55 protein-coding genes and 2 tRNA genes (1 of these 57 cut by a window edge) are annotated in these 56,815 nt (G+C 66.7%); 33 read left to right on the forward strand and 24 right to left on the reverse strand.

All coding sequences use genetic code 11. From position 1 onward, the window contains the following. Positions 1–173: 173 nt before the first annotated feature. The gene (locus WKF39_RS07585) at positions 174–1,061 is read right to left on the reverse strand and encodes a siderophore-interacting protein (RefSeq protein WP_340386985.1); all 888 of its coding nucleotides are present in this window, start codon (positions 1,059–1,061) and stop codon (positions 174–176) included. A 62-nt stretch (positions 1,062–1,123) separates the two neighbouring features. Between WKF39_RS07585 and WKF39_RS07590 the strand changes: the two genes are divergently transcribed. Next, on the forward strand, positions 1,124–2,254 hold the full coding sequence (locus tag WKF39_RS07590; protein WP_340386987.1) for a peptidoglycan bridge formation glycyltransferase FemA/FemB family protein: 1,131 nt from the start codon (positions 1,124–1,126) through the stop codon (positions 2,252–2,254). A gap of 2 nt (positions 2,255–2,256) precedes the next feature. Continuing rightward, on the forward strand, positions 2,257–3,291 hold the full coding sequence (locus WKF39_RS07595; RefSeq protein WP_340386989.1) for an alanine racemase: 1,035 nt from the start codon (positions 2,257–2,259) through the stop codon (positions 3,289–3,291). Here WKF39_RS07595 and WKF39_RS07600 read toward each other — a convergent pair. Further along, positions 3,288–5,453, reverse strand: coding sequence for a transglycosylase domain-containing protein (locus WKF39_RS07600; protein ID WP_340386991.1), 2,166 nt, complete (start codon positions 5,451–5,453; stop codon positions 3,288–3,290). The two genes, WKF39_RS07595 and WKF39_RS07600, sit on opposite strands and share 4 nt — an antisense overlap. Before the next feature lie 193 nt (positions 5,454–5,646). Between WKF39_RS07600 and WKF39_RS07605 the strand changes: the two genes are divergently transcribed. Further along, entirely contained in the window at positions 5,647–6,243 is a 597-nt protein-coding gene (locus WKF39_RS07605) for a PadR family transcriptional regulator (protein ID WP_340386992.1), read from the forward strand. A gap of 22 nt (positions 6,244–6,265) precedes the next feature. Beyond that, positions 6,266–7,345, forward strand: coding sequence for an inositol-3-phosphate synthase (locus WKF39_RS07610; protein WP_340386994.1), 1,080 nt, complete (start codon positions 6,266–6,268; stop codon positions 7,343–7,345). Between the two features lie 105 nt (positions 7,346–7,450). On the opposite strand, the gene WKF39_RS07615 is transcribed toward WKF39_RS07610, so the two are convergent. Next, positions 7,451–8,053, reverse strand: a complete 603-nt coding sequence (locus WKF39_RS07615) for a TetR/AcrR family transcriptional regulator (RefSeq protein ID WP_340386996.1) — start codon at positions 8,051–8,053, stop codon at positions 7,451–7,453. 109 nt (positions 8,054–8,162) lie between these two features. Between WKF39_RS07615 and WKF39_RS07620 the strand changes: the two genes are divergently transcribed. The 5 genes from WKF39_RS07620 to WKF39_RS07640 are packed head-to-tail and all read left to right on the forward strand — an operon-like array spanning position 8,163 to position 12,998. Then, positions 8,163–8,987, forward strand: coding sequence for an ABC transporter ATP-binding protein (locus WKF39_RS07620; RefSeq protein WP_340386997.1), 825 nt, complete (start codon positions 8,163–8,165; stop codon positions 8,985–8,987). After that, complete coding sequence (locus WKF39_RS07625; protein WP_340386999.1) at positions 8,987–9,715, forward strand: ABC transporter ATP-binding protein; 729 nt, start codon at positions 8,987–8,989, stop codon at positions 9,713–9,715. The genes WKF39_RS07620 and WKF39_RS07625 overlap by 1 nt, the downstream gene beginning before the upstream one ends. A 4-nt stretch (positions 9,716–9,719) precedes the next feature. Next, a complete protein-coding gene (locus tag WKF39_RS07630; protein ID WP_340387001.1) occupies positions 9,720–10,598 on the forward strand; it encodes a branched-chain amino acid ABC transporter permease in 879 nt (292 codons plus the stop codon). Between the two features lie 2 nt (positions 10,599–10,600). After that, the gene (locus WKF39_RS07635) at positions 10,601–11,716 is read left to right on the forward strand and encodes a branched-chain amino acid ABC transporter permease (protein WP_340387003.1); all 1,116 of its coding nucleotides are present in this window, start codon (positions 10,601–10,603) and stop codon (positions 11,714–11,716) included. Next, positions 11,709–12,998, forward strand: coding sequence for an ABC transporter substrate-binding protein (locus WKF39_RS07640; protein WP_340387005.1), 1,290 nt, complete (start codon positions 11,709–11,711; stop codon positions 12,996–12,998). Before WKF39_RS07635 ends, WKF39_RS07640 begins: the two co-directional genes overlap by 8 nt. 74 nt (positions 12,999–13,072) lie before the next feature. Here the strand turns inward: WKF39_RS07640 and WKF39_RS07645 are convergent, their stop codons facing one another. After that, entirely contained in the window at positions 13,073–14,467 is a 1,395-nt protein-coding gene (locus WKF39_RS07645; protein ID WP_340387335.1) for a CCA tRNA nucleotidyltransferase, read from the reverse strand. A gap of 139 nt (positions 14,468–14,606) precedes the next feature. On the opposite strand from WKF39_RS07645, the gene WKF39_RS07650 reads away from it, so the two are divergent. From WKF39_RS07650 to trxA, 5 genes are all read left to right on the forward strand, one after another. Beyond that, a complete protein-coding gene (locus WKF39_RS07650) occupies positions 14,607–16,673 on the forward strand; it encodes a DUF6049 family protein (RefSeq protein WP_340387007.1) in 2,067 nt (688 codons plus the stop codon). Beyond that, entirely contained in the window at positions 16,666–18,300 is a 1,635-nt protein-coding gene (gene murJ, locus WKF39_RS07655; RefSeq protein ID WP_340387009.1) for a murein biosynthesis integral membrane protein MurJ, read from the forward strand. Before WKF39_RS07650 ends, murJ begins: the two co-directional genes overlap by 8 nt. Before the next feature lie 60 nt (positions 18,301–18,360). Beyond that, the gene (locus WKF39_RS07660) at positions 18,361–19,929 is read left to right on the forward strand and encodes a protein kinase family protein (protein ID WP_340387011.1); all 1,569 of its coding nucleotides are present in this window, start codon (positions 18,361–18,363) and stop codon (positions 19,927–19,929) included. 81 nt (positions 19,930–20,010) lie between these two features. Then, complete coding sequence (gene trxB, locus WKF39_RS07665; RefSeq protein WP_340387013.1) at positions 20,011–20,985, forward strand: thioredoxin-disulfide reductase; 975 nt, start codon at positions 20,011–20,013, stop codon at positions 20,983–20,985. 48 nt (positions 20,986–21,033) lie between these two features. Continuing rightward, positions 21,034–21,360, forward strand: a complete 327-nt coding sequence (gene trxA, locus WKF39_RS07670) for a thioredoxin (RefSeq protein WP_340387015.1) — start codon at positions 21,034–21,036, stop codon at positions 21,358–21,360. Positions 21,361–21,469: 109 nt separating this feature from the next. Here the strand turns inward: trxA and WKF39_RS07675 are convergent, their stop codons facing one another. From WKF39_RS07675 to rpmH, 8 genes are all read right to left on the reverse strand, one after another. Next, positions 21,470–22,360 carry a ParB/RepB/Spo0J family partition protein gene (locus tag WKF39_RS07675; RefSeq protein ID WP_340387017.1) on the reverse strand — a complete coding sequence of 297 codons (891 nt, stop codon included), beginning with the start codon at positions 22,358–22,360 and terminating at the stop codon, positions 21,470–21,472. Beyond that, entirely contained in the window at positions 22,357–23,319 is a 963-nt protein-coding gene (locus WKF39_RS07680) for an AAA family ATPase (protein ID WP_340387019.1), read from the reverse strand. Before WKF39_RS07680 ends, WKF39_RS07675 begins: the two co-directional genes overlap by 4 nt. A 76-nt stretch (positions 23,320–23,395) precedes the next feature. Next, complete coding sequence (gene rsmG / locus WKF39_RS07685) at positions 23,396–23,971, reverse strand: 16S rRNA (guanine(527)-N(7))-methyltransferase RsmG (RefSeq protein ID WP_340387021.1); 576 nt, start codon at positions 23,969–23,971, stop codon at positions 23,396–23,398. 56 nt (positions 23,972–24,027) lie between these two features. After that, complete coding sequence (locus tag WKF39_RS07690; RefSeq protein WP_340387023.1) at positions 24,028–24,501, reverse strand: R3H domain-containing nucleic acid-binding protein; 474 nt, start codon at positions 24,499–24,501, stop codon at positions 24,028–24,030. After that, positions 24,498–25,529 carry a membrane protein insertase YidC gene (gene yidC, locus WKF39_RS07695; protein ID WP_340387025.1) on the reverse strand — a complete coding sequence of 344 codons (1,032 nt, stop codon included), beginning with the start codon at positions 25,527–25,529 and terminating at the stop codon, positions 24,498–24,500. The genes WKF39_RS07690 and yidC overlap by 4 nt, the downstream gene beginning before the upstream one ends. Further along, entirely contained in the window at positions 25,514–25,756 is a 243-nt protein-coding gene (gene yidD, locus WKF39_RS07700) for a membrane protein insertion efficiency factor YidD (protein ID WP_340387027.1), read from the reverse strand. Before yidD ends, yidC begins: the two co-directional genes overlap by 16 nt. Then, the gene (gene rnpA, locus WKF39_RS07705; RefSeq protein ID WP_340387337.1) at positions 25,753–26,076 is read right to left on the reverse strand and encodes a ribonuclease P protein component; all 324 of its coding nucleotides are present in this window, start codon (positions 26,074–26,076) and stop codon (positions 25,753–25,755) included. Before rnpA ends, yidD begins: the two co-directional genes overlap by 4 nt. Before the next feature lie 17 nt (positions 26,077–26,093). Beyond that, positions 26,094–26,231, reverse strand: coding sequence for a 50S ribosomal protein L34 (gene rpmH, locus WKF39_RS07710; protein ID WP_340387029.1), 138 nt, complete (start codon positions 26,229–26,231; stop codon positions 26,094–26,096). Positions 26,232–26,576: 345 nt separating this feature from the next. On the opposite strand from rpmH, the gene dnaA reads away from it, so the two are divergent. The 5 genes from dnaA (at position 26,577) to WKF39_RS07735 (ending at position 32,160) form a co-directional block, all read left to right on the forward strand. Continuing rightward, positions 26,577–28,043 carry a chromosomal replication initiator protein DnaA gene (gene dnaA, locus WKF39_RS07715; RefSeq protein WP_340387031.1) on the forward strand — a complete coding sequence of 489 codons (1,467 nt, stop codon included), beginning with the start codon at positions 26,577–26,579 and terminating at the stop codon, positions 28,041–28,043. A 400-nt stretch (positions 28,044–28,443) separates the two neighbouring features. Then, positions 28,444–29,586 carry a DNA polymerase III subunit beta gene (gene dnaN / locus WKF39_RS07720; protein ID WP_340387033.1) on the forward strand — a complete coding sequence of 381 codons (1,143 nt, stop codon included), beginning with the start codon at positions 28,444–28,446 and terminating at the stop codon, positions 29,584–29,586. 20 nt (positions 29,587–29,606) lie between these two features. Continuing rightward, complete coding sequence (gnd, locus tag WKF39_RS07725; RefSeq protein ID WP_340387035.1) at positions 29,607–30,530, forward strand: phosphogluconate dehydrogenase (NAD(+)-dependent, decarboxylating); 924 nt, start codon at positions 29,607–29,609, stop codon at positions 30,528–30,530. A 6-nt stretch (positions 30,531–30,536) separates the two neighbouring features. Beyond that, positions 30,537–31,661, forward strand: coding sequence for a DNA replication/repair protein RecF (gene recF / locus WKF39_RS07730; protein ID WP_340387036.1), 1,125 nt, complete (start codon positions 30,537–30,539; stop codon positions 31,659–31,661). Continuing rightward, positions 31,654–32,160: a DciA family protein gene (locus WKF39_RS07735; protein WP_340387038.1), complete on the forward strand. Its 507-nt coding sequence runs from the start codon at positions 31,654–31,656 to the stop codon at positions 32,158–32,160. The genes recF and WKF39_RS07735 overlap by 8 nt, the downstream gene beginning before the upstream one ends. Before the next feature lie 2 nt (positions 32,161–32,162). On the opposite strand, the gene WKF39_RS07740 is transcribed toward WKF39_RS07735, so the two are convergent. Beyond that, positions 32,163–32,957 carry a phosphatase PAP2 family protein gene (locus WKF39_RS07740; protein WP_340387040.1) on the reverse strand — a complete coding sequence of 265 codons (795 nt, stop codon included), beginning with the start codon at positions 32,955–32,957 and terminating at the stop codon, positions 32,163–32,165. Between the two features lie 226 nt (positions 32,958–33,183). Here WKF39_RS07740 and gyrB point away from each other — a divergent pair, with 226 nt between their 5' ends. The 8 genes from gyrB to WKF39_RS07780 all read left to right on the forward strand — a co-directional run bounded on the left by gyrB (position 33,184) and on the right by WKF39_RS07780 (position 41,442). Beyond that, positions 33,184–35,181 carry a DNA topoisomerase (ATP-hydrolyzing) subunit B gene (gene gyrB, locus WKF39_RS07745; RefSeq protein ID WP_340387042.1) on the forward strand — a complete coding sequence of 666 codons (1,998 nt, stop codon included), beginning with the start codon at positions 33,184–33,186 and terminating at the stop codon, positions 35,179–35,181. A gap of 31 nt (positions 35,182–35,212) precedes the next feature. Further along, positions 35,213–37,768, forward strand: a complete 2,556-nt coding sequence (gene gyrA / locus WKF39_RS07750) for a DNA gyrase subunit A (protein ID WP_340387044.1) — start codon at positions 35,213–35,215, stop codon at positions 37,766–37,768. Then, a complete protein-coding gene (locus WKF39_RS07755) occupies positions 37,765–38,580 on the forward strand; it encodes a DUF3566 domain-containing protein (protein ID WP_340387046.1) in 816 nt (271 codons plus the stop codon). Before gyrA ends, WKF39_RS07755 begins: the two co-directional genes overlap by 4 nt. A gap of 146 nt (positions 38,581–38,726) precedes the next feature. Continuing rightward, positions 38,727–38,801: transfer RNA gene (locus tag WKF39_RS07760), tRNA-Ile, on the forward strand. Positions 38,802–38,952: 151 nt separating this feature from the next. Further along, a tRNA-Ala gene (locus tag WKF39_RS07765) sits at positions 38,953–39,028 on the forward strand. Positions 39,029–39,360: 332 nt separating this feature from the next. Next, positions 39,361–39,603: a hypothetical protein gene (locus WKF39_RS07770; RefSeq protein ID WP_340387048.1), complete on the forward strand. Its 243-nt coding sequence runs from the start codon at positions 39,361–39,363 to the stop codon at positions 39,601–39,603. A 127-nt stretch (positions 39,604–39,730) separates the two neighbouring features. After that, positions 39,731–40,816 (forward strand): S-(hydroxymethyl)mycothiol dehydrogenase, encoded by a 1,086-nt coding sequence (locus WKF39_RS07775; RefSeq protein WP_340387050.1) that lies wholly within the window; start codon positions 39,731–39,733, stop codon positions 40,814–40,816. Further along, positions 40,816–41,442 carry an MBL fold metallo-hydrolase gene (locus tag WKF39_RS07780; RefSeq protein ID WP_340387052.1) on the forward strand — a complete coding sequence of 209 codons (627 nt, stop codon included), beginning with the start codon at positions 40,816–40,818 and terminating at the stop codon, positions 41,440–41,442. The genes WKF39_RS07775 and WKF39_RS07780 overlap by 1 nt, the downstream gene beginning before the upstream one ends. Before the next feature lie 11 nt (positions 41,443–41,453). Here WKF39_RS07780 and WKF39_RS07785 read toward each other — a convergent pair whose 3' ends face one another. The 7 genes from WKF39_RS07785 to WKF39_RS07815 form a co-directional block, all read right to left on the reverse strand. Next, positions 41,454–41,651: a DUF3618 domain-containing protein gene (locus tag WKF39_RS07785; RefSeq protein ID WP_340387054.1), complete on the reverse strand. Its 198-nt coding sequence runs from the start codon at positions 41,649–41,651 to the stop codon at positions 41,454–41,456. Next, positions 41,648–42,061: a phage holin family protein gene (locus WKF39_RS07790; protein WP_340387056.1), complete on the reverse strand. Its 414-nt coding sequence runs from the start codon at positions 42,059–42,061 to the stop codon at positions 41,648–41,650. The genes WKF39_RS07785 and WKF39_RS07790 overlap by 4 nt, the downstream gene beginning before the upstream one ends. Beyond that, positions 42,058–42,381 carry a hypothetical protein gene (locus WKF39_RS07795; RefSeq protein WP_340387058.1) on the reverse strand — a complete coding sequence of 108 codons (324 nt, stop codon included), beginning with the start codon at positions 42,379–42,381 and terminating at the stop codon, positions 42,058–42,060. Before WKF39_RS07795 ends, WKF39_RS07790 begins: the two co-directional genes overlap by 4 nt. Before the next feature lie 63 nt (positions 42,382–42,444). Beyond that, the gene (locus WKF39_RS07800; protein WP_340387060.1) at positions 42,445–43,317 is read right to left on the reverse strand and encodes an oxygenase MpaB family protein; all 873 of its coding nucleotides are present in this window, start codon (positions 43,315–43,317) and stop codon (positions 42,445–42,447) included. Between the two features lie 72 nt (positions 43,318–43,389). After that, complete coding sequence (locus WKF39_RS07805; protein WP_340387062.1) at positions 43,390–46,083, reverse strand: dipeptide ABC transporter ATP-binding protein; 2,694 nt, start codon at positions 46,081–46,083, stop codon at positions 43,390–43,392. 1 nt (position 46,084) lies between these two features. Then, entirely contained in the window at positions 46,085–47,173 is a 1,089-nt protein-coding gene (locus tag WKF39_RS07810; RefSeq protein ID WP_340387064.1) for an ABC transporter permease, read from the reverse strand. Between the two features lie 87 nt (positions 47,174–47,260). Continuing rightward, positions 47,261–48,889 (reverse strand): ABC transporter substrate-binding protein, encoded by a 1,629-nt coding sequence (locus WKF39_RS07815; protein ID WP_340387066.1) that lies wholly within the window; start codon positions 48,887–48,889, stop codon positions 47,261–47,263. Positions 48,890–49,080: 191 nt separating this feature from the next. Here WKF39_RS07815 and glyA point away from each other — a divergent pair, with 191 nt between their 5' ends. The 3 genes from glyA to WKF39_RS07830 are packed head-to-tail and all read left to right on the forward strand — an operon-like array spanning position 49,081 to position 51,455. Continuing rightward, a complete protein-coding gene (gene glyA / locus WKF39_RS07820; protein WP_340387067.1) occupies positions 49,081–50,358 on the forward strand; it encodes a serine hydroxymethyltransferase in 1,278 nt (425 codons plus the stop codon). 4 nt (positions 50,359–50,362) lie between these two features. Further along, positions 50,363–51,112, forward strand: coding sequence for an SURF1 family protein (locus WKF39_RS07825; RefSeq protein ID WP_340387069.1), 750 nt, complete (start codon positions 50,363–50,365; stop codon positions 51,110–51,112). Between the two features lie 4 nt (positions 51,113–51,116). Beyond that, positions 51,117–51,455 carry a DUF3817 domain-containing protein gene (locus WKF39_RS07830; RefSeq protein WP_340387071.1) on the forward strand — a complete coding sequence of 113 codons (339 nt, stop codon included), beginning with the start codon at positions 51,117–51,119 and terminating at the stop codon, positions 51,453–51,455. 119 nt (positions 51,456–51,574) lie between these two features. Here WKF39_RS07830 and WKF39_RS07835 read toward each other — a convergent pair whose 3' ends face one another. Then, the gene (locus WKF39_RS07835) at positions 51,575–52,351 is read right to left on the reverse strand and encodes an enoyl-CoA hydratase/isomerase family protein (RefSeq protein WP_340387072.1); all 777 of its coding nucleotides are present in this window, start codon (positions 52,349–52,351) and stop codon (positions 51,575–51,577) included. After that, entirely contained in the window at positions 52,351–52,488 is a 138-nt protein-coding gene (locus tag WKF39_RS07840) for a hypothetical protein (RefSeq protein WP_340387074.1), read from the reverse strand. The genes WKF39_RS07835 and WKF39_RS07840 overlap by 1 nt, the downstream gene beginning before the upstream one ends. A 108-nt stretch (positions 52,489–52,596) precedes the next feature. Here WKF39_RS07840 and WKF39_RS07845 point away from each other — a divergent pair, with 108 nt between their 5' ends. Further along, positions 52,597–53,127 carry a peptidylprolyl isomerase gene (locus tag WKF39_RS07845; RefSeq protein WP_340387076.1) on the forward strand — a complete coding sequence of 177 codons (531 nt, stop codon included), beginning with the start codon at positions 52,597–52,599 and terminating at the stop codon, positions 53,125–53,127. Further along, a complete protein-coding gene (locus WKF39_RS07850; protein ID WP_340387078.1) occupies positions 53,124–53,960 on the forward strand; it encodes a rhomboid family intramembrane serine protease in 837 nt (278 codons plus the stop codon). Before WKF39_RS07845 ends, WKF39_RS07850 begins: the two co-directional genes overlap by 4 nt. Positions 53,961–54,012: 52 nt before the next feature. On the opposite strand, the gene WKF39_RS07855 is transcribed toward WKF39_RS07850, so the two are convergent. Beyond that, on the reverse strand, positions 54,013–54,351 hold the full coding sequence (locus WKF39_RS07855) for a cell division protein CrgA (RefSeq protein WP_340387080.1): 339 nt from the start codon (positions 54,349–54,351) through the stop codon (positions 54,013–54,015). Here WKF39_RS07855 and WKF39_RS07860 point away from each other — a divergent pair. After that, a complete protein-coding gene (locus WKF39_RS07860; RefSeq protein WP_340387082.1) occupies positions 54,345–55,076 on the forward strand; it encodes a DUF881 domain-containing protein in 732 nt (243 codons plus the stop codon). The two genes, WKF39_RS07855 and WKF39_RS07860, sit on opposite strands and share 7 nt — an antisense overlap. On the opposite strand, the gene pknB is transcribed toward WKF39_RS07860, so the two are convergent. Next, positions 55,073–56,815, reverse strand: the 3' portion of a protein-coding gene (gene pknB / locus WKF39_RS07865) for a Stk1 family PASTA domain-containing Ser/Thr kinase (RefSeq protein WP_340387084.1). 39 nt of this gene lie beyond the right edge of the window; the window shows 1,743 of its 1,782 coding nt (coding positions 40–1,782); its start codon lies beyond the right edge, outside the window — the gene reads right to left on this strand; the stop codon is at positions 55,073–55,075. The genes WKF39_RS07860 and pknB overlap by 4 nt on opposite strands.

Genomic DNA, 56,815 nt, shown 5'->3' on the forward strand with positions numbered 1-56,815 from the left:
ACTCATGTCCACCCGGCACGCCGTGCCTAACGTCCGTGGCCAGAACCCCTAGGGCGCACCCCCCCCCACCCCCGCGGCGGGGACAGTATTCGTCCAGGGACGGGTCAGTTTCCGGCTCCATAACTGACCCCTCGATGGGCAACAACTGACCCGTCAGCGGGGGGGGGTCAGCGTCAGAGGCCGACGCTCTCGTAGATGTCGTCAAGGGCGTCGAGGTAGGCGCCTTCATCCCCGCCGACCGTCTTCTGGACCTCTTCGGCCTTGGCGAGCACCTCGGCCTCGACCTGCTCGTAGCGTGCGTTCCACTTCTCGGCCTCGATCTGCCAGTAGCCGCAGGTGTAGAAGTCGGACTGCGGCCAGCCCAGCTCGCGGCGCAGGTGCCGGCGAACGGCCCGACTCGCGCGCGCCTCCCCTGCCAGCCAGACGTAGCGATCCGAGTCGGGCAGCCGCCGCGAGGTGACGGCATCAGCAAGGCCGTCGCAGATGTCGGTCTCCTGGGCCACGACCTGCCAGGTCACATCGACGTCTGCGGCACTCGGCAACGCGATCTCGTCGCCGGAGTCGGTCAACACGATGACGACCTCGGCCTTCTGCCCTGCCTCGAGGCCCCGCAGGATGCGGGCCGCCGCCGGCACGCCGGTGATGTCGGCGACCAGGAGCTGCCAGCCCACTCCGTCCGGCGCGGCATACAGCCCGTGCGGCTCGACCAGCCCGACTCGGTCCCCCGGCTCACACCTGCGCGCCCAGTCCGACCCAACGCCCTCGTCGTGCAGGGCGATATCGAGGTCGATCCGGGTCTCCCCATCCACGACCCGGTGGTCCGAGACGGTGTAGACCCGGTGGTCCGGCGGGACGGTGCCGTCGGGATAGGTGACCTTCCAGCTCTCGTCGATCTCCGGGAGCACGAGCTCGGCGCCGGCCGGCGGGATCATGACCCGCAGGTACTCATCGGGTATGCCGGTCGTCGGGAAGTCAACCAACCCGCCGAGTGTCACCGTGACCAGGTGCGCGGAGAGCCGGCGTCTGCCGATCACTGTGGCGGCGTACGTCTTCACTGTCATGACCTCCGAAGTCGAGAACTTAGGACAGCCTAACTTACTTCGGTTGATAGCGTGTGCGGGTGATGTCAGCTCCCCCTCCCGGACCACTTGGCGTTCGGCCCATCAGCGCGTCGGAGCACCTCGACTTCATCCGGAGTCGAGCCTCCGTGAGCTTCCTGCAGACCCCGGCGTGGGCGGCGGTCAAGAGCGAGTGGCGCGGCGAGTCGATCGGCTGGTTCGACGGCAGCACCCTCGTCGGGGCAGCTCTGGTTCTCTACCGACAGTTGCCGCGGGTCAAGCGCTTCCTCGCCTACCTTCCCGAGGGGCCCGACATCGACTGGACCGACCCCGACCTCGGTCGCTGGCTGACTCCGCTCGCGGCACACCTCAAGAGCCAGGGCGCATTCGGCATCCGCATGGGGCCGCAGGTCGTGGCCCGCCGCTGGCACGCGGCAACGATCAAGCAGGCCATCGCCGACCCCGTGCTCCAGAGGCTCTCGGACGTACCCGCCGATGACAGTGACGCCACGGCCCTCACCGTGACCACCGCACTGTCCGGCCTCGGTTGGAAGGAGATCCCGATCGACGACGGCTTCTCCGCCGGGCAGCCGAAGTTCAACTTCCAGATCCCGCTCGGCGGCCGCGACGAGCAGGACGTCCTCGCCGGCATGAACCAGCAGTGGCGGCGCAACATCAAGAAGGCCGCCAAGTCCGGCGTCGAGGTCACCCGGGGCGAGCGTGGCGATCTCGCCGAGTTCCATCGCGTCTACGCCGAGACGGCCGATCGTGATCACTTCACGCCTCGACCCCTGTCCTACTTCGAGCGTATGTGGGACGCACTCACCGCCGAGGAGCCCGACCGGCTGGTGCTCTATCTGGCTCGTCATGAGGGCGACCTCGTGGCCGCCACCACGATGGTCCGGGTCGGTGCACATGCGTGGTACTCCTACGGCGCCTCGACCACGGCCAAGCGGGACGTCCGTGGCTCCAACGCGATCCAGTGGCAGATGATCCGCGACGCGATGGCCGCCGGCGCCACGGTCTACGACATGCGTGGCATCACCGAGACGCTGGACCCCGACGACTCGCACGTCGGATTGATCCAGTTCAAGGTCGGAACCGGCGGCGAGGCGGTCGAGTATCTCGGCGAGTGGGACCTGCCGCTCAACCGCGCGCTCCATCTCGGCTTCACCACATATTTGAAGAGGCGATGAGCGTGAGCTTCGATCTGCATGTCGACGCCGTTCGCTGGCGACGTGGCCTCCGCGACGTCGTCGACCGGACTCCGGGCATCGTCCCGGTCATCAAGGGCAACGGCTACGGTTTCGGTCGCGACCTGCTCGCCGCCGAGGCGACGGCTCTGGGTCTCGACATGATCGCCGTCGGCACGTATGCCGAGGTGCCTGCCGCGCTCGCGGCATTCGCCGGCGACGTCATGGTGTTGACCCCGTGGCGCCCGTTCTTCACCGACGTCGTCCACGATGACCGAGTCATCCACACCGTCGGCCGGGTCGAGGACATCGCGGCCCTCGCCGCCGGATCCGACTCCGCCGCCAGGGTCCTGGTCGAGGGCGAGACCTCGATGGCCCGACACGGCCTCGACCGTCACGAGCTGGCCTCGGCGGTCGCGGCGATGGGTGACCTGCGCGTCGAGGGCTTCGCAGTGCACCTGCCGATGGCCGGGAACAACTTCGGTGAGGCGCAGAGCTGGGCGGCGGCGCTCGAGGCGTCACAGGTCGAGACCACGACGTTCTACGCCTCGCACCTCACCTCGACGGAGCTGGCCGTGCTGCGCGAGCGGCGGCCGCAGCTCGACATCCGGCCGCGCGTCGGCACCGCATTGTGGCTCGGCGACCTCGGTGCGCTGTCCGTACGCGCGACAGTCCTGGACAGCCACCACGTCGCCCGCGGCGAGCGGATCGGCTATCGCCAGCGGCCCATGCCCCGCGACGGATTCTTGCTGATCGTCGCAGGCGGCACGAGCCACGGCATCGGCCTGGAGGCGCCCAAGTCCTCTGCCGGTGTCGTGCAGCGCGGCAAGTCACTGGCCAAGGGCGGACTCGAGGCGGCCGGATTCTCCCTCTCGCCGTTCACGATCGACGGCAAGCAGCGCTGGTTCGCCGAGCCGCCGCACATGCAGGCGAGCATGATCTTCCTGCCCTCGACGGCGCAGGCGCCCCGGGTCGGCGACGGCGTCGACGTCGCGGTGAGGTTCACCACCGCGACGTTCGACGCCATCACCTTCGGCTAGTCAGGCTTCTTGGTAAGGCGCGGTGCCGGCACCGAGGGCTCCGACGTCGTCGGTTTCGGACCGGGAGTGGTCTTGGTCGGTTCGGGCGGCTCCGGTGTGGTTTTCTCAGGCTTAGGCTCAGGCTTCCGCGTGGGCCTCGGCGTGGGCTTGACAAACACCTCGCCTTTCTTGCCCTGGATGTTGGCTGGGGGCGGGAACGTGCCGCACTCGGTGCCCTCCAGCGCGGCATTCATGTATGTCTGGAACGTCCGCGCCGGGATCTGGCCGCCGAAGAACGGCACCATGTAGCCCTCGAGGTCGCCGTTGCCGAACTTGCCGCGGTTGTACATCACCGCGGTCGCCAGCCTGGGGCTGTAGCCCGCGAACCACGACGAGGAGACGCGCTGATCGTCGTCCGGACCCGCAGTTGCGGTGCCGGTCTTGCCAGCGGTGGGGCAGATCGTCCGGGCGTTCGAACCGGTGCCGGCAGCCCCGGAGTTGACGACCTTGCCCATGGCCGCGATGGTGTCGGCGGCGACGTCCTTGGGGATCATCTGCTTGGTTCGCACCTTGTGCTCGTGCATCTTGGTGCCGTTGGCGTCCTCGACCGACTTGATGATGAACCAGTCCGCCCGCTTGCCGTCCGCCGCGAGCGTCGCGTAGGCGTTGGCCATGTCGACCGGGGCGACCGGGAAGAAGCCGAGCGGGGTCACCAGAGGCGGGCCGTCCTCGGCATTCTTGACCTTGTCGATGACCGAGGTCGGTATGCCTGCCTGCTCCGCCGCGTCGAGGGTCTTTTCCGGTCCGTCGTCCATTTGATCCATCAGGTCGACGAAGGCGGTGTTGACCGACTTCTGCGTTGCGAACTCCAGCGGGATGGTGCCGAACGAATCTCCACCACTGTCGCCCTGGTTCTCGGTCGCCACCTTGCCATTGATCAGCAGGGGTGACGAGCCGTTGAGCCGGGTCTTGAGGCTGTAGCCGTCCTCGAGCGCCGCCACGACCGAGAACACCTTGAACGTCGAGCCCGGTTGCGTGCCGGACGTCGCCCAGTTGACCTGATTCTTGAGGTAGTCGCGACCCGCATACATCGCCTGCACGGCACCCGTCCCGGGCTTGATCGACACCAGCGACTGGTGCAGCTGCTTGGCTCCGGGCGGCCGGTTCGTCTTGATCGCGTTGATCGCGGCCATCTGCCGCTCGTAGTTGAACGTCGTCACGATCTTCAGCCCGCCACCCTCGATCTCCTGGGAGCTGAAGTCGAGCTCGTCCATCTTCAGCTGCACGAGCCGGAGCAGGTGTCCCTTCGAGCCGCTGAAGCGGTTGATGTCCTTCTTCTTGGCGAACTTGGGTATCCGGTCATCGAACTTCGCGGCCTCGTCTGCCGTGATGGCCCCGGACTTGACCATGCCGTCGAGCACATAGCGGAATCGCGGGCCGATTCGATCGGCGGCACCATCGGTGTAGGGGTCGTAGAAGCTCGGGCTGTTGATGACCGTCGCGAGAATCGCCGACTGCGCATAGTTGAGCTCGGAGGCCGGCTTGTCGAAGTATGTCTTGGCAGCGACCTCGACTCCGTAGGCGCCGTTGCCGAAGTAGATCGTGTTGAGGTAGCCCTCGAGGATCTCCTTCTTGCTCCGCTGGTTGTGGATCTTGACCGAGAGGACGGCTTCCCTGACCTTGCGCTTGTAGGACTGCTCCTGCGTCAGGTAGAGGATCTTGACGTATTGCTGGGTGATCGTCGAGCCGCCACCCTGGATCTCACCGCTCGTGGCATTGTTGCGGGCCGCGCGGATGATGCCTTTGAGGTCGATGCCGTTGTTGGAGTAGAAGGTGCGGTCCTCGGCGGCGATCGCAGCGGCCTGCATCGAGGCCGGGATGTCATCGAGCGGCACGCTCTCGCGGTCCTGCGTCGCGAACTCGCCGAGCTTGTGCTTGCCGTCGGAGTAGAAGACCTTCGTCGTCTGCGTCTCGAAAGCGGCGTTGGCGGTGGGGATCGAGATCGCGCGATAGAGGATGAAGAACGAAGCGGCGGCGACCAGGATGCCGAACACGCCCAACAAGGCGACCCATCTGATCGTGGCAAGCCACCACGGTCCGCGCCCGCCGATCCTGCGGTTCAGGCGCTTGAGCCTGCCGCTGCCGGCTTTCGAGCGCGGTGCTGTCTTTCGCTGTGTTGCCAAGGGTCTGTCTACCTCCATCGGGATCCCGGGGTTCGGGTCCGTCAACGACCAAGTGTGCCGAACGTACCTGAGGATTGGTTAATCGGCAGGCGCCGTGGCGGCGTAAGTGACGGGCCCCACAGTGTTGTCGATACACCAAATAGATGTATCGTACCGATATACATACAAACAGCACACTTTGTCAGGGTGGACGATGACACGACGCGGCGCGGCACTCGAGGTGGCAGTCCTCGGACTGCTCCACGATGCCCCGATGCACGGCTACGAGCTGCGCAAGCAGGTCAACGCCCTGCTGGGCTGGGGTCGCATCCTGTCCTACGGCACGCTCTATCCCGCACTGAAGGCACTCGGCAAGGACGGCTACATCGTGGCCGACGAAGCCGTGCTGCCCGAGGCGAGGGGGCGACGCGCCAAGATCGTCTACAAGCTCACTGCGGAGGGCAAGGAGCACTTCGCCCAGGCTCTGGAGGACTCCGGCCCTTCAACGTGGGACGACGAGACCTTCGGCGTACGCTTCGCGTTCTTCGCGCGCACCGATGCCGCCTCCCGCGTTCGCATCCTCGAGGGACGAAGGAGCCGGCTCGAAGAGCGGCTCGACAACGTCCGCAAGGCCGGGCAGCGCAAGCGGGACCGGGTCGACTCCTACACATTGGAACTGCAGAGGCACGGCCTGGAGTCGGTCGAGCGTGAGGTCAAGTGGTTGACCGAGCTGATCGACCGCGAACGCTCAGGCGGCTATCCCGACGAAGACGGCACGACCAGCACAGACATCACCCCGACCAAGAAGTGAACACCTCAATGAAGGAGAACCCATGGGTTCGGTACGCGTAGCAATTGTGGGTGTGGGCAACTGCGCCACGTCCCTGATCCAGGGCGTCGAGTACTACAAGGACGCCGACCCCGAGGGCAACGTCCCCGGGCTGATGCACGTCAAGTTCGGCGAATACCACGTCAACGACATCGAGTTCGTCGCGGCGTTCGACGTCGATGCCAAGAAGGTCGGCTTCGACCTCTCCGAGGCGACGCAGGCCAGCGAGAACAACACCATCAAGATCGCCGACGTCGCGCCGACAGGTGTCATCGTCCAGAAGGGCAACACGCTCGACGGACTCGGCAAGTACTACCGCGAGACCATCGAGGAGTCCGACGCCGCTGCGGTCGACGTCGTGCAGGTCCTCAAGGACACCCAGGCCGATGTCCTCGTCTCCTACCTCCCGGTGGGCTCCGAAGAGGCTGACAAGTTCTATGCCCAGTGCGCCATCGATGCGAAGGTCGCGTTCGTCAACGCGCTGCCGGTCTTCATCGCGTCGGACCCGGAGTGGGCCCGCAAGTTCGAGGACGCCGGCGTCGCGATCATCGGCGACGACATCAAGAGCCAGGTCGGCGCGACCATCACGCACCGCGTCATGGCCAAGCTGTTCCAGGACCGAGGCGTCGTGCTCGATCGGACCTACCAGCTCAACGTCGGCGGCAACATGGACTTCAAGAACATGCTCGAGCGTGACCGCCTCGAGTCCAAGAAGATCTCCAAGACGCAGGCCGTGACGTCCAACATCGACCATGACCTCGGCGCCAAGAACGTGCACATCGGCCCGTCGGACTATGTCCAGTGGCTCGACGACCGCAAGTGGGCCTACGTCCGCCTCGAGGGTCGCGCGTTCGGCGACGTCCCCCTGAACCTGGAGTACAAGCTCGAGGTCTGGGACTCGCCCAACTCCGCCGGCATCATCATCGACGCGATCCGTGCGGCCAAGATCGCCAAGGACCGTGGGATCGGCGGCGCACTGTTTTCGGCCTCGTCCTACCTGATGAAGTCTCCTCCGGAGCAGCGTCCCGACGACCTCGGTCGCGAGATGCTCGAGAAGTACATCTCGGGTGAACTGGAACGCTGACGCCCAAGTCTGGCTGCAAACGAGCTCGCTCGGGTGAACTGGAACGCTGACACCAGTCCTCGCGCCCAGACGAAGGGCCGGTCCCCCGCGGGGTCCGGCCCTTCGTCATGTCCGAGGCTCCAGCAGGGCCGTGAACGTGTCACGCATGACCGCGGTCGCATCGCTGATGCCAAGACTGAAGTCGTCGCGCAGCACGGTCCAGGTCGTGACACTGGCAGCGACGAACAGGGCGAGAGCCATGGTGCGGTGCGGTCCAGTGCCGTCTTCGAGCCGATCGGGGAAGACCGCCAGCAGGTCCCCCTGCAGCCGTTCGACGTGCTTGGCCCTGCTGGCGGCGAGAGCTGCAGAGAAGGGCTCGCCCAGCAACGCGGACTTGGCCGCCGGCGCCAAGTGCTCCATGCGCCGCGCTCGCTGGCGGCAGAAGATGTCGATCCGCTGCTGGAGCGGCAGGCTCTGAGCGATCGGGTCCCACTGCGCTGCGTCGGCCTCGAGCCAGTAGCCCGTGGTCGCCTCGAGCAGAGCCTCGAGATCCTTGAAATTGAGCCACAGGGTCCGCAGCGAGATCCCGGCCTTCTCGGCGATGATCTTGCCGGTGGGCTTGAGCACCCCGGCGCGCAACAGCTCGGCGTGCGCCTCGACGATCGCGTCGCGGGTGCGCTCACCCCGGGCGATCCGTCCATCGGTGTTGCGCTGCCGCTCTGTCGGCATGGGCCGTCTCTCCTTTGTCCCCACGGCATCAGTATGTCCGCGCGGGTCAGCGTCCCGCTTGCGGGCTCCACCGGTTGACGCCCGCCAGAAAAACATACACTCTTTGTGCATGAATGTTGAGACGCCGGTCACACGCCCCACCTCCCGGGACGACGCCAGGTCCGGGGCGCACCTCGTGGTCGACGGGGTGGCGGTTCGCTTCGGTGGCCTCACAGCGCTCGACTCGGTCTCGTTCGAGGTCCCACCCGGCCAGGTCGTCGGCGTCATCGGTCCGAACGGCGCCGGCAAGACGACGCTGTTCAACGTCGTCTGCGGATTCACCCGCCCCCAAGCGGGACGGTTGCTGCTCGACGGCTCGCCGCTGCGACCGGTGCCGCACCAGCTGACCCGGCGCGGCATCTCGCGGAGCCTGCAAGGACTCGGGCTGTTCCCCGGCCTCAGCGTGCTGGAGAACATCGTCGCCGGCGCAACCCACTCGACCCGCGCGGGATTCGCGTCGCACCTCTTCGCGCTGCCACGCGGTGACCGCGACGAACGCGAGCTGCGCGAGCGGGCTGAGGCACTCATCGACGACCTGGGTCTGGGCGCCCACGCCGGCGCCCACCCGTCGACGCTGCCCTACGCCGTCAGCAAGCGTGTCGCGCTCGCCCGTACGTTGATCAGCGAGCCGCGCCTCGTGTTGCTCGACGAGCCGGCCGGCGGCCTCGGCCACGACGACATCCTCGAGCTCGGCCGCCTGATCACGAGCCTTCCGTCTCGCGGTTCGGGGTGCTCGGTCATGCTCGTCGAGCACCATGTCGATCTCGTGATGGAGGTCTGCGACCGCATCGTCGTGCTCGACTTCGGCAAGGTCATCGCCCACGGGACGCCGGCCGAGGTGCGCAACGACCCTGCGGTCGCCGAGGCCTATCTCGGCGCCGAGGTGGCGTCCTGATGGGCGATCCGGCCGGCTCGCAGCTGCGGGTCCGGGGGCTGACCGCGGGTTATGGCGCGGCACCGGTCCTCCGTGGCATCGACCTCGACATCGACCCGGGCCAGATCGTCGCCGTTGTCGGAGCCAACGGAGCCGGCAAGACCACCTTGCTGCGGACCCTGTCGGGACTGGTGGAGCCGACCGAGGGCTCCATGACGTGGGAGGGCGACGAGCTGCGTGGGACGCGCGTGCACGACTTGGTCCGCCGCGGCATCGCGCACGTGCCCGAGGGACGCGGCGTCATCACCGAGCTGACGGTCGAGGAGAACCTCAGGCTCGGCCACGTGTGGCGCAAGGACAAGGACGACGCCCGAAGGGCCACCGCGGAGGTCTTCGAGTTCTTCGAACCGCTGGCCCGGCGGCGCAGGAGCCCCGGCCACCAGTTGTCGGGCGGTGAGCGGCAGATGCTCGCGATCGGTCGGGCCCTGGTCGCTCGTCCGCGCCTCCTGCTGCTCGACGAACCGTCGCTGGGGCTCGCGCCCAAGGTCACGAGCCAGATCATGACCCTCCTGAAGAACCTGCGCGACGACACGGGGCTCTCGGTGCTGCTCGTGGAACAGAACGTCCGCAGTGCCATGTCCATCGCCGACCGCGGCGTCGTGCTCTCGTTGGGTGAGGTGGTCGTCACCGACGACGCTGCCCGCATCGCCGAGGACGACGACCTCCGACACGCCTATCTGGGGTTCTGACCACATGGACCCCTTCATCTTCCTCACCGTCGACGGGTTGGCCCGTGGTGCCGTCTTCGCGGCGTTCGCCCTTGCCCTGGTGTTGATCTGGCGAGGCGCCCGCCTGGTCAACTTCTCGCAGGGCGCCATGGCAGCCGCCACGACCTTCATCGCCTACAGCGTGACCAACGCCTCGGGCTCCTACTGGCTCGGGCTCGTCGCGGCCGTCGTGTCGGGCCTGGTCATCGGCGCCATCACCGAGCGGTACGTCATGCGGTTCGTCGACCCGACCCAGCACCTCAATGCCGTCATCGTCGCCCTCGGGTTGGTCCTGGTCATCCAGGCGATTCTCGGCATCATCTACGGCAGCCAGTACCGCCCCATGGACGTGCCGTTCAGCCGTAGTCCACTCAGCATCGGCGACCAACCGCTCCTCTCGCCCTACGACATCTTCGTCTTCGTCACGGTGCTCGCCGTGATGGCCGGCCTCGGCTTTGCCTTCACCCGCACCGACATCGGCCTCAAGATGCGCGCCGCGGCCTTCGCCCCCGACATGGCCCGCCTGCTGGGCGTCAACGTCGGGCGCATGCTGACGTTGAGCTGGGCGCTCGCCGGCGCGGTCGGCGGCCTCGCCGCCCTCCTGGTCGTGCCCACCGAGCTGGGGGCCCACCCCCACGCGACCGACCTCGTGTTCGTCTACGCGTTCACCGCTGCGGTGATCGGCGGTCTCGACAGCCCGATCGGCGCCGTCGTCGGCGGTCTCGGGGTCGGTCTCGTCCTGTCGTACGTCAGCGGCTACTCCGACAACGACCTGTCGGCAGTTGTGATCCTCGGACTGCTGATCGGTGTGCTGCTGCTGCGACCGTCCGGCCTGTTCAGCCACGCCACGGCAAGGCAGGTCTGATCATGATCGAACTCCTCGCGCGTCACACGCTCCTGAGGCACCTGCTGGTCACGCTCGCGGCAGGTGTGGCCTTGCTCGCGCTGACCTACACACTGTCGCCCTACCGCAACTATCAGCTCGCCACGATGGCCGCCTATCTCTGCGCAACCGCCGGGCTGACGGTGCTGGTCGGGCTGTCCGGTCAGCTGTCGCTGGGACACGGGGCGCTGATGGCCGTCGGCGCCTACACGTACGCCCTGATGTCCGCCGAGGTCGGCGACCGGGGCACCACCGGACCGATGCTGCTGCTCCTGCCCCTGGTCGCCGCCGTCGTCGCCACCGCGATCGTGGGCGGCATCGTGGGGCTGGCCGGGGCACGACTGTTCGGCCCCTACCTCGCCGGGCTGACCCTCACCCTCACGATCGTCGTGCCGGCGATCACGACCACATTCGCCGACCAGCTCGGAGGGGACCAGGGGCTCTCCGTGCTGGTCGAGCCCGCACCGGCCAGCCTCGGCATCACCTTCCCACTCGAGCGCTGGCAGGCATGGATCGCCTGCGCCGCCGCGCTGCTGACGATGCTGCTGCTCGCCAACCTCGTGCACAGCCGATTCGGGCGCGAGATGCGGGCGGTCCGGGACGACGAGGTCGCCGCCCGGCTGTCGGGCATCAACGTGCAACGCACCAAGGTCATCGTCTTCGTCGTCAGCGCCGCGACAGCCGGCCTCGGCGGAGGCATCCTCGCGATCCTGACCCAGTCGGTGTCGCCGGGGGCCTTCTCGCTCGCGTTCTCACTCTTCCTGCTGATGGCGGTCGTGATCGGCGGCATCGGAAGCCTTGCCGGCGCGGTATGGGGTGCCCTGCTGCTGGTCGCGCTGCCAGAGATCACCGACTCGCTCGCCGACAACATCGGCTCGTCTCCCCAGCTCGCCGAGCGCCTCGACGGCAACCTGTCGCTGGCGGTCTTCGGCCTGGTCCTGATCCTCGTCACGATCGTCTTCCCGCGTGGCATCCAGGGACTCGTCTCCGCGGTGTCCCAGCGGACACGGCGCTCCGGGCGCCCACCCTCGTCCCGACCCGGCACGACCACCACCGAAGACCCACCCACCACAACAAGTTCGGAGTCCATCGATGCATGAACACACCCACCGCTTCCGGCGACCGGTCGCGACCGTCGCCTCGCTCGGCCTGATCGGCGCCCTCGCGGCCTGCGGCGGTGGTGGCGGTGGCGGGGACGCCGCGTCCTCGCCCGGCGTCACGAAGGACACGATCGTCGTCGGCACCCACCAGCCCTTGACCGGTCCTGCCGCCGCGGGCTACTCCTCCATCTCGCCGGCGACCAAGGCGTACTTCGACTACGTCAACAGCAAGGGCGGGGTGCACGGCCGCAAGATCACCTACAAGGTGAAGGACGACGGCTACAACCCGGCCAACACCCAGAAGGTCGTGCGCGAGCTCGTCCTCAAGGACAAGGTCTTCGCCATCGTCAACGGTCTCGGCACCCCGACGCATACCGGTGTCCTGGACTTCCTCAAGACCAACAAGGTCCCCGACCTGTTCGTTGCGTCGGGCAGCCGCAACTGGAACCAGGTCAAGAAGTATCCGACCACCTTCGGCTTCCAGGCCGACTACACCACCGAGGCCAAGGTGCAGGCGACCTACATCAAGGCGAACCTCGCCGGCAAGAAGGTGTGCTTCCTGGGGCAGGACGACGACTTCGGCCGCGACGCCCTCCTGGGCCTGACCCAGGTCCTCGGCGAGGACGGCGTGGCGGAGCGGCAGAAGTACGTCACGAGCAACACCAACGTCGCGCCACAGATCGGCAAGCTCAAGTCGGCCGGGTGCGAGGTCGTCTCCCTGGCGACGGTCCCTGGATTCACGGCCCTGGCTGTCGGCACCGCCGCTCGCCTGAAGTTCCAGCCCCAGTGGATCAGCACCTCGGTCGGTGCCGACCTCAACACGGTCGGAGGCGCGCTGGGCAAGGCGGCACCGCTGCTCGAGGGATTCCTGAGCTCCAACTACCTGCCGTCGGCATTCGACGCCGAGGATCCGTGGGTCAAGCAGTTCAAGAAGATCAACGCCGAGTTCAACGACGACGCGCCCTTCACCGGCAACACGGTCTACGGCATGACAGTCGGATATCTGTTCGTCCAGGCGCTCCAGCAGAACGGCAAGGACCTCACTCGGGAGTCGCTCATGGAGACGGTCGAGAAGGGTGGCCTGGACGGTTCGGGTCTCGGCAAGCTGCGCTACGCCAAGGATGACCATGCGGGATACGGGGGTGTGCGCATGGCCAAGGTGACCGGCACGTCGCAGGACTACTTCGGCCCGACCTACTCCACCGACGACGGCGACACACCCGTCGAGGAATACACCGAGGAGCCCACGCAGCCACCAGCTGACGGCATCCCCACCGAATAGGGAGCACACGTTGGGCCGGTCTCGGGGCCGGCCCTTCGTTCGCCCCGTATGCCAGTGAGACCGTCACCGCCCGATTATGAGCGGGCGGCCCAGAACGCCTTGAGGGCTTCGGTCGCGTCGGCCTCGCTGAGAGGCCCGCGATCCATCCGCAGGTCCAACAAGAACCGGTAGGCCTCGCCGACCTCGGGGCCCGGTGAGATCCCCAGGATCTGCATGATCTGAGCCCCGTCGAGATCGGGCCTGATCGAGCCGAGCTCCTCCTGCTCCGCCAGCACCGCGATCCGCTGCTCGAGCTCGTCGTACGTTCGCTGGAGACGCTGGGCCTTCTTCTGGTTGCGGGTCGTGCTGTCCGCGCGGGTCAGGATGTGCAGGCGCTCGAGCTGGTCCCCGGCGTCGCGGACATAGCGGCGTACGGCCGAATCGGTCCACTCGCCGGAGCCGTAGCCGTGGAAACGCAGGTGCAGCTCGACAAGCTTCGCCACCTGGTCGATCACATCGTTGCTGTAGCGCAACGCCCGCATCCGCTTGCGGGTCAGCTTGGCCCCGACAACGTCGTGGTGGTGGAACGTGACAGTCCCGCCCTCGACGAACCGCCTCGTCTTGGGCTTGCCGATGTCATGCAGCAGCGACGCGAGGCGGATCACCAGGTCCGGCTGTGACTCCAGCCGTCCCTCCAGGGCGATCGCCTGCTCGAGCACCGTCAGTGAGTGCTCGTAGACGTCCTTGTGCCGGTGGTGCTCGTCGCGCTCGAGGATCAATGCGGGCAGCTCGGGCAGCATCTGCTCCGCAAGGCCGGTGTCGACCAGCAGTCGCAGGCCCGCGACCGGACCTGCGCCGATCAGCAGCTTGTTGAGCTCATCACGGACCCGCTCCGCCGAGACGATCTTGAGCCGGCCGGACATCTCTGTCATTGCTGTGACGACGTCGGCCGATGCGCGGAAACCGAGCTGTGACACGAACCGGGCCGCCCGCATCATCCGGAGCGGATCGTCGCTGAAGGACTGCTCGGGCGTCACCGGGGTCCGCAGGAGCCGGTCGTCGAGATCGGCGAGCCCGCCGTAAAGGTCGACGAACTCTCGTGACGGGAGCCGGATCGCCATCGCATTGACCGCGAAGTCGCGCCGCGAGAGATCGCCGTCGAGGGTCTCGCCGAACTCGACCGCGGGCCTGCGGGAGGCCGAGTCATAGGCATCGCTGCGGTAGGTCGTGATCTCCAGGTCGTGATGGCCCTTGCGGAGCCCGATCGTGCCGAACTCACGCCCCACGTCCCACATCGCATCGGCCCACGAGCCCGTGATCCGCTCGATCTCCTCCGGCCGGGCAGAGGTGGCGAAGTCCCAGTCACTGCCCGGTCGATCGAGGACGGCGTCGCGCACGGGGCCACCCACGATCGCGAGCTCGTGACCTGCGGCCTCGAAGAGCGCGCCGACCTCGACCAGGAACGGGTTCGCGGCAAGCGTGGCGTCGATCCTGGCCCGGCGATCAGTGGTCAGAGCGGACGTGGGCACGGGGACATACTCTATCGGGCTGCGCGTGGCTCCTGGTCCAGCGAGCCGACGACGGCTCGACAAGCCCAGGGAGCGGGGCACGTACGTCTAGCATGTTCGGGTGAGCAGCCGCAGCAGAACCATTCTCGTCGCGCTGCTCGTGACGATCCTCGCGATCGCGCTCGTGCCCGCAGTCCCGGTCCATGCAGCCGACAAGGATCCCGATCTCACGGTCAGCATCCAGTCCCTGTCGCCGAGCCGGCTCCGGGCCGGCGACACCATCACGATGACCGGCACCGTGACCAACAACGACCCTCACGCATGGACAACGGTGCAGGCCTATCTGGTCATCCCGACAGTCCCATTCACGACTCGTGCACAGATCCAGGAGGCGGTCGACAACGGCGACGCCTACACCGGTGCCCGAGTCATCGACACCGGCAGGTTCGACGACATCGGCGACCTCGCCCCCAAGGAGACCCGCCGCTTCCGGATCAAGGTCCCCTACGGCAAGCTCGGGGTCTCGGGCGCGGAGGGCGTCTATCCCGTGGGCGTCCAGATCCTGGGCACCGACACCGACGGTGAGCGCAGTGTCGACGCGATCGCCAGGGCGACGACATTCCTCCCGCTCGTCTCGTCGACGCGAGCGCCCGTCCCGGCCTCGATCGTCTGGCCCTTCCTCATGCCCGAGCGCGGCGGGTCCGGCGAGGACACCGAGCCCCTCAGGCTGTTGACCGCGGTCTCGTCCGGGGGACGCCTGCGCAACCTGCTCGACCTCGCCACCGACACGACCGGCGGTGCCCCCACGGTCCTGGTCGACCCAGCACTTCTCGTGGGAGTCAACGATCTCGCACGGGGGCGCAATCTCCCCGAGGACGTCGAGATCACGCGGGAGCAACGGGTCGAGGCCTCGCGATTCGTCGACGACCTGGTCGCGTTCGCTCGTGCCCAGCGATGCTGGGTCCTCGGCTTCGACCGCCCGGACACCCTGGCCCTGTCCAACAATGGAGATCTGGCGGCTCGGTTGACGGCGGTGATCGAACGGGCCACGGCCTCGGCCCTCACGACCTTCCAGCTCAGCGGGCGCAAGGTGTCGTGGCCGACCAGCGGCGGAGTGACCGCCGACCTGATTCGGAGCCTGCGCGGTGCTGGGGACGCCCCGGTCATCGTCGGGCCCGCCGATGTCCCGGACTGGGATCGTCGGCAAGGATCGCTGGTCCGCTACTCGACCTCTCGCGGGCCGATGCCGCTGCTCGTCAACGATGTCCTGGATGCCGGCGTGCCGGGTCAGGACTCGGTCCTCACCCTGCGCCAGCGCATCCTCAGCGAGGCCGCCCTCGCAACGCTCCAGCGGTCGATCGACCCCAATTCTCGCGCCGACGCCGTGACGATGGTCGATCCGCGCTGGGACCCTGGCACGACGTGGTCGACCGGCATCCTGTCATCGGCGTTCAGTGCCCCCTTCGTCACCGGCGTGAGCCTCGACTCGATCCTGACCCGACCCCTCGTCGCCTATCGCGGCACGGTGCCTGCGACTTCGAAGGGTCGTCCCCTCGGCAGAACCCAGCTCAAGGTGGCGACCGACATCTTGTCCAAGGGCAACGAGCTGAGTTCGGTGATCCCCCAGAGCGATGCGGTCGACGACTCGCTGGCCCAGGACGTTGCGGGGGTGCTCAGCGTTCGTTGGCGGTCAGAACCCGGTGCGGCTCGCATGGTCGCCCAGGCTCTTGCGCGGCGGGCGGGTGCCCAGCTCCGCAGGATCACGATCAGCGGGCCACCATCGGTGACCCTGTCGAGCTCCAAGGGCGGATTTCCGGTCACGATCCGCAATGGCACGGACGAGGCCATCCGGGTCGGAGTGTCACTCGACTCGAGCAATCCCGCGCTGACGATCCCCGAGGTCAAGCCGTTCGACATCGGGGCGGGCGAGCGCCGGACCCTCACCGTCGACATCGATCTCGGCCGTCAGAAGACGACCTCCCTCACCGCGACACTCAAGTCGACCGACGGCAAGGCGATCGGCCAGCCGGCCGAGTTCAACGTGCGGTCCAGCAAGATCGGGATGGTCCTCTGGGTCGCGATGGGACTCGCCGGCCTGCTGGTCCTCGCCGCCCTCGTACGTCGGTTCAGTCGCCACCGCACGCAGACCCGAACCCCGTCCGAGCGACCGGCGGACGACGATGAATGACCGGACGATCGCCCGGGCCAGTGCCTGGATGGCCCTCGGCACGATCGTCTCGCGGTTCACCGGCTTCCTCCGGATGGGACTGCTCCTCGCGGTGATCGGCGCATCGCTCAATGCCGACATCTTCGACAGCGCCAACTCGATCCCCAACACGCTCTACATCCTGGTCGCCGGCGGCATCTTCAACGTCGTGCTCGTGCCGCAGCTCGTTCGGGCGATGAAGATCGACGAGGACGGCGGAGACGCCTACGCCAACCGCGTCATCACCCTGGGCCTGCTCGTCCTCGCGACCGCCACGGTCCTGCTGATGCTGGCGACGCCGGTTCTGCTGCGGGTGGTCTTCGCGGACCGGCTCTTCACCTCACAGTTCTCCGCCCAGCGCGAGTCGGCCGAGCTGCTGATGCTCCTGTGCCTGCCCCAGGTGTTCTTCTACGGGGCGTTCGTCCTCGTCGGCCAGATCCTCAACGCGCGTGGGCGTTTCGGGCCGATGATGTGGGCACCGATCATCAACAACGTCGTCGCCTGCGGGGTGATCCTGACCTACGCGGTCACCTTCGGCGCCTCCAACGGTATCGACGGGTTCACCCGGTCCGAGGCGCTCCTCCTGGGGGCCGGATCGACCGCCGCAATCGCCCTGCAGGCCCTGGTGCTCCTGCCCTACCTGCGCCGAGCCGGATTCCACTTCCGGGCGCGTTTTGACTTTCGCGGGGTCGGCCTCGGGCACACGCTGCGGCTCGGCGCGTGGACACTGGCATTCATCCTGGCCAACCAGATCGCCTACATCGCGATCATCAAGATCTTGACCGGCGCCACCCTGGAGGGCGCGGGCGACGGCAAGGTCGCGGCAGGCCTCGCGGTCTACAGCCTCGGCTTCCTGATCAGCCAGCTGCCCCACGGCGTCATCACGGTCTCCCTGGCGACGGCGATCATCCCGACCCTCGCGGGACTGGCGGCGGATGGACGGTATGACCGGTTCAGGCTCGAGCTCGGGCGCACGGTCCGCATCGCCCTGGTGATCGTGGTCCCGATCGCCGTGGCGCTGCTGTGCCTCGGCCAACCTGCCGCGGCGATCGCCGGTGGCATCGGCGCTCTCGGTGGGAGCACCGAGTCGATCGGCCACACGATCCAGGCCTTCTCGCTGTCGATGGTGGCCTTCACGGTGCACTACCTGATGTTGCGCGGCTTCTATGCCAACGAGGACAACCGCACGCCCTTCCTGATCCAGGTCGTCATCGCCGGAGCCAACATCGGGCTCGCGGTCGTGCTGGCCTCGCGGGTCGAGCCTGACCGGGTCGCGATGATGGTCGCTCTTTCCTACGGCCTGGCCTACGTGGTGGGCTCGATCCTGTCCGCCTCGCTGCTCGCGCGAGCCGTGGGCAACGTCTTTGACCGAGAGATGCTCGCATTCCTTGGCCGACTCACCGTCGCGGCTGTACTCATGGCATTTGTGATGCTCGGCGTCGCCAACGGCCTCGAGAGCACCGGTGTCGAGCCGACACGGGCCGTGGGTGGCCTCATCACGACGGCCGTCGCCGGGCTGGCGGGCGCGCTCACGTATGTCGCCGGTGCCCGCGTCGTCGGGATGGACCAGCTGACGTACGTCGTCAACACCTTGAGGCGCCGGAGCTGATCGGCCTCCAGGTCTTCGCGTGCGGACTAGGATGAGGGGTGGGTCCGAGAAAGGGTGTTGATGAGCGAGAGGCGGCCGATGGCCTCCGGTGATGTGCTCGCGCACCGCTACGAACTCCAGGACCTGGTCACCGAGAAGCTCGGATCCACGACGTGGCGGGCCCACGACCAGGTGCTCAACCGCAATGTCGGCATCGAGATGCTCTCCAGCGCCGACCCTCGCGCCGATCACTTCCTGACCGCCGCGCGCGGCTCGACTGCCGTGACCGATCCCCGCTTCCTGCGGGTGCTCGACCTGATCGAGGACGAGCATGACCATCACCTCGTGATCCGCGAGTGGGCCCGCGCCTTCCCACTGGATCAGCTGCTGGCCCAGTCGCCGTTGCCCAATCGCCGCGCCGCCACGGTCGTCGCCGAGGTGGCGGAGGCGCTGTCGCACGCACACGAGCACGGTGTCTACCATCGCCGATTGACTCCTCACCAGGTGCTGCTCAAGCAGTCCGGTGCCGTACGCGTCGTGGGCCTCGGCGTCACGACAGCGCTGTCACCGGTGGGTCGCCAGGACTCCCTGTCGGACCTGCAGGCCTACGAACAGCTCGACGTCCAGGCCCTCGGCAAGCTGCTCTACGCATGCCTGACCAGTCGCTGGCCAGGCGCGCACGTCGATGGCCTGCGTGCCGCGCCCACCGAGCACGGCCGGTTGCTGCGCCCCCGCCAGGTCCGGGCCGGGGTCTCCCGTGATGTCGACACCGCGTGCGACCGCATCCTCGGCACCCCACCCCGCAACCATGCCGCGCCGTTGCGCAAGGCCGGCGACATCGGTCGCGCCCTCCACCTGTCCGGCGAGGACGACGACCTGATCGACGACCAGCCGAGCCTTGCCGGGCTGTCATCGCCCGACCTCCTCCGCCTTGACCCGGTGATCGTCCCTGGTGGGCCCCCTCCAGGACTCAAGCCGCCTCGACGCCGTCCCAAGGCGTACGAACCGGCTCCTCCAACGCCCCTCGAGCGAGGCAAGCTGCGGGCGAGGAGGGCGGCCAAGGGCGATCGTGGGCTGGTGCTGCTCGGCATTGTCGGCGCCCTGGTGATCCTGACGGTGCTGGCGTTCTTGGTGGGGCGATCGACCGATGACAGTGCAGAACCGATCGGCAAGTCCTCTCCTGTGAGAGTCCTCCCGGTGCAGCGGGTCGGCGATTTCGACCCCCAGGGCGAAGACCGCAGGGAGAACTCTGAGCAGGCCCGACGAGCGATCGACGGCAAGCTTGCGACCGGTTGGCAGACCGCGACCTATCTCGGCGCCGCAGAGCTGGGCAATCTCAAGGATGGCGTCGGGATCGTGCTGGACCTCGGTGGCCCGCGCGAGGTCGACTCCCTGCGGGTGCGGCTCGAGGGTGCGCCGACGAGCTTCTCGATCTATGCCTCGCAACCCGCTCGCAACAAGGTGCCTCGCACCCTCCAGGGCCTCCGCCGGGTTGCCGTGCTCGACCGGGCCGGGACCGACGCCACGGTGTCGCTGCAATCGGGAATTCTCACCCGCTACGTCGTGGTGTGGCTCCGCTCGGTTCCCGAGGTCGACGAGGGTCGATTCCGTGGCGAGATCCGCGAGGTCGTTGTCAGTGGCAGGTCCTGACGCGCCAGCGGTCCATTCCGGCGCGGGAATGCCCAACGCCTAGTATTCGTTGTCACCGGTACGACGATCAGAAGGTAGTTCATGAGCGACGACGTTCGTAATCTCATCATCATCGGCTCGGGCCCGTCGGGCTACACAGCGGCGATCTATGCGGCCCGCGCCAACCTGGAACCCTTGGTGTTCGAGGGGTCCGTCACCGCTGGTGGTGCATTGATGAACACCACCGACGTGGAGAACTTCCCCGGCTACCCCGATGGCATCATGGGGCCCGACCTGATGGACAAGCTTCGGGCGCAGGCCGAGCGATTCGGGGCCGAGCTGGTCTCCGACGATGTGACCGCCGTGCAGCTCGAGGGCGACATCAAGACCGTCAGCCTCGCGGACGGCTCGACCTATCGGGCCAAGGCCGTCGTGCTCGCGATGGGATCTGGCTACCGCAAGCTCGACGTCGAGGGCGAGGACCGGCTGTCCGGCCACGGCGTGTCCTGGTGCGCCACCTGCGACGGGTTCTTCTTCCGGGAGCAGAACATCGTGGTCGTCGGCGGGGGCGACTCCGCTCTCGAGGAGGCCACTTTCCTGACCCGTTTCGCCAGCAAGGTCACGATGGTGCACCGCCGCGGCGAGCTGCGTGGATCCAAGATCATGCAGGACCGCGCCTTTGCCAACGACAAGATCGATTTCGCCTGGAATTCTGAGGTCGCCGAGATCCACGGCGACGACAAGCTCGAGGGCATCACACTGCGGGACACCGAGACCGGCGACCTGCGCCGCATCGACGCAACCGGGCTGTTCATTGCGATCGGTCACGATCCGAGGTCCGAGCTGCTCAAGGGCCAGGTCCAGCTGGACGACGAGGGCTATGTCCTGGTCGAGACCGGCACAACTGCGACCAATCTGCCCGGGGTGTTCGCCGCGGGCGACCTCGTCGACCACACCTACCGCCAAGCCATCACCGCGGCCGGCACCGGCTGCGCGGCATCGCTTGACGCTGAGCGCTACCTCGCCGACCAGGAGGCCGCGGGAGCGCCGGCGCCGTCGGCTGCCCTCGTGGAATAACCACGAGGCCCCGATGTTGACATCACCACAGACCTGAAGGAGAAACTCATGGCAGACATCACCGCCGTCACCGACGCCGACTTCGATGCAACGGTGCTGAAGGCTGACGGGCCCGTGCTCGTCGACTTCTGGGCCAGCTGGTGCGGACCGTGCCGCCAGCTCGCACCGATCCTGGAGGAGATCGCCAAGGAGAAGGGCGAGAAGCTCACGATCGTCAAGATGGACGCGGATGCCAACCCCGTGACCCCAGCCCAATATCGCGTCACGGGCCTGCCGACCATGAACCTCTACTACAAGGGCGAGGTCGTCCGCTCGATCGTGGGCGTCCGTCCCAAGAGCGCGATCCTCAGCGAGCTCGAAGAGCACACCTCCTAGGCCAATCGCGCGCAGCACTGCTGAGACAACGAGCAAGCCCGGCCACTCGATGAGCGGCCGGGCTTACTTATGTCGGTTAGTCTATTTATCGACTTATCGACTTATCGATTTACCGCTTCTTCGGATCCATCAGCTCGACGATTCGCTCAAGATCCTCCAGCGTGGCGAACTCCACCGTGACCTTGCCCTTGGAGCGCCCCAGGTCAACCTTGACCCGGGTGTCATAGCGCTCCGACAGTCGTGCAGCGAGATCGGCCAGGCGTGGCGCGGACACTCTGGCGGACTGTCGTACCGAAGGTCGCGGGGCCGCATCAGGACCAACCGTGACGATCTCCTCGAGCGCACGAACCGAGAGTCCCTCGGCCACGACGCGAGTCGCGAGCCGCTCCTGAATCTCGGCGTTGCCAACACTCACCAGCGCACGGGCATGACCGGCCGAGAGCACGCCAGCGGCAACCCGTCGCTGGACTGCCGGCGTCAGCTTGAGGAGCCGCAAAGTGTTGCTGATCTGCGGACGTGAGCGCCCGATCCGGTCGGCCAGCTCCTCGTGCGTGCAGCCGAAGTCCTCGAGCAGCTGCTGATAGGCGGACGCCTCTTCAAGCGGGTTGAGCTGTGACCGGTGGAGATTCTCCAGCAGGGCGTCCCGGAGCAGATCCTCATCCGAGGTGTCCCGGACGATCGCTCCGATCGTGTCGAGTCCGGCCTTGTCGCTCGCCCGCCAACGGCGCTCACCCATGATGAGCTCGTAGCGGTCCTTGGCAACCTCACGGACCACGACTGGCTGCAGCAGCCCGACCTCCTTGATGGAGTGGACCAGCTCCGACATGTGGTCCTCGTCGAACACCTGGCGTGGCTGCCGCGGGTTGGCCACGATCTGGTCGAGGGGGATCTCGGCAAAGCGGGCTCCCGCGATCTCCTCAAGACCCGAGGCCTTCGCCTCAGCCGGGCTCGAGGGGATCAGGGACTCGAGCCCACGCCCCAGTCCGCGTCGTGTGCTCATCGCTGTGGCTCCTGTCGACCGGCCGCCGCGATCTCGCGGGCGGCTTCGAGGTAGGACAGCGCGCCGGAGGACGAGCCGTCGTAGGTGATGACGGACTGTTGATAGCTCGGCGCCTCGGAGATGCGTACGGAGCGGGGGATCGCCGTCCTGAGGACCTTCTCGGCGAAATGACTGCGCACCTCTTCGGCGACTCCCGCGGACAGGCGAGTACGCGCGTCGTACATCGTCAGCAGGATCGTCGACACCTCCAGCTGCGGGTTGAGGTGTGCACGGATCAGGTCGATGTTGCGGACCAGCTGACCGAGGCCCTCGAGTGCGTAGTACTCGCACTGGATCGGGATCAGCACCTCACGCCCCGCGACCATCGCGTTGACCGTGAGCAGACCCAGCGATGGCGGGCAGTCAATCAGGACGTAGTCGATCCGGTCGCCGGCGCCCTCGCAGTCGGAGAGATAGCTCTGCAGCGCGCGGTCGAGGCGCGACTCACGAGCGACCAGCGACACCAGCTCGATCTCGGCGCCGGCCAGGTCGATCGACGCCGGGAGCACCGTGAGCCCGTCGATATCGGGACATGGCTTGATCAGCTCGTCGAGGTCGACTCCGTCGACGATGGCCTCGTACACACCCGGCGTGCCTTCCGCGTGCGGGATGTTGAGCGCGGTGGAGGCGTTGCCCTGGGGATCCAGATCGACGACCAGGACCCGTAGGCCCTTGAGCGCCAGCGCCGCTGCGATGTTGACGGTCGTCGTGGTCTTGCCGACCCCGCCCTTCTGGTTGGCCACCACGAAGACTCGCGTTCGCGCCGGCGGCTCAAACCGCAGCGTTGCCGATGTCCGCTGCACCAGAGCGATGTGCTCCTCGACCTCTGAGGCCAGGGGGGTCGAATCATCCCTCGACGGCACCGAGACCCGATAGCTGGAGGCGGTCGTGGGGCCTGGTGTGGAGGATGAGTTGCTCATGAGTCCTCCTGATTGGTTTCACGTGAAACATCGGACTGTTCGGTGAATCCTGGGTGAGGGGACCGGGGCCGGAAGCTCACTTGGTGACCTCCACAACAGTCGTCGGAACGTCGCCATTCGCGTACGTTGCCACCACGATAGTCTTCGCGCCGAGCCGGTGGAGTGTCGCTGTGGCCGTGTCCACCTCGGCCTGTGCCGTCCGGCCCTTCAGCGCAAGCAGAACCCCGCCGCGACTGACCAGCGGCAGGCACCAGCGGCCTAGCTTGTCGAGTGCCGCCACCGCCCGAGCGGTCACCACGTCGTAAGTCTCGTCGACATCTTCGGCCCGGGCGCGCACGACCGAGACGTTGTCGAGTCCCAGAGCCTCGACGGTCTCATCGAGGAAAGTGGTCCGGCGCAGCAAAGGCTCGACCAGAGAGACCCGCAGATCCGGACGGGCTATCGCCCAGACGAGTCCCGGCAGCCCTGCACCGGTGCCGATGTCGGCAACTGACGAGTTCTCCGGGACGCGGGGAGCAACCACTGCGGAGTTCATGATGTGCCGGTCCCAGATCCGCGGCACCTCGCGAGGTCCGATCAGGCCCTTCACCACGCCATCGGTGGCCAGGATGCGGGCATACTCCACCGCCAAGGGGAGGCGGGACGAGAACACCCCCGCCGCGTGCGACGGGGGTGTTTCACGTGAAACATCGTCTTGCATCGAAGCCCTTACTGGACCGCAGCGTGGATGACGACATAGCGGTGAGGCTCGGTGCCGTCCGACGAGCTCATCAGACCGCCCTCAGCAACGGCGTCGTGCACGACCTTGCGCTCGAAGGGCGTCATCACGTCGAGGGCAACGGAGGGTTCGCCTGCCCTGACCTTCTCGATAGCGCTCTCGGCAATCGCCACGAGCTCGGTCCGGCGGGCAGCGCGGAAACCAGCGACATCCAGCATCAGCCGGCTGCGCTCGCCAGTCTCGCGATAGACCGCGAGTCGGGTGAGCTCCTGCAACGCATCAAGCACATCGCCGTCCCGGCCGACCAGGTGATCCAGGTTCCCGCCGACGATCTCGACCGCGGCACGGTCACCATCGACGTCCATGTCGATGTCCCCGTCCAGGTCGGCGATGTCGAGCAGCTCCTCGAGGAAGTCAGCCGCGATGTCGCCTTCCTTCTCCAACTTCTTAGCCGCTTCAGTCACTTGAGGCCGTCCTTGTCCGTGTCGTGGGTCTTGCTCGTGATGTCAGGCTTCTTCTTGGGCGGGCCGACCGGCTTCTTCTTTCGCTGGCTTCGCGCCTGATTCTTGGGCTGCTGCCGAGGCGCGGGCCTGGGTGCCTCTTCGACCACGGGCTTGAGCGGATCCTCGGCCACGGTCTTGCCGTGCTTGGCATCGCGATCCTGCTTGGCCTTGAAAGCCGGAGTTCCGGGCGCGGGGTTGTTACGGATGACATAGAACTGCTGGCCCATCGTCCAGAGGTTCGATGTGGTCCAGTAGATCAGCACACCGAGCGGGAACGCCACACCGCCAACCGCGAAGACAACCGGAAGGACGTACAGGAGCAACTTCTGCTGCTGGGCATACTGGCCGGTCATGGCGTCGGCCGGCATGTTCTTGGACATCAGCTGACGCTGTGTCGTGAACTGGGTGACGCACATCGCGATGACGAAGAAGCTCGCCAGCAGCCGCACGTTCCACGACTCCGCCAGCTCGAAAGGACCGAACGACATCAACGTGTCGGCGATCCTGGCACCGGCAAATGCCGCGCTCTGCAGCGAATCTGCGTCGGAGCCGCTGAGGAATCCACGCGCGCCTTCCGCGCCATTCTTGGCCGCCTGGTCGATGACGCGGAACAACGCGAAAAAGATCGGCATCTGCAGGATCAGTGGGAGGCAGGAGGCGAACGGGTTGGTGCCCGTCTCCTTCCACAGCTTCATCTGCTCTTGGGTCAGGCGCTCGCGGTCGTGCTTGTACTTCTGCTGAAGCGCCTTGATCTGCGGCTGCAGCAACTGCATGTTGCGGCTCGACTTGATCTGCTTGACGAAAAGCGGGATCAGCAGCGTGCGGATCGTGAGGGTCAGCCCGATGATCGACAGCGCCCAGGTCCAGCCGGAGTCGGCCGACAGACCGAGAAACTCAAAGATCCGGTGCCAGACCAACAGGACCCCGGACACGGCGTAGTACAGCGGCGTCATGATGGCGCCGCCGATCTCGCCTAGGAAGTCGAACATTGTTCTCCTCTGTGTGACAGTGGCACCGGGTCGTAGCCGCCGGCGCTCCACGGGTGGCAGCGCCCGACACGACGAACGGCGAGCCAGGTCCCGCGCAGCGCACCATGAGTCTCCACGGCCTGCAAAGCGTAGGCCGAGCAGGTCGGGTGATAGCGACAGACCTGACCATAGAGCGGGCTGATGGCGAAGCGGTATGCCTTCAGCAACCAGATCAAGGGGTGCTTCATCGGGCACCTGCCCGCGAGAGGGCGGCGTCCAGGTGCTCAGCAAGGGTTGCCGAGCGAACCCCACTCGCAGCGGGAAGCGCCCGCACGACGACCCGGCTGCCCTCAGGCAGTTCTGCGACCCGCTCTCGCATCAGGTGTCGAAGCTGACGCTTGACCCGATTGCGATCGACGGCAGAACCCACAGCCTTGCTCACCACGAAACCGACGGACGTGGGTCCGCCGGTTCCCGGGACGACATGGGTGACGAGGGTTGGCTGAGCGCCTTTGGCACCACGACGAATCGTGTGCCGGAATTGATCCCCGCTGCGCATGCGTTGCACGCGTGCGAGCAAGGAGATCAGGCAGACAGCTTGGCGCGGCCCTTGCGGCGGCGGTCCGCGAGGATCGCACGGCCGGCGCGGGTGCGCATGCGGAGGCGGAAGCCGTGCTTCTTGGAGCGACGACGGGTGTTCGGCTGGAAAGTACGCTTGCTCACGATGTGTTCCTCACGGATTTCGGACTGGGCCGATCGACGGCCACCGCTCGCCCACCACCAAAATGTGAAGCCATGATGGGCATGCGGCAGTTGTCGTTTCAGGACGACTAGACAACGGTACGGGCGCCCCGGACCCCGGTCAAACTGATAGCCATACGCGCCAACCAGACCGGCGTCCACCCGACACGCCGCAGGCCCCGGACAAGCTGGGGAATTCCGCTTGTAAGCACCCCCCATACGCTGCTAGCGTCACCGCGGTAGCGACTTTTCCACAGGGCTGCCTCAACCCTCGAGTTTGCATTCACACACTGTGGAAAACCATGTGGACGTGTCGGGAGGCATTGGATGAGTGACGGCCAGGAAACCAGCCCGGAAGAGCATCTCAACCGAGTCTGGCAGCGAGCCGTCGACACTCTCTCACCTGGCGCCAAGGTCTGGGTCTACTCCGCCAAGCCCCTCACGCTGCACAACAACATCCTCATCGTGGCAGTCCAGGACGACCTCACCCGCGCCCAGCTCGAGTCCCGGGTTCGACCCGCGCTCGAGCACGCGATCAGCACGACCCTGCAGCAGGAGACCCGCCTCGTCGTCACGATCGAGCCGACCCTGATCGATACCTATCAAAATACACAAGACGACATGTCGACAAATCGACAGGCCGGCTACCGGGTTCAGGACAACGATCTCGACGACGAGGACGACGACGACCAGGATGAGTTCGTCCCGAGCTGGGCGGAGCGCAGGACGACACCGCCACGGATCGGCAGCATCGCCGAGGCTCGGCTCAATCCGCGTTATCTGTTCGAGAACTTCGTCATCGGATCATCCAACCGCTTCGCTCATGCCGCGGCCGTCGCCGTCGCCGAAGCACCGGGCAAGGCGTACAACCCACTCGTGATCCACGGGGAGTCCGGACTTGGCAAGACCCACCTCCTGCACGCCATTGGTCACTACGTCCTCAACCTCTATCCCTCCTCGCGGGTGCGCTACGTCAACAGCGAAGAATTCACCAACGACGTCATCAACGCGATCCGCGAGAACCGCACGGCGGCCCTCAAGCGCAAGTACCGCGAGATCGACGTGCTCCTGGTCGACGACATCCAGTTCCTGGAGGGCAAGGAGTCCACCCAGACCGAGTTCTTCCACACCTTCAACGCTCTGCACAACGAGAACAAGCAGATCGTCATGACGTCCGACCGGCCGCCCAAGAACCTCACGACACTGGAGGACCGGCTCCGCAACCGGTTCGAGTGGGGATTGACGACCGATGTGCAGCCGCCCGATCTCGAGACCCGCATCGCGATCCTTCGCAAGAAGGCCGCCAACGAGAAGCTCACGGCCCCGGCCGACGTGCTGGAGTTCATCGCCAGCAAGGTGCAGACCAACATCCGTGAGCTCGAGGGCGCCCTGATCCGTGCGACGGCCTTCGCCAACCTCAACGGCACGACGGTCGACCTGCAGCTCGCCCAGATCGTGCTGAAGGATCTCATCGCCGAAGGTGAGGAGCCCGACATCACGGTCGGCATGATCATGGCCCAGACCGCGGCGTACTCCGAGTTCTCGATCGACGACCTGTGCAGCACCAACCGCAGCCGCAACCTCGTGCTCGCCAGGCAGATCGCGATGTATCTGTGCCGCGAGCTCACCGAGATGTCGCTGCCCAAGATCGGCCAGGAGTTCGGCAACCGCGACCACACCACCGTGATGCACGCCGATCGCAAGATCCGCAAGCTGATGGCCGAGAAGCATGCGGTCTACAACCAGGTCACCGAGCTCACCGCCCGCATCAAGCAGCAGGCTCGCCAGTCATGAGCCATGAATGGCCCGAACGGACCATTCATACCCGGGACATACACACCTGGGGATGGGGTTGTGGGAAAACCCACCAGTCACGTGGACATCTTCGGCCCCCATGTGAACACCGTGTGAACGGGACGCCGACATCCACAGGGAGCTGTAGTTTCGGCGAACCGTCGGCCACAGGTTGTCCACCGGCCTCCACGCTGTCCCACCAGCGCAAACACGGGTTGTCCACCGAATCCACAGAGGCTACTACGACTACTACTCTTCTTTATCTCGGCAACCCCCGCAGAAGTCACCACAAGCCCTCTGTGTGGATGACACATTCTGGAGTTCCCCTGAGTATCTCCAGCGCCGCATCCCATGGCAGGATTCACCTCGACGGCTCCCGTCCTCGGAAAGGCCCCATCACGTGAAGTTCCGTATCGACCGCGACACGCTTGCCGACGCCGTCGCGTGGACAGCGCGCAGCCTGCCCAACCGCCCGAGCGTTCCCGTCCTGGCCGGCCTGCTCATCGAGACCGCGGCCGATGGCCTCACCCTCTCGGGCTTCGACTACGAGACCTCGACGCGAGCAACGCTCCCGGCCGAGGTCAGTGGCGACGGTCGTGCGCTTGTCTCCGGTCGCCTGCTTGCCGAGATCGTCAAGTCGTTACCAGCCAAACCGGTCGATGTGTCACTCGACGGGACCAAGGTCCAGGTCATCTGCGGCAACGCCCGATTCAGCCTGCAGACCATGCCGGTCGAGGAATATCCCCAGCTTCCGGACATGCCCACCGCGTCCGGCACGATCAAGGCCGACGACTTCGCCACCGCGGTTTCCCAGGCCAGCGCCGCTGCTGGTCGTGACGAGATGCTCCCGCTCCTCACCGGTGTCCGGCTCGAGCTCGAGGGATCGAAGATCTCCCTCATGGCCACCGACCGATTCCGTGCAAGCCTTCGAGATCTGCAGTGGTATCCCGAGGCCAGCGACCTCTCGGCCCAGGCCCTGGTCCCGGCACGGGTCCTCAATGAGACCGCTCGCGCGCTGACCTCGGGCGGCGACGTCACGATTGCGGTGTCCTCAGGAGAGGCCGGTGACGGGCTCATCGGATTCGAGGGCGTCGTCGGCAACGGCACGAGGCGCACCACGACCCGTCTCCTCGAGGGCGACTTCCCCCGCGTACGACAGCTGTTCCAGGCGCAGGCCGAGACGGTCGCCTACGTCGAGACCCAGGCCTTCGTCGACTCGGTCAAGCGCGTCGCCCTGGTCGCCGAGCGCAACACGCCCGTACGCCTGAGCTTCTCCGACGGGCAGCTTCTGCTCGAGGCCGGAAGCGGCGACGAGGCCCAGGCGTCCGAGTCGATCGAGGCCACGATCAACGGCGCCGACATCTCGATCGGGTTCAACCCGACATATCTGCTGGAAGGGCTTGCGGTCATGTCCGATCCCGTCGTGCACCTGTCCTTCACGCAGCACACCAAACCGGCAGCCATCTCAGGGGTCCAGGAGATCGGGGCCGACCCAGACGTCGCGTTCCGTTACCTGATCATGCCCGTGCGCCTGCAGAACTGATCCCAGGAGGGACCCTCGACATGGACATCGGACTCGTCGGACTCGGCAAGATGGGCGGGAACATGCGTACGCGCATGCGCAACGCCGGAGTCACTGTCGTCGGATACGACCACAACCCCGAGGTCAGCGACGTCTCAACGCTGGCCGAGATGGTCGACAAACTCCCGAGCCCCAAGATCGTCTGGGTCATGGTGCCGGCCGGGGACATCACCCGGTCCACGGTCGAGGAGCTGCTCGGGCTGCTCAGCGAAGGTGACGTGATCGTCGACGGCGGCAACTCCCGCTGGACCGACGACGAGCTGCACGCCGAGCTCGCCGCCAAGAAGAACATCGGTTACGTCGACTGTGGTGTGAGTGGCGGAGTGTGGGGGCTCGACAACGGCTACGCGCTGATGGCCGGCGGCACCAGCGAGGACATCGCCAAGGTGCAGTTCGCGTTCGACGCGCTCAAGCCGGAGGGTGAGTCCGGATTCGTCCACGCGGGCCGCGTGGGCGCCGGGCACTTCTCCAAGATGGTTCACAACGGCATCGAGTACGCCATGATGCAGGCCTACGCCGAAGGTTTCGAGCTGCTCGAGAAGGTCGACATGGTCGACAACGTCACCGATGTCTTCGACTCGTGGCGCACCGGAACGGTCGTGCGCTCATGGCTGCTCGACCTGCTGGTCAACGCTCTCCAGGAGGACCCGGGACTTTCGAAGGTCCGCGGCTACGCCGAGGACTCCGGTGAGGGCCGATGGACGGTCGAGGCCGCCATCGACAACGCCGTCCCGATGCACACGATCGCCGCCTCGTTGTTCGCCCGGTTCAGCTCGCGACAGGATGAATCGCCCGCGATGCAGGCCGTCGCCGCGATGCGTCAGCAGTTCGGTGGACACGCCGTCCGGGCCGCCGAGGAGAAGGGGATCGACCCCGCCGATGCCGATCCGGCTGATCCCGTCTAGGTCGTTGTGCACGTCAGCCGCCTGACCCTGCACGACTTCCGGTCCTACCGCCGCATCGAGGTGGTTCTCGAGCCGGGCGCCACGGCCTTCATCGGCGCGAACGGCCAGGGCAAGACCAATCTCGTCGAGGCCGTCGACTATCTCTCGCGGCTCGACTCGCACCGCGTCTCCGGTGACACCCCACTGGTTCGTGCGGGCGCGGACCAGGCGGTCGTACGCGCTGAGGTCGTCCGCGGCGACCGCACGGCTCTGCTCGAGCTCGAGATCACGCCGGGCAAGTCCAACCGGGCCCGTATCAACCGTGGAGCCCTGCCCCGGACTCGCGACATCATCGGCGTGCTTCGCACCGTGATGTTCTCACCTGAGGACCTCGCGCTGGTCAAGGGCGACCCCTCCGACCGGCGGAGGTTCCTTGACTCGCTGCTGGTGCTGCGGACTCCACGGCTGGCCGGGGTGCGGGCCGACTACGAGCGGGTCCTCAGGCAACGCAACACGCTGCTCAAGTCGGCCAGGGGCAGGCGCAATGTCGAGATAGCCACGCTCGACATCTGGGACGAGAACCTTGCGAGGACGGGAGCAGAGCTCGTCTCGACGAGGTTGTTGCTGATCGACGCGCTGGCTCCGCACCTGGCCGAGGCCTACGTCCGCGTCGCCGCCGAGTCAGCACCCGAGCGCCGCGACGTCACCGCGGCCTACAAGCCGTCCCTCGAGCTCGACCCAGACGTACGTGATCAGGATGCGATCCGTGAAGCGCTGTTGGAGGAGATTGCTCGCCGGCGCAACGATGAGATGGATCGCGGCATCAGCCTGGTCGGCCCGCATCGCGACGAGGTGACCCTGACGATCGGCGACCTGCCGGCCAAGGGCTATGCGAGTCACGGTGAGTCCTGGTCGTTGGCGTTGGCGCTGAGACTCGCGTCATTCGAGCTGCTGCGTGAGGATGACGACGATCCGGTGCTGATCCTGGACGATGTGTTCGCCGAGCTCGACCAGGGTCGACGCCAACAGCTCGCCGAGCTGGTGGGCGACGCTGAGCAGGTGCTCGTCACCGCCGCAGTCGCCGACGATGTGCCCGAAGCGCTCAAGGGGCACCGCTTCAACGTCGCATCAGGGGAGGTCGTCCGTGACTGATCCCGAAGAACCAACCCCAGCACCGGAGGACGGACTCGGCCTGGCTCGGGACATCGCCAAGTCCTACCGCGGCAAGGCAACGCCCGCGCCGCCCGGAGCGAAACGGCGAGTACGCCCCGCCAGGCCGTCACGGGCCGATCGCGATGAGCCGAGCCCCCTCGCCGACCTGCTCGGCCAGGTCGTCAACGACCAGGGCTGGGACGAGCGGTTGGCCGCGCAAAGAGTCTTCACCGACTGGGCCGGCATCGTGGGGCCAGAGGTCGCGCAGCACTCCGAGGTGATCTCGTTCGACGACGGCGAGGTCGAGGTGCGTACGGACTCGACGGCCTGGGCCACGCAGCTGAGACTCCTGGCCCCCCGTATCGTGGCCAAACTCAACGTGCTCCTCGGAGACGGATCCGTCCTGCGCATCGTGGTGCGTGGACCTCAGGCTCCGTCATGGAAGAACGGCCCGAGGTCGATCCGCGGTGCACGTGGTCCTCGCGACACCTACGGATGACGTCAGTCCGCGGGTGCGACAGCTGCCGCGGCGACGACGAACAGCGCCGTGATCGCGGTGACCGCTCCGAGGACCAGCGATGCCTGGGTGAAGCCGACCCAGCCGTATGCCGGTCGGACCCCGATGACGACGAGGACCGCGAGCGCGGCACCGCAGCCGAGCACCGTGCTGAGGAACGTATCGGTCGCGCGACGGCGGGGACCGTGGATCAATACGGCGACGAGGCCGGTCCACAGCAGACACACGGCCAGGGCCGCGATGACGTCGGCAGGTCGGTGCCAGCCGGCCACGATGGTCGACGCCCCCGTGAGGGTCGTGGCGAATCCGCCGGCCGCGGCGATCAGCGGACGTAGGCCGATCGGTGCGACCAGGAGCACGGCTCCGGCGGCGCTCGCCACCACCGTGGTGTGACCGCTCGGCAGGCTGTTGAGGGTGCCCAGGCCGAAGTCCGGCCGGTCGAGGAGCGAGTGCTTGAGCAGCTGAGTCGTGAGATTGGCCCCGGCAATGATCAACCCGGCCGCCAGGGCGAGTCGCGCCTGCCCGCGCATCATGGCCACCACGACGCAGCCCACCGCCACCACCACGATTGCCCCGATCGACACGTTGCCCAGAACGCTCAGCAGCGTGTGCTGGGCATCGCCGCCGGCAACCACGGTCCGCATCGCGGAGTCGTCCCAGTCCTGGCCCCGACCCGATTGCAGCGCCACCCGCCACAACAGGATCAGCGAGAGCAGACCCGCGATCGCAGCGGCGCACGCCGGGAGCACGGTGTCGCGACGCGCGGTGAGAGTGGACATACCTCTACGATGCCCGACGCGGCCCAACAGGCCCAATCCCCGCAAGGTGGATGGGCGAAGTGGGCGAATCAGGAGCGCCAAGTCCATACCCGTGGTCGGCCCGGGGCCTCCGGCGACCTCACACCCGCCGTTCTGTGGCTCTCAAGGGCATTCGATGACCAGGACTCGCCGCTCCAGAATGGCGGCTAAGCGCTGAGACGCACACAACCGCCCGTATACTGGACAAGTGAGCCAAACTCCAGATCCTGAAGCCTCGTACGACGCCAGCCACATTCAGGTCCTCGAGGGTTTGGAGGCCGTACGCAAGCGCCCCGGCATGTACATCGGATCGACGGGCGAGCGCGGGTTGCACCACCTGGTCTATGAGGTCGTCGACAACTCGGTCGACGAGGCCCTCGCGGGATATGCCTCCCACATCGCCGTGACCCTCCAGCCCGACGGTGGGGTCCGGGTGGTCGATGACGGTCGCGGCATCCCGGTCGATGAGCACCCGACCGAGAAGATCCCGGCCGTGACATTGGTCCTGACGTCGCTCCACGCTGGTGGCAAGTTCGGCGGCGGAGGCTACAAGGTCTCCGGCGGCCTGCACGGTGTTGGTGTCTCGGTCGTCAACGCACTGTCGACCAGGCTAGACGTCGAGATCAGGCGCGCCGGCTACCGCTGGACCCAGTCCTTCACCTATGGCGTCCCCGATGCACCGCTCGCGCGCCACGAAGAGACCGATGAGACCGGCACCACCACGACCTTCTACGCCAGTGAAGACATCTTCGAGAGCACGGTCTACAGCTACGAGACGCTGAAGTCCCGGTTCCGCGAGATGGCTTTCCTCAACAAGGGTCTGGAGCTCGTGCTGCGCGACGACCGCGAGGCGGCGCAGGACGCGGCCGAGAGTGACACTCCGGTGGACGAGGTCGAGCGCGATGCCAGGTTCCGTTACGACAAGGGCCTGGTCGACTATGTCGAGCACGTCAATGTCGGCAGCAAGTCACCGATCCACCGCGAGATCATCTCGATCGAGTCAGACGACGAATCCAAGGGTTTGTCGCTCGAGATCGCGATGCAATGGAACGACAGCTTCATCGAGTCCGTCCACACCTTCGCCAACACGATCAACACCCACGAGGGTGGCACCCACGAGGAGGGCTTCCGTGCGGCACTGACGTCGACGGTCAACAAGTTCGCCTCGGCGCAGGGTCTGATCAAGAAGGCTGCTGACAACCTCTCGGGTGAGGACATCCGAGAGGGCCTGACCGCGATCGTCTCGATCAAGCTCGAGGAGCCCCAGTTCGAGGGCCAGACCAAGACCAAGCTCGGCAACAGCGAGGCCAAGTCATACGTCCAGACCGTCCTCTACGACGAGCTCGGCGCGTGGTTCGAGCAGCACCCGGCCGAGGGCAAGACCATCGTGCGCAAGTCGATCGATGCGGCGACCGCCCGTATGGCCGCCCGCAAGGCCCGCGACCTGGCCCGCAACCGCAAGGGCTTCCTGGGTGGGGGTGGCCTGCCGGGCAAGCTTGCCGACTGCTCGTCGCGCAATCCCGAGGAGTGCGAGGTCTTCATCGTCGAGGGCAACTCCGCCGGCGGATCGGCCAAGGGCGGACGCGATCCCCGTACGCAGGCGATCCTCCCGCTGCGCGGCAAGATCCTCAACGTCGAGAAGGCCCGCATCGACAAGATCCTCCAGAACGCCGAGGTCCAGGCGATCATCTCGGCGCTGGGCACCGGTGTCCATGAGGACTTCGACAGCGACAAGCTGCGCTATCACAAGATCGTGCTGATGGCCGATGCCGACGTCGACGGTCAGCACATCTCGACCCTTCTGCTGACGCTGTTGTTCCGCTTCATGAAGCCGCTGATTGACGGCGGTCACGTCTATCTCGCGCAACCGCCGCTCTACAAGATCAAGTGGAGCAACTCGACCGACGAGCTCGCCTACTCCGATGCCGAGCGAGACGCGATGCTCAAGGCCGGCAGCGCCGACGGCAAGCGCCTGCCCAAGGAGGTCGGCCAGCAGATCCAGCGCTACAAGGGTCTGGGCGAGATGAACGACAGCGAGCTCTGGGACACCACGATGGACCCAGCCAATCGAATCCTGCGGCAGGTGACGCTCGAGGACGCCGCGATGGCCGACGAGATGTTCACGATCCTGATGGGCGAGGACGTCGAGCAGCGGCGCTCGTTCATCCAGCGCAACGCCAAAGACGTCCGCTTCCTCGACATCTGATCTCGATCACAACCCAGGGCAGGACTCCTAGATGACCGACACCACACCTCCCGAGCACGACCGGATCGAACCCGTCGAGCTGCAGGATGAGATGCAGCGCTCCTACATCGACTACGCGATGAGCGTCATCGTGTCGCGCGCTCTCCCGGACGTCCGTGACGGGCTCAAGCCGGTCCACCGCAGAGTCCTCTACGCGATGTTCGACGGCGGCTACCGGCCCGACCGCGGCTTCTCCAAGTGTTCGCGCATCGTCGGTGACGTCATGGGGCAGTACCACCCCCACGGTGACACCGCGATCTACGACACCCTCGTACGCCTCGCGCAGCCGTGGGTCATGCGCGCCCCGATGATCGACGGGCAGGGCAACTTCGGCTCCCCGGGCGATGACGGTGCCGCCGCGATGCGCTACACCGAGTGCCGGCTCGCGCCGATCGCGATGGAGATGGTGCGAGACATCGACAAGAACACGGTCGACTTCCGTCCCAACTACGACGGACGTTCGCAGGAGCCGACGGTCCTGCCGGCCCGCATCCCCAACCTCCTGGTCAACGGGTCGGCCGGCATCGCGGTCGGCATGGCGACCAACATTCCGCCGCACAACCTTCGTGAGGTGGCTGAGGGAGCGCAGTGGGCGCTGGCTCACCCCGAGGCCTCGAGGGAAGAGCTCCTCGAAGCCCTGATCGAGCGGGTCAAGGGCCCCGACTTCCCCTCGGACGCACTGATCGTCGGCACCAAGGGCATCGATGACATGTACCGCACGGGTCGCGGCTCGATCATGATGCGCGCGATCGTCTCGATCGAGGAGGACAACAAGGGCAAGATCCAGCTCGTGATCACGGGGCTGCCCTATCAGGTCAACCCCGACAATCTGATGCGCAAGATCGCCGACCTCGTCAACGCCGGCCGCATCAACGGCATCTCCGACCTGCGTGATGAGTCGTCCTCGCGCGTGGGCCGGCGCATCGTCGTGGAGATCCGGCGCGATGCGATCGCCCGGGTCGTGCTCAACAACCTCTTCAAGCACACCGAGCTGCAGACCAACTTCAGCGCCAACATGCTGGCTCTCGTCGACGAGGTTCCGCGCACCCTGACGCTCGACGGTTTCATCAGCAACTGGATCAACCACCAGATCGAGGTCATCCAGCGTCGGACGCAGTACCTGCTCGACGAGGCCGAGGCCCGGGCCCACATCCAACGTGGACTCGTCAAGGCGCTCGACGCCCTCGACGATGTCATTGCCCTGATCCGCCGCAGCCCCACGACCGAGCAAGCCCGCGACGGCCTCATCAGCCTGCTGTCGATCGATGAGATGCAGGCCACCGCGATCCTCGACATGCAGCTGCGCCGCCTCGCGGCCCTCGAGCGCCAGAAGATCATCGACAACCTCGCCGAGCTCGAGCTCAAGATCGCCGACTACCGCGACATCCTGGGCAGTCCCGAGCGGCAGCGCAGAATCGTCTCAGAAGAGCTTCAGGAGATCGTCGACAAGTTCGGCACCGACCGCCGCGCGGTCATCATCCCCTCAGATGGTGATCTGTCCGACGAGGACCTCATCCCCGATGAGGAGGTCGTCGTCACGATCACCAAGGGTGGTTACGCCAAGCGCACCAAGACCGATCTCTACCGCGTGCAGAACCGCGGCGGCAAAGGCGTACGGGGGGCCGCGCTGCGCGGCGACGATCTCGTTGAGCACATGTTCCCGACCACGGCGCACCACTGGATCCTGTTCTTCACGACCGCCGGCCGCGTCTACCGCATCAAGGCCTACCACCTGCCCGAGGCCGGCAGGGATGCCAAGGGCGGCCACGTCGCAGGTCTGCTGTCGTTCCAGCCCGACGAGGACATCGCCCAGGTGTTGGCGATCCGCGACTACGAGCAGGCGCCCTACCTCGTGCTTGCCACCAAGAAGGGCTTGGTCAAGAAGACCCGGCTCGGGGACTACAACAGCCCGCGCCAGGCCGGCGTGATCGCGATCAACTTCCGGGACGAGGACGACGAGCTCATCGGTGCCGAGCTGGTGACGCCCGAAGACGACCTGATCCTGATCTCGCGCAAGGCGCAGGCGATCCGGTTCCGCGCCGACGACGAGCAGCTGCGGCCGATGGGACGAGCGACATCGGGTGTCACGGGCATGAAGTTCCGCGGCGAGGACGCCATGCTGTCGATGTCGGTCATCCGCCGGTCGGCGGCTGCGCTGGAGACCACGGAGGTGCCCGAGGAGGACCAGCTGTTCGTCTTCACCGTCACCGGGGGTGGGTTCGCCAAGAAGACCCCTGTCGAGCAGTATCGCCTGCAGGGCCGGGGTGGTCTGGGCATCAAGGCGATGCAGATCACCGAGAACCGCGGCGAGCTCGTGGGTGGCCTCGTGCTCGTCGACACCGACGACGTCATCTCTGTCACAGCGGCCGGCCAGGTCACTCGGAGCCTGGTTTCGGGAGTCAATCCGACTGGGCGTGGCACGATGGGGGTCAGTTTCGTGAAGTTCAAGGGGGATGACCGGGTCGTGACCATCGCGCGCAACACCGAGCTCCCCCAAGACGAGGCCCAGGCCGAAGTGACGTCGACCGACGAGGATCCAGATCAGTGACCGAAGACGACAACCAGGGTTCGCCCTCAGCGCCGGGTTCCAGCGCCGCGGACGCAGCGCCGACCCAGGCGATTCCCCGAATCCCCAAACCGGCCAAGGGTCCTGCCAAGAAGGTGCCGGGCAAGAACGCTCCGACTGCCAAGGCAGCACCGGTGACCAGCATGCAGACGGACAAGGGCCGTACCCGCCCTGGTTCGCCGATCAAACGCGATGACACGTCGGGGTCGGGCGCTGACCGATCCGAGTCCAAGCCCCAGGTCAAGCCGGGCACCGGTCCTACTGGCCGTCCACTGACGGCGGCGGACTATTCGCGTACCACCAAGGGCTCACCGTCGACCACGGCCGTGATCCCAGCGGTCAAGGACAGGATCGAGAAGTTCAAGGACCGCGACAAGAAGAAGTCCGGATCCACCACGACGTTGACGCCGGGTCCCGACGCCGGGTCGGGCCGGCGGGCGAGTCTGCGGCTGACCCGGGTCGAGCCCTGGTCGGTCACTCGTCTGGCCTTCGCCGTCTCGGTCGCGATGATGATCGTCTCGGTCGTCGCGGTGATGATCTTCTGGGTCGTCCTCGAGGCGACGGGCGTGTGGGACCAGATCAACGGCAGCGTGACCTCGGTGCTGAGCGATGACGCCTCGAGCTTCAGCATCACGGACTATCTGGGCTTCAGCCGCCTGGTCGGACTGGCCCTCGTGCTCTCAGCGATCAACGTCATCCTGATGACGGCGCTCGCCACCATCGCGGCGCATCTTTACAACCTCGCTGCTCAGCTGCTCGGTGGTGTCGAGCTCACGTTCGCCGAGGAAAAGTAGGGCGCGCGGCTCGTGCCTCACCGTTCCGGTGACTTCGTCCCCGCCGGACTTCGCCCGGGCGCTTGGCCTCGCTTCGCTCGGCTTGTGGGCAGGTTGGCCCAATTCGTCGCTCACGAAGTGCGTGCGGTAAAGTTCACCGCTGTTGCGGGCGTATAGCTCAGCTTGGTTAGAGCGCTTCCCTGATAAGGAAGAGGTCCGAGGTTCAAGTCCTCGTACGCCCACTCAACGAGGAGGTCACATGAAGAAGATCATCACCCTGGGGCTCGCTGCCGCAGGCGTCTTCTGGGCCCTCGCGAAGTCGAAGGAGCAGAAGCCGGCCGACACCTGGGCGGCTGCCAGCGACAAGGTCTGACCCGGGACCAGCACCATCACGGGGCCGTGGCGCAATTGGTAGCGCACCTGCTTTGCAAGCAGGGGGTTAGGGGTTCGAGTCCCCTCGGCTCCACCAAAGATCAAGGCCCCCCACCCCGGTTTTGGGTGGGGGGCCTTGATCTTTGGTGATTCCACGCGAGCACTCGAGTCGGGCCCCATCAACCCGCCTGCGCCCTCGCGGCGAAGCCGCCCGCCACAGGTGTCAGGAAGGGATCCCCTCGGCTCGGATCCGGACCTCTAAGCCATCTGCGAGCCGTCCCCGAATGACCAAGAGGTTGCCAGAGGCATGAGGTCGCTGATGGGCACGCTTCGCACTCCTCCGTGGGTCGGAAGGATCACCCGAATCCCGGGGTAGTAGTCGAGCAGGATCTGCCGATCCCGACCGCACGGCCCGATAGGTCCTCGCCCGTGGTTTCCAACCGCCACGATGTGAGTTGCTCCCTTCGCCCCACCCGCGCGCGCGGCCCCGAGGGCCACAAGCTCAGCGCATGGTCCACCGGTGAAGTGGTAGAGATTCACGCCGACGAAGATGCGGCCGTCGTCGCTGCGGACCGCGGCACCCATGGTGTGGATGCCATCAGCGTCTGGTCCTGCGTCGGTGGTTGCCTCAATGGTCTGTCGGGCAGCCTCGACCAGCTCCTCTTCGCTTGAAGTCAAGGCACGAGCGGACACCGGCAGCGTGGACATGTCCGAACCATATCGGCCGGGTTCCAAGTGGTACGGCAACCAGAGGCCCGATAGCGTCATCGTGAATCAGCCCACACCTTGAGGGAGCCCCATGCCGCAGACCGTCCGTGGAGTCATTGCCCGTACGAAGGGTGCACCCGTCACCGTGGAGAACATCGTGGTGCCGGATCCGGGACCCGGCGAGGTCGTGGTCGACATCTCGGCTTGTGGTGTGTGCCACACCGATCTCCACTACCGCGAGGGTGGCATCAACGACGACTTCCCGTTCCTGCTGGGGCACGAGGCGGCGGGGGTCGTGGAGACGATCGGCGAGGGTGTCAGCGAGGTGGAGCCCGGCGACTTCGTGATCCTCAACTGGCGAGCCGTGTGCGGCCAGTGCCGGGCGTGCCTGCGGGGACGACCCTGGTACTGCTTCGACACCCACAATGCGACACAGAAGATGACGCTCGAGGACGGCACCGAGCTGTCACCGGCCCTGGGGATCGGTGCCTTCGCCGACAAGACCCTGGTCGCCGCGGGACAGTGCACCAAGGTCGACCCGTCCGCCTCGCCGGCGGCGGTGGGCCTGCTCGGGTGCGGCGTCATGGCCGGGTTGGGGGCGGCCATCAACACCGGCAACGTGCAGCGGGGCGATTCCGTCGCCGTGATCGGATGCGGCGGCGTCGGAAGCGCGGCGATCGCAGGCGCGCGATTGGCGGGCGCAGCCAAGATCATCGCGGTCGACCTCGATGACCGCAAGCTCGAGTGGGCCAAGGGCATGGGCGCCACCCATACGATCAATCCGAATGCCGGGGATGTGGTCGAGGCGATCCAGGCGCTCACCGACGGCAATGGCGCGGACGTCGTGATCGACGCGGTCGGTCGGCCCGAGACGTGGAAGCAGGCGTTCTACGGACGCGACCTCGCCGGCACTGTCGTGCTGGTCGGTGTGCCGACACCGGAGATGCGGCTCGAGATCCCACTGCTCGACGTGTTCGGGCGGGGCGGCTCACTCAAGTCGTCCTGGTATGGCGACTGCCTCCCGAGTCGCGACTTCCCGATGCTCGTCGACCTCTATCAGCAGGGCCGGCTCGATCTGGACGCCTTCGTCACCGAGACGATCGGGATCGAGGATGTCGAGGCGGCGTTCGACAAGATGCACGAGGGTGGAGTCCTGCGATCGGTGGTGACCCTGTGATGACCGCACGCGTCGACAAGATCGTGACCTCGGGACGGTTCGCCCTCGACGGCGGCAGCTGGGACGTCGACAACAATGTCTGGCTGATCGGCGACGACGCCGAGGTGCTCGTGATCGACGCGCCGCACGACAGTGATGCGATCCTGGCCGCGATCGGTGGGCGGACGGTCCTCGCGATCGTCCTGACCCACGGGCACAACGATCACATCAACGCGGCGGTCGAGCTCGGCCGCATGACCGGCGCGGCGGTGTGGTTCCCGCCGGCGGATCGGATGCTGTGGGACGTCGAGCACGACTCACCGCCGGACAAGGAGCTGCACACCGGTGCGACCTTCACGGTCGCCGGCACGGTCCTACGCGCCATCCCGACGCCGGGACACACTCCGGGCAGCATGTGCCTGTATGCCGAGGAGCTCGGCGCGGTCTTCACGGGCGACACGCTCTTCGCCGGGGGCCCGGGCGCGACCGGTCGTTCCTATTCGGACTTCGACACCATCATCGAGTCCATCCGCGAACGACTGCTGACGCTGCCCGATGAGACTGTCGTGCATACCGGCCACGGGGACGACACCACGATCGGGGCCGAGTCATCGCACGTCGACGAATGGACCAGGCCGGCGGCTTGAGGTGTTGAAGCTCAGCGCCGCCGCCACAGCACGAGCGCGACGATCGCCGCAACCCCCATTGCGGCAGCCAGGCCGAGCTTGCGCTTGTCGGACTCCTGGAACGACTCCTGCGCCCGCGTCTTGACGTCGAGCTTGGCGGCCAGGGCATCGACTGTCACACCCAGGTGCTCGCGGGTCTGGTCGATCTCCCGCTGCAGGTCCTCGCTCATGTGGAGGCTCCTTGGGTGCCGTGCTTGGCGGCCGCCACATCTGCCTTGACGCTCTCGACCCGGTCGTGCGGAGGCTCCGCCACCTTGCTGACCCGCACCTTGCCGATCAGGGCCGCGAGCCCGGCGACGACGAACAGCGCCGCCGCCACGATCAGCGCTGACAGCCACGGATCGAGTGTCTGGGCCAGCGCCAGGATCGCAGTCGCGATCAGGGCGCCGAGCCCACCGAGGGCCAAGGTGCCAGCGACGCCGAACATGCCGACTCCGACCCCGAGGCGCTTGCCGCTCTCGGCCAGATCCAGCTTGGCCAGCCGCAGCTCGTCGCGGATGAGCGTCGAGATGTCGTCTGTGGCCTGAGCGATGAGCTGGCCGGTCGACGCCTGTGAGGTCGGCGGCCGCCGGTCGGTCATGACGTGCCGTTGTGGCTGACGTCGGCCTTCGTCGGGCTGTAGGCGTCCGACGCGGGATCGGTGTCGCTGCCCTTGAGCTTGTCGCTGACCTTCGCCTTGGCGTCGCCAGCCACATCGGCAACCTTCGCGCCGACCTTGTTGCCGACGTCGGCACCGGTCTGCTTGGCCTGGGTCTGGACGTCATCGACCGCGCTCTGGACGGTGGGGTTGTTCCACGTCTTGGTCGCCTGCTGCTTGATCTGCTCGTACCGCTCACGTCCGGCGCGGGCCCCGAGGACATATCCGGCGGCACCGATCACGAGCACTGTCAGCTTCTTCATGTTGATCACTCCTTTTGATTCGGGTTACCCCGAAGTATCTCCGTCACACGCTGAGGGAGGGCCTCAGCTCGAGTGCTGGGGCTCGGATGGAGAGGAACCCATCGCCCAGCGTATGGCCCCGGTGATGGCGACTCCGCTCGTACGCACCGCGGTGGCTTCGGTCAGCGGCAGATAGGGCAGTCGCAAGGGCCAGCGGGTCCAACGCGGCATCATTGCCACGGCTGCGGCTGACAGCAGCCCGTAAGGTGCCCGCAGGGCCAAGGGCACCGGCGGGTGGACCAGGATGAATCGGGCCGCGCGGCGAGCTGCCGAAGTGGCCTCGAGCTCCGGCCGATAGCCGGCCAGCACCTCGTCGAGCTCGGTGACGGTCTCGGGGACATCGACGGCCCCGAGGGCTCGTGCGACGTGCGCAGCCTCGGCCACATACGCATCCCGACCGCCGGGGTCCAGCGGCTTGGCGCCGTAGCGGTCGTGCGCCCGCAGGAAGCTGTCGATCTCGGCGACGTGCACCCAACGGATCAGGTGGGGATCAGAAGCGACATAGGGCCGCCCGTCGGGAGCGGTTCCGCGCACGCGCTCGTGGACGGCTCGGACGACTGCCACGGCCCGGTCGGCATCCTCGATCGTGCCGAAGGTCGTCTCGGCGAGAAATGTGCTCGTCCGCTGGAGCCGGCCCCACGGGTCACCGCGAAAGCCCGAGTGCGCATCGACGGCGGCCATGGCGAGGGGATGCATCGACTGGAGCAGCAGTGCGCGGATCCCGCCCACGAACATCGAGGCATCGGAGTGCACGACGTGGATCGACGATCCGGGGGCGAAGCGCCGCGGACCCTCCGCGAGATGAATGCGGTCGCGGCGGGCCGGACCTTCATCGCCGGCGACGCGAGCGAAGATCGTCGCGCCGGCACGCTTGCGCACGGACTCGAGCGGGTTCATGGCTCGACCGTACGCTCGCTACGGGCGAGCGGCTCGTTCAGTTCGGCCGTCGACGGTCATCTCACACTGCCGTCAGGAGATGTCGGTGAGCATGTTCCCGCGCGTCTCGCGGCGGCGGCGCTGCTCGTCGGGATCCGGCACCGGGACCGCGGCGATGAGCCGTTTGGTGTAGTCCTCCTGCGGGTTGCCCAGCACCTGGTCGCGCGGCCCGATCTCGACGAGCTTGCCGTGCTGCATGACCGCAACGCGGTTGGCGAGGGTGTCGACGACCGCGAGATCGTGACTGATGAACAGGCAGGCGAACTGCAGTCGCTGCTGCAGCTCGGTGAACAGCTCGAGCACGCGTGCCTGAACCGACACATCGAGCGCCGAGGTGGGCTCGTCCGCGATCAGCAGGTCCGGGTCGAGCGACAGGGCGCGGGCCAGGCTGACCCGCTGGCGCTGGCCGCCGGACAGCTCGTGCGGGAACCGCTCGACATACGAGCCGCCGAGCTCGACGCTCTCGAGCAGCGACTTGACCTTGGCGTCGATCTGCTCCTGCTTCAGCTCGGTCTGGACGTGAAGCGGCTCAGCGATGCACTGACCGATCGACATGCGGGGGTTGAGCGAGGACGCCGGGTCCTGGAACACGAAGCCGAAGCGCGAGCGCAGTGGCCGCAGCTGGCGATCGGTCAGGCCCGAGACCTGGTTGCCCGACACGTTGATGGTGCCACTCGTCGGTTGCTGGAGACCCACGGTCGTACGCCCGATGGTCGACTTGCCCGATCCGGACTCACCGACCAGACCGAGGACCTCACCCTTGCGGACCTCGAGCGACACGTGGTCGACCGCGCGGAACGTCGGCTGACCGAAACCGCCGGCGAACTCCACCACGAGGTCGTCGACCTTGAGCACGAGCTCGTTGTCGTCGACCAGTCCGGGGCCGTTCGCCCGTCCCAGGTGCGGCACCGCATCGAGCAGCGCCCGCGTGTAGGGGTGCTCGGGGGCGGCGAAGAGCTGGCGCGCGGGCGCCTGCTCGACGATGTTGCCCCGATACATCACCACGACGCGATCGGCCATGTCGGCGACGACACCCATGTTGTGCGTGATCAGGACGATGGCGGTTCCGAGCCGGTCGCGCAGTGACAGCAGCAGCTCGAGGATCGCCGCCTGCACCGTGACGTCGAGTGCCGTGGTCGGTTCGTCGGCGATGATGACGTCGGGCTCACACGCGATCGCCATCGCGATGACGACGCGCTGCTTCTGACCGCCGGAGAGCTGGTGCGGGTAGTAGTCGACCCGATCCTCGGGATCGGGCATGCCGACGAGATCGAGCAGCTCGACCGCGCGCTTGCGGGCGTCCTTCTTGGAGATCTTCTTGTGGGCCTGGAGACCCTCGATGATCTGCCAGCCGACGGTGTAGACGGGGTTGAGTGCCGTCGAAGGCTCCTGGAACACCATCGAGACCTGGTCGCCGCGGATGGGACGCAGCGAGCGCGCCGACATGCCGAGAAGCTCACGGTCGCCCAGCGTTGCCGAGCCCGTGACCTCGGCGGTCGACGGCAACAGACCGAGCACGGCCCGTGAGCTGACCGACTTGCCGGAGCCGGACTCACCGACCACCGCCACGACCTCGCCGGGAGCGACGTCGAAGCTGATGCCGTTGACCGCATGGACCGGAGCGGCGTCGGTGCGGAAGGTGACGGCGAGGTTGGACAGCGACAGCGAAGCCACCCGCTTGGTGCCGGCTGATGTCCCTTCGCCGCGCTCGTGGGAGGACGGCTTCCCTGCGGGCCGGGCGGTGTCGCGGGCGGTGTCGCGGGCGGTGTCCGGGGGGGCCACGGCCTCTTCGAACTCGTGCTGGATCTCGGCCTCGTCGGCCTCGGCGTTGCTCCCGCTGCGCGTGCGGAGCAGCGGGTTGAGGATGTCGTTGAGGCTCTCACCGACCAACGTGGCACCGAGCACGATCAGCACGATCGCGACGCCCGGGAACGTGCCGGTCCACCAGATGCCGGATGAGGCATCCGGCAGCGCCTTGTTGAGGTCGTATCCCCATTCGGCTGCCGCCGTCGGCTCGATGCCGAAGCCGAGGAAGCCGAGACCGGCCAGCGTGAGGATCGCCTCGGAGGCGTTGAGCGTGCCGATGACCGGCAGTGACTGGGACACGTTGGAGAAGATGTGCTTCTTGAGGATGCGCGGCGTGCGTACGCCGACGACCTTGGCTGCATCGACGTAGGGCTCGGCCTTGACCGACAGCGTGGCGTTGCGGATGACGCGGTAGTACTGCGGCACGAACACGACCGTGATCGACAGGGCTGCCGCGATGATGCCGCCGACGGCACCGCTGCTGCCGCCCGACACGACGATCGAGACGACGATCGCGAGCAGCAGCGACGGGAAGGCATACAGCGCGTCCATCACGAGGACCAGGGCTCGATCGAGCCAGCCACCGAGATAGCCCGAGACCAGGCCGAGGGGCACGCCGATCACGGCGGACAGGGCTACCGCCAAGATGATGACCTCGACCGCGGTGCGCGTGCCATAGATGACTCGCGACAACACATCGGTGCCGCCGACGGTCGTGCCGAACAGGTGGTCGGCGGAGGGCGGCTGCTGGGTGCCGAACACGACACCGTTGGCGCGGTCGGCGTTGAAGTCGTAGGGCGCGAGCCACGGCGCGAAGATCGCGACGAAGACGAAGAAGACGACCAGGCTGAAGCCCAGCAGCAGCATGAAGCGCTGCAGGCCGTGCGACTGACGGACCACGGAGGGGACGAAGCGGCTCATGTCAGAACCTCACTCGGGGGTCGACGAACGCGATGATGACATCAATCAGGAAGCTCATGGCTCCCACGATCAGCGCGATGACGGTGACGATGCCCTGCACCGCGAGGAAGTCCCGCTTGATGAGGTACTCCGAGAGGCTGTAGCCGAGGCCCTTCCACTCGAATGTCGTCTCGGTGAGGATCGCGCCACCGAGCAACAGGGCGACCTGCATGCCCATCACCGTGACGACGGGGATCAAGGCGTTGCGGAAGGCGTGCTTGTTCAAGACCCGCCGCTCGGACACACCGCGGGCACGAGCGGCAGTCACGTAGTCCATCCGCATGGTCTGCAGGAGGTTGACCCGCACGAGCCGCAGGAACACGCCGCCGGTCAGCAGGCCGAGGGCGATGGCCGGGAGCAACGCGTGCTGCAGCACGTCGCCGATGATCGCCGGATCGCCCCACAGCAGCGCGTCCACGATCATGATGTTGGTGTGTGGGTTGACGTCCAGGAGGGTCAGCTCGTTGGAGACGTCGGCCCGTCCTGACGCAGGCCATCCGAACGGGCTGAACGCGAGCTTGAGCAGCAGTCCGACGAAGAACACCGGCGCCGCATAGACGAGGATCGCGAACAGTCGCAGCGCGACGTCGGGCGTACGGTCTCGGTAGCGTGCGGCGATGCGGCCGAGTGGGATGCCGACCGCGAACGCAACGAGCAGCGACCAGAACGCCAGCTCGAGCGTCGCGGCGCCGTTGGTGATCAGGATGTCCGAGACCTTGCGGTTGTCGGTCAGGGTCGTACCGAAGTCGCCGCGGAACAAGCCGCCGATGTACTCCCAGTACTGTGTCAGGATCGGGCGGTCGAGGCCTGCCTCAGCCTTGCGCTCGGCGATCTGCGCGGGAGTCAGGCGCCCGCCGAGGGCAGCCTGGATCGGATCACCGATGACCCGCATCATGACGAACACGAGTGTCACGAGCACCCAGATCATCGGGATCAGCAGAGCGAGGCGGACCAGCAGGTAGCGGGCCAGCGGACTCAACGGGCCACGCCGTCTGGACGGTGCTGTCCCGACGGGAGGGCCGCTGGGCGCGATCACTTCGGCGGTGGACATGGGATCCCTCTTCCTTGCTCAGCGGCGGTGCACGACAACATGCGGAAAGGGGGCGAGCCCGCCGTGGGCTCGCCCCCTTTCACGGAGTCACTTCGACAGTGACGTGAAGCGGAACTTGAACGACGGGTCCAAGGTCTTCTCGACACCCTTGACCTCGTCGGTCGCGATCGCGACCTGGGATCCGGTCAGCAACGGCAGGTAGGGGACCTGGTCGGCCAAGCGGTCCTGGATCTCCTTGAGCGTCGCGGTGCGTGACGCCTCGTCGGCATCCGTGCGCTCGTCGTCGAGGAGCTTGGACATCGTGGTGTCCTCGAAGTCCGTGCCCTCCTCGTTGTAGTGCGAGTTGGTGAAGTTGCCGCTCTTGTCCTTGCTGTAGGGCGACAGGAACGGCGACAGGTAGTTGTCAGCGTCCGGGAAGTCCGGGAACCACCCGAGCTGGAACACCGGGTAGGCGTCAGCCGGGTACTCCTCGGAGTAGGTGACCCACTCGGTCGACTGGAGGTCGACCTTGAACAGGCCGGTCGCGTCGAGCTGGCGCTTGACCGCGGCATACTCCTCGGCGGAGCTGGAGCCGTAGTGGTCCGGGTTGTACTGCAGCTTGATGTTGACCGGGGTCTTCACGCCGGCGTCATCGAGGATCTTCTTGGCAGCAGCCTTGTCCGGGGCCTCACCATAGGCCTCCTTGAACGCCTCGGTCGCGCCGACCTGTCCGTCCGGCACCATGGAGTAGGCCGGGGTGAACGTGTCCTTGTAGACCTGGCTCGCGAGCTCAGCGCGGTCGACCGACGAGGCCATCGCCTGACGGATCGCGAGCTTCTGCTCGGGGTCGTCACCGGGCATGGTCTTGAGGTTGAAGGTGATGTAGCGGAGCTCGCCACCGGCGCCGGTATGGACCGTCAGACCGTCGGCCTTCTCGAGATCGGCGATGTCGGTCGGGGTCAGCGACCGGTAGGCGACGTCGACGTCCTTGTTCTGGATGTCGAGCTTGAGGTTCTCCGGCTTGGCCTCGTACTTCATCGTGACCGTCTTGGTCTGGGCCTTGCCATACGTGCCGTCGTAGTCCGGGTTGGCCTTGAACTCCGCGAGCTGGTTCTTGGAGTACTTCGAGATCGTGTAGGGACCCGAGAAGCCGTTGGCCTTGACTGCAGCCTCGTCGTCCATGACCTTGTCGGCGGGATAGGTCTCCTCGTCGACGATCGGACCGGCCGACGTCACGAGGATCTGGGGGAACGTCTGGTCGTTGGGTGCGTTGAGCGTGAACGTCACGGTCTTGTCGTCAGTCGCCTCGACCGACTTCATCGCGCCGAGCAGCGACGCCGGGCCGTTGGGGTCCTCGATCTTGCCGATACGAGTGAACGAGAAGGCCACGTCGGATGCCGTCAGGTCGTTGCCGTTGGCAAACTTCAGGCCGTCCTTCATGGTGCAGACGTAGGTCGTCGGGGTGTCGAAGTCGCACTTCTCGGCAGCATCCGGCGTCAGCTCGGTGCTTCCGGCCGGGAAGTTCAGCAGGTACTGATAGACCTGCGTCTGGACGTTGAGCGAGCCGTTGTCATAAGAGCCGGCTGGGTCGATCGACACGACCTTGTCCGTGGTGCCCACGATGAGGCCAGAACCTGAGTCCCCACCTGAGTCCTTGCTTTGCCCACAGGACGCCAGCGTGATGCCAGCGAGCGTGGAGGCCGCGATGATCGCGGTTCCCCGACGGAAGTTCTTCATTGCTCTCCTACGGTCGAGCCGCTCACGACGTGGCGGCGAGTTGTCCACATGATGGGACTGAGCCTTTCCGCACGCTACACGCGCCCGCGGTGGCTGTGCCGACCTGCGAGATTGCATTTTGGTTACCGATGGCCTGGTCGGGCGGGCCGGGACCCGTGTCGTCGCCGAGGGTCGACCGTTAGTCTGGGGCCATGAGTCACAACCAGCATCTGTCCGAGTTCGACCCTGACATCGCTGCGCTCCTGGACGCCGAGCTGCACCGTCAGCAGTCGACGCTCGAGATGATCGCGTCGGAGAACTTCGCCCCTGTCGCCTCGCTGGAGGCGCAGGGCAGTGTGCTCACCAACAAGTACGCCGAGGGCTATCCGGGCAAGCGTTACTACGGCGGCTGTGAGTTCGTGGACCAGGTCGAGACGATCGCGATCGACCGGCTCAAGCAGCTCTTCGACGCGGCCTTCGTCAACGTGCAGCCGCATTCCGGTGCGACCGCCAACGCCGCCGCGCTGCACGCCATCGCGACCGCCGGTGACACGATCCTCGGACTCGACCTCGCCAACGGCGGCCACCTGACGCACGGCATGAAGCTCAACTTCTCCGGCAAGCTCTACAACCCCATCGCCTATCACGTCGTCCCCGAGACCGGCCTCGTCGACATGGACGAGGTCCGGTCCCTGGCCCACGAGCACAACCCCACCGTCATCATCGCCGGCTGGTCGGCATACCCCCGTCAGCTCGACTTCGCACTGTTCCGTGAGATCGCCGACGAGGTCGGTGCCAAGCTGTGGGTCGACATGGCGCACTTCGCCGGACTCGTCGCGGCTGGCCTGCACCCCAGCCCGCTGCCGCACGCGCACATCGTGACGACGACGACGCACAAGACCCTGGGCGGCCCACGCGGTGGTGCGATCCTCACCAATGACGAGGCCATCTCCAAGAAGATGCGCTCCGCGGTCTTCCCGGGTCAGCAGGGCGGTCCGCTCGAGCACGTCATCGCTGCCAAGGCCGTGGCCTTCAAGATGGCGCTGGAGCCGGAGTTCAAGGAGCGCCAGGAGCGTACGATCGAGGGCGCCAGGATCCTCGCGGAGCGCCTCATGGCCGCGGACACCCGGGCGGCGGGCGTCAACGTGCTGTCCGGTGGCACCGATGTGCACCTCGTCCTGGTCGACCTGCGGGAGTCCGAGCTCGACGGCCAGCAGGCCGAGGACCGGCTCGACTCCGTCGGCATCACGGTCAACCGCAACGCGGTGCCCAATGACCCGCGCCCGCCGATGGTGACATCCGGCCTGCGGATCGGCACGCCGGCGCTTGCGACCCGCGGATTCGGCGCCGGGGAGTTCACCGAGGTGGCTGACATCATCGCGTCCGCGTTGCTGCCCGGCGATGTCGACGTCGAAGGGCTCCGCAAGCGCGCGACGGTGCTCGCCGAGCGCTACCCGCTCTATCCGGACGTCGCGCCGTTCTCGGCGTGAGCGAGTGAACCGCGGAGCCCCCGCATCGGCGCGGCTCTGGCTGCGGCCCGGCCTCGTCGGACTCCACCTCTTCGCGATCGTCGCCGTGGCGTTCTGCGTCTTCATGGGGATGTGGCAGCTCGGGGCATACGACTCGCGTCAGGAGCATGAGCGGGCCGACAAGCAGGACGTTCCGCGGGTCGCGTTCGCCGGGCTGTGGGGCGAAGATGAGCCCTTCGAGGCTAGGCTCAACCATCGACCAGTCGCGGTGGAGGGCGAGTTCGCCTCGGCCACGGATCAGGTGTGGGTGACCGGCAAGCAGCAGGGCGGCCGCACGGGCGCGTGGTTGCTCGCGCCGCTGATCGTCGGCGGTGACCAGGCATTGTTGGTCGTACGCGGCTGGGCTCCGTCGGTGACCGAGTTCCCGCCGGTCCCCGCGGGGACCGTCACGGTCGCCGCCGTGCTCGAGCCTGGCGAGGCCATCGGGACGGCATTCGACACCGATCGCCGCGAGATCGGCTCGGTGCGCATCCCGGCGTTGACCAATGAGCTGCCCTATGACCTCTACTCCGGCTTCGCGATCAGCACGAGCACGGCCGTTGCTGGCGGCCTCGACCTCGTGCCACCGCCGAAGCCCGGTGACGTGTCGTGGACAGTTGGGCTGCGCAACCTCGCCTATGCGTTCCAGTGGTGGGTGTTCGGGGCCTTCGCGGCCTTCATGTGGTGGCGGATGTCGACCGAGAGCGTGGCCGCTGCGCGGCCGAAGGTAGCCTGACGCCGTGAAGAATCCTGCCGGTCCGCTCCGCCCCTACCAGGTCATCGCGACGGTCGTCGGGCTCAACCTGCTGTTCGTCGTCACCGCTGCGATCGCTCAGCGCACCACGGGTGACCAGTCGTGGTGGAACCGCAACGACGGCCTGATCACGGTGATCGACCAGGTGCACGGGGTCCTCTTCATGGCGCTGCTGGTGCTCATCGCGATCCTCGCCCAGCGCAACCGTTGGAAGCCCTGGTTCACGATCTCGACGATGCTGTTGGCCACGATCCCTCTCGTGAGCTTCTGGGCCGAGCGCCGAGCCACGCACGCGGTCAAGGCCGGTAGCCCTCACCCCGCCTGACGGTTTACCACGGTCCCTACGCAAACGCCGTCCGCCCGGGGGAGATTGTCCTCGGGCGGACGACGGTTGCCTAGGGAAGATGAACGGTTTGCCTAGGGACCGTGGTAAACCGCTAACGGTTAGCGGCCGTTGAAGGTCGCCTTGCCGGGGCCGTCGCGGAGGAATGACTCCATGCCGCCCTGCAGGTCCTCGGTGTCGAACAGCTCGGCGGCGATTGCCGTGACGTGTGCGTTGGCCTCGGGGACACCGCCGGCCTCGAAGTGACGCAGGATGTCCTTGGCCGCTCCGAACGCCTTGGTCGGCCCGGATGCGATGGCCTGGACGTATGCCAGCACCGCCTCGTCGAACTCCTCGACCGGGAGCACTCGGTTGACGACGTTCCACCGCTCCAGCGTGGCGGCATCGTAGAGATCGCCGGTGAAGACGAACTCCTTGGCACGACCCACTCCGGCGCGGGCCGCGAGCCGCTGCGTGCCGCCCATCGTCGGGGTCAACCCGATGACCCGCTCGACGAGTCCGAACTTCGCCTTGTCGGAGGCAAGGATGATGTCGCACGCCACCGCGACCTCGAAGGCCCAGGTCAGCGTCAACGCGTGCGCCGCGAAGATCGTCGGGAACGGCAGCGCGTCGATGCGATTGGGCAGCTCGAGCATGCGGTCGTAGAGCGCCAGGGTGTCGGCCTTGGTCTTCTGCTCGTGGAACTGCGAGACGTCGACTCCGCCGGAGACGACCTTGCCCTCGGCGCGGATCAGCAGCGCGCGGGGCGGGGCGGCCTCCACCTCGTCGAGGGCGCGGTCCAGATCGGCATGCATCTGGAGGGAGTAGAGATTGACCGGCGGCGCGCCGAACGTCAGCACAGCGATGTCCCCGTCAGTACGCTCGACCACTACCGGCATCAGCGGACCCCCGCCTGGGTGGGGTCGTAGGAGCCGCCCTTGTCGGCGACCGCGTTGCGGATCGCCACGGCGGCTCCGATGACGAGCGCGACGAGCACGAAGTTGCGGACGGGATGTCTCTTTTCGGACTTCGACATGCGGGTCACGATAGCGATCAGATCGGGCGCCATCACACCCGCCCGCCGACCGGCTGCGGTTGGCAAGTCATGAAAAGATGGTGGCAGCAACCCGAAAGGAATCCCCCTGTGGCTTCGCAGCTGATCGCGACCTTCAAGACGAACCACGGCGACATCGTCGTCGAACTCTTCCCCGACCACGCCCCCAAGACCGTCGAGAACTTCGTCGGCCTCGCCGAGGGCACCAAAGATTGGATCGACCCGGCCACCGGCCAGATCTCGAACAAGCCGTTCTATGACGGTCTTGGATTCCATCGGATCATCCCCAACTTCATGCTGCAGGGCGGCGACCCGCTGGGCACCGGCACGGGCGGCCCCGGCTACGAGTTCGAGGACGAGTTCCATCCCGATCTGCAGTTCAACCGGCCCCATCTGCTCGCGATGGCCAACGCCGGCCCGGGCACCAACGGCTCGCAGTTCTTCATCACGCTGATCCCGACCGACTGGCTCAACCGCAAGCACACGATCTTCGGTGAGGTCACCGACGCGGACAGCAAGGGAGTCGTGGATGCGATCGGCGGCACGGCGACGGACGGGTTTGATCGTCCGACCCGGCCGGTCATCATCGAGAAGCTGACGATCGAGCGACGCGAGGCGTGAATCTCCCGGCTTCGGACTATCGCTGCTACCGACACGCTGACCGCGAGGCCTACATCTCGTGCCAGCGCTGTGAGCGGCTGATCTGTCCGGAGTGCATGAACGACGCGTCGGTCGGGTTTCAGTGCCCGTCGTGCATCGCGGAGGGTGCCAAGTCCGTACGCCTGCCGCGGACGATCGCCGGTGGCAAGGTCTCGAGTCGCGAAGGCGTCGTCTCGATGGGCCTCATCGCGATCAACGGGATCGCCTTTGTCCTGACGCTCGCGACGGGAGGCACCGGCGGCTCGTTCTTCGAGGACGGTGCGCTGTGGCCGTACGGGGTCGCCGATGGCGACTACTGGCGACTGCTGACCTCGGCCTTCCTCCACGGTGGCGTGCTGCACCTGCTCTTCAACATGTATGCCCTGTTCCTCTTTGGCCCGTTTGTCGAGAAGGCCCTTGGCACGTGGCGATTCATCGCTGCCTATCTGACTGCGGCGATGGTCGGCTCGCTCTTCGTCTACTTCCTGGCGGATCCGCGAACCCTGACGATCGGTGCCTCGGGCGCCGTGTTCGGCCTCTTCGCGCTGGCGTTGGTGCTGCTGCTGAAGGCCAAGCAGGACGTTCGCAGCCTGTTGGTGCTCCTCGCCATCAATGCCTTGATCAGCACGCAGGGCAACATCAGCTGGGAGGGCCACCTCGGCGGGTTCGTCGGGGGGCTGATCCTCGGGCTGGTGTTCGCGTATGCCCCGCGCGACCGCCGCACCCTGGTGCAGGTGGTGGCCTTCTCAGCGATGTGGCTCGTCATGATCGGCGCGATCGTCCTGCGGACCGTCGAGCTAACTACACCGGTGTGATTATCAACAGCTGTGCACACAGGTGTGGATAACTACACCCATGTAGTTCGGGTCACTCCCACTTCATCGCGAAGCCGAAGGCGGCGACGATGAAGCCCATGCCGATCGCGAGATTCCAGTTGCCCAGGTCGCTGTACCACTGCAAGAACGACGGATAGTCGATGACCTGGTTGCTCACGGTGTAGAAGACCACGATCCAGACCAGGCCGATGATGCCGGAGGTCACCATCGCGGGACCGGCCCAGCGGTTGCCGATCATTTGAGGCTTCGGTGCCTGGGGGGTCTTGTCTTTCGCCACGACGTCTCCGGAGGGTTGCTGCGGCGCAGGCCGCGATCGGTGGGTGCTCTCCGATAGCCTAAGCCATCTACCGGGAGGAGTTCGGCGTGGCAAAGGCCGGAATGCACGCGCGGCAGCGTTGGCCGCTGGCCGTGCTCGGCATCTTCGGGTTCACCGGATTCCTGTTCGTTGCCGCAGCGGTCAGTGCTGATGGTGATGACCTCCGCCCGGCTGGTGGCGATCTCGCCTCGTTGCTTCAGGAGCGCGCCGACCGGATCGGTGAACGGCGGGCAGACGCTCGCGCCCTCCGCGCCGACATCGACCAGCGGTCGTCGCAGGTCTCGGGCGTCGAGCTCGACAAACTGCTTGATCGGGTCAAGGACCTGGAGGAGCCCAGTGGCTTCACCACCGTCGAGGGACCCGGCGTGCGAGTGACGCTGACCGACGCCCCGACAGCGACCGACCCGCCGGACGACACGGACCCCAACTTGCTCGTCGTGCACCAACAGGACATCCAGGCGTTCGTCAACGCGCTGTGGGCCGGTGGTGCAGAAGCCGTCACTCTGCAGGGACAGCGACTCATCGCGACTACCGGCATCAAGTGCGTGGGGTCGACCGTGGTCCTCGACGGCGTGCCCTACTCGCCGCCCTATGTCATCGAGGCGATCGGTGACGCTGCAGGCATGAACTCATCGCTGGCGTCGTCCCCTGAGACCGTGACCTACGCCGACTACGCCAAGCGGGACGGCCTGGGGCTCAAGATCGAGACAGCCGAGCAGCTGAAGGCCGAGGCCTACGCGGGCACGGTCAGCCTGCGCTACGCCGACGCGATGAGCTAGTCCGCCAGCAGGCCGTCGACATCGGCGCCGCCGTCGACGTCACCCGCGGCGTCAGCCCCCGGGTCGGGGTCTTCCTCACCCGGGTTGGCCGAGACCGTGAGGTCGATCGTCGTTCCGGGAGAGACCTTGGAGTTCTCGGTGCCTGCTTGTGAGATCACCTCGCCCTTCGGCTCTGCGGCCGCTGGGTCGTCGGTGACTTCGGACTTCAGGCCGGCCTCGTCGAGTACGTCCCGGGCGTCCTTGACCGACATGCCGAGCACATTGGGGACCGTCACCTGACCCTTCGACACGATCAAGTCGACCGTGGAGCCGACGTCGACCTGATCGCCGGGCGGAGGGTTGCTGTTGATGACCTGGTTGCGAGGCTCGTCGCTGTCCTGCAGGACCTTCTTGACCTTGAGGTCCTTGCTCTCCAGGTTGGACTTGGCCTCACCGAAGGAGAGCCCCTGCAGATCAGGAATCGTCACCTGCTCGGGGCCCGCGCTGACGATCAACGTGATGGTGCTGCCCTCGTCGATCGACTCGCCGGCCGGTGGGTCGGTCTCGATGACCAGGTCCTTGTCGACATCGGCGCTGGACTCCTGCTGGGTCTCCGAGCTGACGACGAACCCCTGTTGCTCAAGGACCCGGGTCGCTGCGCCGACCTCCTTGCCGGAGACATCCTCGATCGTCACCTGCTTGGTCTCCGGAGGGGCCTCGGTCGCCTTGTAGATCCCGAAGGCGAGAGCGGCCAGCAGCAGCACCGCGATGATGCCGGCCAACCACCACATGGCGCGGTTGCCCGATTCGTCTTCATCCTCGCCCGGATCGGGCTCATCGCGGCGTGTGCCACCGGCGACCGGCAGGATCGGAGCCGCTGCGGCAACGGCGGTGCCACCGACGACCGCCGTGGCAGCAGTCGGCGCGTCGACCCCGAGGCCGGCGAGGATGCGCTCGATGTCCTTACGCATGTCGGCCGCGCTCTGATAGCGGTCCTCGACCCGTTTGGCGAGCGACTTGGCAACCAGGTTGTCGATGGCGTCGCTGACGTCGGGGTTGAGCTGCGAAGGAGGCCGGGCCTCTTCGCGTACGTGTTGGTAGGCCACCGAGACCGGGCTGTCCCCGACGAAGGGCGGCCGACCCGTGAGCAGCTCGTAGAGCAGGCAACCGGTCGAGTAGATGTCGCTGCGGGCATCGACGGTCTCGCCGCGTGCCTGCTCCGGCGAGAGGTATTGGGCCGTCCCGATGACCGCGGCCGTCTGCGTCATGGCCGACGAGGTGTCCGCAATCGCACGGGCGATGCCGAAGTCCATGACCTTGACCTGGCCCGACGGGGTCAGCATGACGTTGGCAGGCTTGATGTCGCGGTGGATGATGCCGGAGCGGTGACTGTAGTCCAGGGCGCTCAGCACATCGGCGGTGATCGAGAGGGCCCGCTCGGGCAGGATCTTGCGGCCGTTCTCGGCGCCGCGCAGGATGTCACGGAGGGTCTGGCCCTCGACGTACTCCATCACGATGTAGGGCACGTGGCTGCCGTGCTTGTCGATCGAGTCACCGGTGTCATAGACGGCGACGATCGAGGGGTGATTGAGTGCTGCGGACGACTGGGCCTCGCGGCGGAAGCGGGCCTGGAACGTGTCGTCGGCCGACAGGTCACCGCGCAGCTGCTTGACCGCCACCGTGCGGCCGAGGCGAAGGTCGCGGCCGACACGCACATCGGCCATGCCGCCACGTCCGAGCAGGCCACCGAGCTCGTAGCG

It is taken from the genome of Aeromicrobium sp. (assembly GCF_037719875.1).
Classification (GTDB): Bacteria; Actinomycetota; Actinomycetes; order Propionibacteriales; family Nocardioidaceae; genus Aeromicrobium.

Excerpts from the sequence above, each read along its gene's own strand:
- WKF39_RS07585 (WP_340386985.1), bottom strand. The coding sequence starts at position 1,061 with ATGACAGTGAAGACGTACGCCGCCACAGTGATCGGCAGACGCCGGCTC.
- WKF39_RS07590 (WP_340386987.1), top strand. The coding sequence starts at position 1,124 with ATGTCAGCTCCCCCTCCCGGACCACTTGGCGTTCGGCCCATCAGCGCG.
- WKF39_RS07605 (WP_340386992.1), top strand. The coding sequence starts at position 5,647 with ATGACACGACGCGGCGCGGCACTCGAGGTGGCAGTCCTCGGACTGCTC.
- WKF39_RS07610 (WP_340386994.1), top strand. The coding sequence starts at position 6,266 with ATGGGTTCGGTACGCGTAGCAATTGTGGGTGTGGGCAACTGCGCCACG.
- WKF39_RS07615 (WP_340386996.1), bottom strand. The coding sequence starts at position 8,053 with ATGCCGACAGAGCGGCAGCGCAACACCGATGGACGGATCGCCCGGGGT.
- WKF39_RS07620 (WP_340386997.1), top strand. The coding sequence starts at position 8,163 with ATGAATGTTGAGACGCCGGTCACACGCCCCACCTCCCGGGACGACGCC.
- WKF39_RS07625 (WP_340386999.1), top strand. The coding sequence starts at position 8,987 with ATGGGCGATCCGGCCGGCTCGCAGCTGCGGGTCCGGGGGCTGACCGCG.
- WKF39_RS07630 (WP_340387001.1), top strand. The coding sequence starts at position 9,720 with ATGGACCCCTTCATCTTCCTCACCGTCGACGGGTTGGCCCGTGGTGCC.
- WKF39_RS07635 (WP_340387003.1), top strand. The coding sequence starts at position 10,601 with ATGATCGAACTCCTCGCGCGTCACACGCTCCTGAGGCACCTGCTGGTC.
- WKF39_RS07640 (WP_340387005.1), top strand. The coding sequence starts at position 11,709 with ATGCATGAACACACCCACCGCTTCCGGCGACCGGTCGCGACCGTCGCC.
- murJ (WP_340387009.1), top strand. The coding sequence starts at position 16,666 with ATGAATGACCGGACGATCGCCCGGGCCAGTGCCTGGATGGCCCTCGGC.
- WKF39_RS07660 (WP_340387011.1), top strand. The coding sequence starts at position 18,361 with ATGAGCGAGAGGCGGCCGATGGCCTCCGGTGATGTGCTCGCGCACCGC.
- trxB (WP_340387013.1), top strand. The coding sequence starts at position 20,011 with ATGAGCGACGACGTTCGTAATCTCATCATCATCGGCTCGGGCCCGTCG.
- trxA (WP_340387015.1), top strand. The coding sequence starts at position 21,034 with ATGGCAGACATCACCGCCGTCACCGACGCCGACTTCGATGCAACGGTG.
- WKF39_RS07675 (WP_340387017.1), bottom strand. The coding sequence starts at position 22,360 with ATGAGCACACGACGCGGACTGGGGCGTGGGCTCGAGTCCCTGATCCCC.
- WKF39_RS07680 (WP_340387019.1), bottom strand. The coding sequence starts at position 23,319 with ATGAGCAACTCATCCTCCACACCAGGCCCCACGACCGCCTCCAGCTAT.
- yidC (WP_340387025.1), bottom strand. The coding sequence starts at position 25,529 with ATGTTCGACTTCCTAGGCGAGATCGGCGGCGCCATCATGACGCCGCTG.
- yidD (WP_340387027.1), bottom strand. The coding sequence starts at position 25,756 with ATGAAGCACCCCTTGATCTGGTTGCTGAAGGCATACCGCTTCGCCATC.
- dnaA (WP_340387031.1), top strand. The coding sequence starts at position 26,577 with ATGAGTGACGGCCAGGAAACCAGCCCGGAAGAGCATCTCAACCGAGTC.
- gnd (WP_340387035.1), top strand. The coding sequence starts at position 29,607 with ATGGACATCGGACTCGTCGGACTCGGCAAGATGGGCGGGAACATGCGT.
- WKF39_RS07740 (WP_340387040.1), bottom strand. The coding sequence starts at position 32,957 with ATGTCCACTCTCACCGCGCGTCGCGACACCGTGCTCCCGGCGTGCGCC.
- gyrA (WP_340387044.1), top strand. The coding sequence starts at position 35,213 with ATGACCGACACCACACCTCCCGAGCACGACCGGATCGAACCCGTCGAG.
- WKF39_RS07775 (WP_340387050.1), top strand. The coding sequence starts at position 39,731 with ATGCCGCAGACCGTCCGTGGAGTCATTGCCCGTACGAAGGGTGCACCC.
- WKF39_RS07780 (WP_340387052.1), top strand. The coding sequence starts at position 40,816 with ATGACCGCACGCGTCGACAAGATCGTGACCTCGGGACGGTTCGCCCTC.
- WKF39_RS07785 (WP_340387054.1), bottom strand. The coding sequence starts at position 41,651 with ATGAGCGAGGACCTGCAGCGGGAGATCGACCAGACCCGCGAGCACCTG.
- WKF39_RS07790 (WP_340387056.1), bottom strand. The coding sequence starts at position 42,061 with ATGACCGACCGGCGGCCGCCGACCTCACAGGCGTCGACCGGCCAGCTC.
- WKF39_RS07795 (WP_340387058.1), bottom strand. The coding sequence starts at position 42,381 with ATGAAGAAGCTGACAGTGCTCGTGATCGGTGCCGCCGGATATGTCCTC.
- WKF39_RS07800 (WP_340387060.1), bottom strand. The coding sequence starts at position 43,317 with ATGAACCCGCTCGAGTCCGTGCGCAAGCGTGCCGGCGCGACGATCTTC.
- WKF39_RS07805 (WP_340387062.1), bottom strand. The coding sequence starts at position 46,083 with ATGAGCCGCTTCGTCCCCTCCGTGGTCCGTCAGTCGCACGGCCTGCAG.
- WKF39_RS07810 (WP_340387064.1), bottom strand. The coding sequence starts at position 47,173 with ATGTCCACCGCCGAAGTGATCGCGCCCAGCGGCCCTCCCGTCGGGACA.
- WKF39_RS07815 (WP_340387066.1), bottom strand. The coding sequence starts at position 48,889 with ATGAAGAACTTCCGTCGGGGAACCGCGATCATCGCGGCCTCCACGCTC.
- glyA (WP_340387067.1), top strand. The coding sequence starts at position 49,081 with ATGAGTCACAACCAGCATCTGTCCGAGTTCGACCCTGACATCGCTGCG.
- WKF39_RS07835 (WP_340387072.1), bottom strand. The coding sequence starts at position 52,351 with ATGCCGGTAGTGGTCGAGCGTACTGACGGGGACATCGCTGTGCTGACG.
- WKF39_RS07840 (WP_340387074.1), bottom strand. The coding sequence starts at position 52,488 with ATGTCGAAGTCCGAAAAGAGACATCCCGTCCGCAACTTCGTGCTCGTC.